This is a genomic window from Bacillus sp. FJAT-29937, assembly GCF_001509555.1.
GTDB lineage: Bacteria > Bacillota > Bacilli > Bacillales > Cytobacillaceae > Cytobacillus.
In genome coordinates, this window is sequence record NZ_LMAS01000006.1 from 139,479 (window position 1) to 197,149 (window position 57,671).

Below are 57,671 nucleotides of genomic sequence, written 5' to 3' on the forward strand. Positions count from 1 at the left end.
AGTCAAGTCCTTATTTTTGTGTAAAATCAAATCAACAATGCTAACCTTAGTATAGTTGATACCTCTGTTTGATTTTTTTCTGGGGGAAGGGGGTACCCCCTTCCCCCAGAAAAAAATTTCGCTTCGCGTTCGTGGCTATTCATCTCTTTCTTTTGTTTAACTGTAAATTTTCATTCTCCATTAACAATGCACCAATTAGTCGAAATGCGGACTGTGTATTAGGAAATACCCGAATGACTCTTTCTCGTCTTCTAATTTCCTGATTTAAACGTTCCAGTGAATTCGTACTGGTTAGGTAGCGGTGATATTTTACTGGTTCATTGAAATATTGGATAGACTCTTCAAAGCCGTCTTCAAGCACCTCGATGGCCTTAGCTACCTTCGGTTCCTGACTGTAACGTGAAATAAATTCTTCTTTAAAGTATCTAGCTTCTTCCACAGATATTGCTTGATAGATTTTTCGAATATCAGCTATTACTTGCCTTATGTCTTTCTTAGGTAACTTGTTGTAGATATTTCGTTTAAAATGAACTGTGCAACGTTGCCATGAAGTCCCAATAAATTCACGCTCAATGGCTTTTTTTAATCCTGCATGCGCATCTGAGATAACCAGTTTTGGAGACTGCAATCCTCGGGCTTTTAAGCCTTGGAAGAAATCCCTCCAGGCCTCATAGCTTTCTACGTGATCTATTTTTAGCCCTAGGATTTCGCGCTTTTTCTTAACGTTCATTCCCGTCATAATATAGACAGCTTTCGATACGACTTTATGATTTTCCCGAACCTTAATATACATGGCATCTGCATACAGGTAAGGAAAATACTCTACATTCAGTGGACGATTGGCCCATTGTTTTACGATCGGGTCAAGCTTCTCGGTCAGGGAAGATACGAAAGACTTTGAGACGCTTTCTCCACAAAGTTGTTCTATGATGTTTGTGACTTTTCTCGTGGATACCCCATTAATTACCATCTCTAACATAGACAGAACTAGAGCCTGATCCATTCGGGAAAACTTCTCGAATAATGAAGGAGAGAAGTGACCCTCTCTTGTACGCGGTACCCTTAGTTTTATTTTCCCAATACTAAGAATCAATTCTCTTTCATAATAGCCATTCCGATAATCCCGGCGATCAGGCGAGCGTTCATAAGCAGCTGCACGTAAATAATCATCTCGTTCTTTTTCCATGAATTCATTTAGAACCAACACAATAGACGACTTTACAACCATTTCAATATTAGAATTCATTACCGATTCTTTTAAAAGATCTAAATCTAGGTTAAACTGTATTTGAGTCATTTTTATTCCTCTCTTCCTTGTTTATCGTCGCTGTTAAACATTGTAGACAAGAAGGAATAAAATGACTCCTTTTCTTTTTACACAATTATATGGACATAATCNTTCCTCTCTTCCTTGTTTATCGTCGCTGTTAAACATTGTAGACAAGAAGGAATAAAATGACTCCTTTTCTTTTTACACAATTATATGGACATAATCACAACATCTGCTATTTGGGACATTTACCAGGGAGAGCTTTGACAGAAGTTTGGAGTATTAATAATAAATGAAAAATCCCTTGAGACTTTACTTCACAACTCTAGGGATTTTGTGTTTTTATTTCCTCAAAAGTAAATACATAAAATACGGTGCCCCAATGAGTGCAACGACAATCCCAGCTGGTATGCCATCAGGGTCAACGAGATTGCGGCCTATCGTATCAGCGAGCAACAGCAGCCATCCGCCAATCAAAATGGCAATGGGCAGGAATAGTTGGTTTCTTGGGCCGACTAAAGCTTTAGCAATATGCGGGGCCATGAGCCCGACAAAGGCGATTCCTCCTGTTACCGAAACCGCGGATGCTGCTAGTGCAACCGCTGTTAAAAGCAGGACGATCCGCTCCTTTTCAATGGATACACCGACGCCGATGGCTACTGGTTCGCTCAGACTAAGGAGATTTAACCGATTGGCTTTATATAATGTAAAAGGTATAAGGATGGCGAGCCAAGGAAGAATGGCCCATATAAAAGGCCAATCTGTGCCCCAAATATTCCCTGCAAGCCATTTGGCGATAAAATCTACTTTTTCCCGTTCAGCAGATGAAATCAGAACGATCATTACTCCGGAAAGGGCCATAGAAAATCCAACCCCAATGAGAACAAGTCTTACGGGCTGAAGGCCGGAGTTTTTGTTATAGGCAAATAGATAAATGAAGCCAGCGGTGAGTATAGCTCCAACAAAAGCGATAATCGGAAGCAAATAAACAAATGAACCCGCTGTAAGCGGATAGAACAAAAAGAATACAGCAATGGCTACACCTGCTCCCGAGTTAATGCCGACAATACCTGGGTCAGCTAAATCATTGCGGGTGATGCCTTGTAAAATGGCGCCAGATAGGGCTAAAGCCATTCCTGCTAGCAATGTGATAAATATTCGCGGCAGTCGAACGGAAAATAATACAAACTCCTCTTTAAACGTCCCATAACCTAAAATAGTTGGGATGAGGCGGTTATAGGAGAGAGCGGAGTAGCCCATTCCCATACCAATAAAGACTGTCAAAATAATTAGTGCAAATAAAATGGCTAATGTTATACGTTGTTTTCTTATTAAGGCCGGATCGATCATGAGAATACTTTACCTCCTTTGTGTACGATGAATAGAAAGAATGGCAGTCCAATCATCGAGACAATGGCGGCTACAGGTGTTTCAAATGGAGAATTGATCGTACGTCCCAATGTATCTGCGAATAACATAAAGGTCGCTCCTGTAATGGCAGACATCGGAAGGATAAAGCGATAATCCGTTCCAACGATCGCACGGACGATATGTGGAACCATTAACCCGATGAATGCCATATTTCCGACAAGTGCCACAGACGCACCAGCTAGAAGAATAATGATAATAAATAAAAGAGTTTTTATTCGTGCCGTGTTTTGCCCTAACCCAACAGCCACTTCCTCACTTAAGCTCATAATGGTGAGTTGCCTTGAGAGGAAAAGAGACATGAGTATGCCAATCGTGATGAAGGGAATGATGGTTTGCAGCTGGCTCCATGAAGTTCCGATTATTCCGCCTGCAGTCCACATTGATACATCTTTTGAAATTTTAAAATAAATCCCGACTCCCTCCGCGATGGCGTGGAGGAAGGCTGATACTGCAGCCCCTGCTAATACGATGTGAAAAGGGGAAAACCCTCCTTTTTTCATCACTCCCATACTAAAAACCATCACCGCACCGCCGGCCGCACCAATAAAACAAGCAATCATAATGCCGAAGTAATTGGCAGAAGGGATAAATGCAATGGTTAAAGCGAGAGCAGCATTGGCTCCAGCCGTTAGCCCAAGTAAACCGGGGTCTGCCAGTGGATTTCTAGTCATTCCTTGCATAATGGCCCCTGAAACAGATAAAGCTGCACCAACAAAAATGGCTGCCACTTCACGTGGAAAGCGAATTTCACGGATGATGGACAATTTTTCACCGGTTGCCTGGGAAGTAAGGGCGAGCCATACATCTTTTACTGTGGTGTCTGCAGCTCCGAATACTAAAGAAGCTATAAACATACAAAGAAAGGCAAGAATTCCTGCTATTAGCTTCAATGTAAATGAAATGGAAGATCGGTTGTTTTTTGTCATTTTATCTCACTTTTCCTATTAATAAATGAGGAAAAGGAATTCTTCTAATAAGAATCCCCCTTCGTATAATTAGTTGCCTAGAAAGCTTTTCTTGAAGAAGTCTAATTGAAAATCAAGTGTGATAGGATCATTGAAATAGAACTCTTTCATATTAGCTTCATATACATGATTATTTTGGACAGCAGGAATGTTTTTGTACGTATCTGTTTCTTGGAATGAGTTATCTGTTTCGCTATTTTTGCTTATGATTAAATAATCTCCGGCAAACTCAGGGAGAACTTCTAAAGATAAAGCATAGTAGCCGTCTATTAACGCCGTTTCTTTCACTTTTTCAGGCATATTTAATTCCATTTCTTGATAAAGAATTTCTGTGCCGCGGCCCCAGTTATCGCCGTATACATAAAGCTGCTTGTCAAAGTTTTCAATGACAGAAACGGTTGCATCTGCACCAATCTTTGCTTTAATTTCATCACCAGCTGTTTGGGCACGCTTTTTGAAATCGTCAATCCAAGCTTGAGCTTCTTTTTCTTTATTTAATAGTTTGCCAATTTCTAAGTGTTGTGTTAAATAATCTACTTTCCCGTATGTATAAGTAACTGTTGGTGCAATGTCGTTTAATTTATCAATGTTTTTAATATTTGATAATCCAATGATCAAGTCCGGATCTAATTCTATTATTTTCTCTAAGCTTTCATCAGACACTTCTGCTACGTCTTTTAATTTTGAATCAAAACGAGGATTCATTTTTGACCATGAATCAACCCCGACAAGATTCACATCCAATGCCATGACGTTACCCGCGAAAGAGGAAAGAACAATGACACGTTTTGGATGAGCAGGGACTTCGATTGGGCCGTTTTCTGATTGATACGTAGTGGTTTCAGTTTTGTTCACATTTTCATCTGCTTTTGCAGCGCTGTCATTTTCGGCTGTTTTATTACTGCAGGCGCTAATGATCAGTACACATAATAGTAAAAAGGGAAATAATAGTTTTTTCATTGTTCTTATTCTCCTTAAAGTAAATTGTAAGTTAGACACATCGGTTTGTTTGTGCGCGGATCCCGCCCTATTTGAGCATCAATATGGAAAACTTGCTCAAGGACGCTAGGATCAATGACTTCTTCGCAATCTCCAGCCTTTACGATTTCTCCATCCTTTAAAGCGATAATAAAGTCAGCAAAGCGGGCAGCTTGGTTTAAGTCGTGAAGCACCATCACAATCGTCCGTTCTTGCTCGTGATTGAGCTTTTGCAAAAGCTCTAACACTTCTAGCTGATGGGCCATATCAAGATATGTAGTCGGCTCATCAAGAAAGATAATTTCCGTCTCTTGTGCAAGTGCCATCGCAATCCATACACGTTGGCGCTGGCCTCCTGAGAGTGAATCTACAGGACGAAATTTAAAATCGAATGTTCCTGTCACTTCTAGTGCCCAATCAATGACTTCATAATCTTTTGGTGTTAGCCGGCCAAAGCCTTTTTGATAAGGAAAACGGCCATATGATACGAGTTCGCCAACGGTTAATCCGCTTGCGCTTTCAGGTGTTTGTGGAAGAATCGCCATTTTTTTTGCAAGCTGCTTTGTATTTTCCTTTGAAATATTCCCTCCGTCCAAAATGACTGAACCTGATTGATGAGAAATAATACGGGTAATCGCTTTCAATAGCGTAGATTTCCCACAGCCGTTCGGTCCAATGATCGTTGTGATTTTTCTATCCGGAATTTTTACGGAAAGCTCTTTTACGATTAATCGTTCCTCATAGCCAATGCTTAAGTCTTCAGTATATAAGCGGACCATTTGTACCTCCCATTTCTTTATAAGTAGAAGTTTATATTGATAATGATTATCAATTTCACTATAATCATTACTATAATGTCATATATTTCTAATGTCAATAATTAAATGATAATGAGAATCATTATCTAGAGGAGTGGGCGGAATGAATGAGCAAGAATTATTTGATGTGACAGTAATTGGAGGGGGACCAGCAGGACTTTATTCGACCTTTTACAGCGGGCTTCGGGAGATGAAAACAAAGCTGATTGAGTACCAGCCGCAATTAGGGGGCAAAATCCATGTCTATCCAGAGAAGATGATTTGGGACGTTGGTGGGCTGACACCAATTCCAGGTGCAAAATTAATCAAACAGCTTGTTGAGCAAGGATTAACATTTAATCCAGAAGTCGTGTTAAACGAAAAAGTAGAATCCATTACCCGCGATGAAGCGGGGATATTTGTCTTACATACAGCTTCAGGTAGAAAACATTATTCGAAAACAGTGATCGTTGCAGTGGGCAGCGGCATATTGAATCCTCAAAAGCTTGAGATTGAAGGAGCTGAGAGATTTGAAGTATCTAATTTAAATTACACCGTAAAATCATTAAAACACTTTAAAGATAAAACAGTGATTATTTCTGGTGGTGGAAATTCAGCGATTGATTGGGCAAATGAATTGGAGCCAGTGGCAAAAAAGGTGTATTTAACTTATAGAAAAGAAGCTTTAACAGGCCATGAAGCACAAGTGACACAGCTGTTAAACAGTTCAGTAAAGTGTTTCTTTCAATCATCCATATCGAAGCTCATAGCATGTGAGAATCATGAGGTGATCGAGTGTGTAGAGCTGACCAATCATCAAACGGGGGAGGTTTCGTCCTTGGCTATCGATGAAGTCGTTATTAATCATGGGTATGAACGCGATACGGCATTGCTGAAAAACAGTGAGCTGCATATTAAAATAGCAGACAATGATTATATTGCAGGTAATGCAAATAGCGAATCTTCAGTCGCCGGGCTGTATGCGGCTGGAGACATTCTTATGCATGAAGGGAAATTAAATTTAATTGCTGGCGCCTTTCAGGATGCAGCCAATGCGGTCAATAAAGCGAAGCAATTCATTGACCCAAGTGCATATTCAGCCGGAATGGTATCCTCTCATAATGAAGTGTTTAAAAAGCGCAATCGGGAATTAGTGAAGCAAATGATGAATTAAATCGGCAGGATGGGATCCCCTGATTTTTTCCTTTACAAATGTTTTGAAATGGTATACCTTCAATTCAATATAATTATGCTGCAATAAATTGCTCTTAATAAGACGGATACTATTACAAAGGAGGAATTAATTTGAGAACATTCCATAGAGAGCCAAATGTGTTTGTTGGAGAAGTCAATATAAAAGTAAAAGACTTACAAGCCTCAATCCACTTTTATCAGAATTTAATGGGCTTCAAAGTATTAGAAGAGTCTAGTCACAAAGCTGTCCTAACAACGGATGGGAAAACACCATTAGTCACGCTTGAGCAGCCTGCAGATGTCATCCCGAAAACTGGCCGTACGTCAGGTTTATATCATTATGCCATTCTGCTGCCAACCCGAGCTGATTTATCTGTCTTTTTGCGGCATTTACTTCAAACTGGCTACCGATTTGGAGCGGCCGATCATTATGTGAGTGAAGCTTTGTACCTTAATGATCCAGATGGAAATGGAATCGAAATCTATCGTGACCGCCCGTCTGATGAAAGAACTTGGAAGAATGGGTTAGTGGATATGGCGACGGAACAGCTGGACGGGGAAGGGATTTTGGCTGAAAGCAATGTGGAGTGGACTGGTTTGCCTGCTGATACTCTGATGGGGCATATTCACCTGCATGTAGCTGATCTCCAAAAGGCAGAGGATTTTTATACGAAAGGCCTTGGTTTCCAGACGGTTAGCTACTACCCGCAAGCTGTCTTTCTATCAACCGGAGGCTATCATCACCATATTGCCATCAATACTTGGCAAGGAGTGGGGGCTCCAACCCCTCCGGAAAATAGTGTAGGGTTGAAATGGTATACACTTGTTTTTCCGGATGAGGCAGCACGAGACAACGTGGTTGCACAGTTGAAGGGAATCGGTGCATCGGTTAAAGAGGAAGAGGATTATTATGTGACAAGTGATCCAGCTGGGAATCGGATTCGGTTGGTGATTTAAGTAGATAAAGCAGGCCTAGAGATGGAGAACACAACCATCTTGGGCTTTTTTTATTTTGGTTGGAGAATTTCCCTCTATTTTTGCCTTTTCTTCTATTTGCAGAGTATGATTAAATATATAGAATGTATCCTCGGAAAGGAGCGATGCATGTGGAACTGCATTTAACTCAAAAAATGATCAAAGACATGTGCGGTGCTGTCTCCTTCAAAAGAGGAGACTCTTTTTATCGTGCGGGCAAGGTAATTATAAATAAATACAGTCATAATCGCTGTGAAGCAACGGTTATTGGTACGGAAAACCTCCATGTGACGATTGAAAAGGACCATGCTGGCGGTATACAGACCGCATGCAGCTGTCCAAAGCTTGCTTCTGTCAAAAATGATTGCCAGCATATTGCGGCTGTTTTGCTAGCTGTGTACGATCGGCAGCGTCAAGGGGCAGAGCTGATGCAGAATGATTTGCTGACGGACGGTCTGCTTCGGCTTTTCAATGATCAGCCCGTTCGGTCAAGCGGCGAGCAGCTTCATTTTGAAAATAGACAAGTTCTTGCAGCAGAGTTCATCTGTAAGCCGGTGGAAATGGGCCAGGGTTCATGGATGATGGGGGTCGAGGTAAAAGTAGGTCCCGTTCATGTCCAGGATATTCGGGGATTTCTGGATAGAATAGGGGCCGGCCATTCTTGCGAGCTTTCAACACTTTTTACGTATGATCCGGGGATTTATTGCTTTCAAAAGGAAACAGATGATGTGATTCAGGAGCTCCTTCAGGTAAGGCAAGATGAAAAGGCTCAATCGGACGGTGAAAAAAGTGACCACATGCTTATGATCCCGTCTTCTTCTTGGGGCCGGATTCTGCCACTCCTTATTAAAGCTCCACTCGCTAAGCTTACGTATGCTGGAAATACGTTTAACCGACTACAGCTGTCAGAAGAGGTCCTTCCATTACAGTTCGACTTTGAAGAAAGTGGAAGAAACAGCTATCGGCTGCGTATAAGTGGGATGGACCGTTTGAAAGTGATGGATTTATACAGGGCTGTCTTATATGACGGTCGAATCATTCAGCTGATAGAAGAGGACAGTAGGCGTCTAATGGAATTGAAACAAATGCTCGAAACGACAGGAACGAGTGAAATTCCGATTTCGAGCAATCAGGTTGACTTTTTCCTGGAAAAAGTGATTCCTGGCTTAAAAAAAATCGGAAATGTTCGTCTATCAGATGCCATTGCTAATCGGCTTGTGAGGGCTCCGTTAATCGCGAAGCTTTATTTGGATCGGGTAAAAAACCGTCTGCTTGCCGGGCTTGAGTTTCATTATGAAAACATCGTTATCAACCCGTTAGAGGGACGGGAACCGCCTGCGAGTATCATGCTCATAAGGGACGAAGAAAAGGAAGAGGCAATCCTTCAGCTGATGGAGGATAGCTCTTTCGGAAAAACAGATGGCGGATATATTCTGCAGAATGAAGAGCTAGAGTTCGAGTTTTTATGCTACACCGTTCCGAAGCTGGAGAAGCTTGTGCAGATTTATGCCACAACAGCGGTAAGAAATCGGATTTTCAGAGAAAACGCCCGTCCGCAAATTAGGGTGAGGGTCAAGAAGGAACGCACCAATTGGCTGGAGTTTAAATTTGAAATGGATGGCATACCTGAACAGCAAATCCGCGATATTTTACAGGCTTTAGAGGAAAAAAGAAGGTATTACCGTTTGCGAAACGGATCATTGCTTTCATTGGAAACACGGGAGTTTGAAGAAATACAACGTTTCCTGCGTGCCGTTCCTGCCCAAGAAGAAGATTTAGAAAGCGGATTGAATGTCCCGATTGTTCAAGGGCTTCGGCTGCTAGATTTGGCAGAGGGGAGCCGCGCCTTTACATTGGAGGAATCATTTAAGCAGTTTTTAGAAAAGCTTCGCAATCCTGAGCGTTTCGAGGATAAGGTTCCAGAGCGGTTAGGGCCCATTTTGCGGGAATACCAAAAACAAGGCTTTAGATGGATGAAAACACTTGCTGGTTATGGGTTCGGAGGGATTCTTGCAGATGATATGGGCTTAGGGAAGACGCTGCAGAGCATTGCTTTTATTTTATCAGAGCTTTCAGATATCCGTGAGAAGAGGGAGCCTGTTCTGATCGTATGTCCATCCTCATTAACTTATAACTGGCTTAGCGAATTGATGAAGTTTGCTCCGGAAATTGTAGCATTGGTGATGGATGGCAGTAAAGCAGAGAGAGCCCATTTGCAAAGGGGATGCAATGATATGGATGTAGTTATTACCTCATATCCCCTGCTGCGCCGCGATATCAAATGGTACGAGAAACAAACCTTCCATACAGTATTTTTCGATGAGGCTCAGGCTTTTAAAAATCCGATCACGCAAACAGCGAGAGCGGTTAAAAGAATAGGGGCGAATCACCGTTTTGCCCTCACCGGGACTCCGATTGAAAATTCCCTTGAGGAGCTTTGGTCAATTTTCCACGTAGTCTTTCCAGAATTATTTATGGGGTTACAGGAATACAGTTACTTGTCAAAAAAGGCAATTTCCAGAAGAATACGTCCTTTTATGCTTCGCAGGCTTAAGGAGGATGTTCTGTCAGAGCTCCCTGAGAAAAATGAAGCGGTGGTATCAGTGGAACTGCTCCCCGACCAGAAGAAATTGTATGCAGCCTATTTAGCGAAGCTTCGTCATGACACCCTTAAACATTTGGATAAGAACACACTCAGGAAAAATCGCATTCGGATTCTTGCGGGATTAACTAGATTAAGACAAATTTGCTGCCACCCAGCATTGTTTGTAGACGGCTATAAAGGAAGCTCAGCAAAATTTTTGCAGCTTATTCAGCTCATTGAAGAGGCAAGGCTTTCCGGAAGAAGGGTGCTGATTTTCTCCCAATTCACAAAAATGCTTTCGCTTATTGGCAGAGAACTGGTGAAACAAGGTCTCCCTTTCTTCTATTTGGATGGTCAAACTCCATCCGAAGAACGTGTGGACTTATGCAATCAATTCAATGCAGGAGAGCGTCACTTTTTCCTCATTTCCCTGAAAGCAGGCGGGACAGGGCTCAACCTGACTGGTGCTGACACGGTTATTCTATATGATCTTTGGTGGAATCCGGCTGTCGAGGAGCAGGCAGCAGACCGCGCTCATCGCATCGGGCAAACGAAAGCGGTTCAGGTTATTAAGCTTATATCTCGCGGCACCATTGAAGAAAAAGTAAATGAACTGCAGGAGAAGAAACGTCATTTAATAGAAGAAGTCATAGAATCCAAGGAGGGTGTGATGACTGCTCTTACGGATGAGGATATTAGGGAGATATTGGGGGTTTAAGGTCGACGTAGAAATCGAATAAAAATAGAGAGACAAATTCAGGCGTTTTTGTCTCTCTACCATTAAGATTATTTAAATATAGAAATAGATTCTTCCAAATTCGCCGCAAATTCCTTTAATAGAAGAGTTGTTTCTTCCAAATTGTTTATTTTCTCCATTTCCTCTTTCGATGCACGATCCACTTCTATTGTGTCTTCCACCGTTTGTTTTGTAATGTTTGCAAAGTTCTCCAGGGAAGCGAACATTTCCTCTGATCCCGCACTTAATTGCTCAGTTACAGCAGAAACTTCAAGGATTTCTTCATTTACCTTCTGAACGGAATGAAGGATTTCAGCAAATACCTTCCCAGTATGTTTGACAGACTCGGTTCCATTACTTGCTTTAACTATGCTGCTATTCATTTCTGTGATGACGTTTTGAGTGACGTTTGTAAAATCACTTATATGTCGAGAGATTTCCTTTGCGGAGGTTTTTGACTTTTCAGCAAGAACCCTTACCTCTTCAGCTACAACAGAAAAGCCTCTTCCATGCTCTCCTGCCCGACTAGCTTCAATCGCTGCATTCAAGGCAAGCAAATTTGTCTGCTCCGAAATTTCTGTAATGACCTTTGTTATTTTACTAATTTCGTCTACTTGGCTGATCATGCTGTTCAGATTATTCGCCGTTCCGATAATGGAGGACTCCACCTCTTGTATTTCTTTTATTAAAGCAGAGATTTCTTGATTTTCTGATTGAACTGTATCTGTTACATGATTGGATGACTCGGAAACGCCTGTAGAGGAATCGGCAATTTTTTGAATACCTACAGACATCTCTTCCATTGCCCGAACGGATTCTTCAAGTTGCTGGAGATTGCTCTTGCTTCCGCTTGCGATGGTGCTGATTTTGATTACATTATTTTCGTTAGAGCGTTTTGATGAATGGACATCTTTCGAAAGCTGCTCTGAAGCTTGCAATAAATGGTTTGAAATATTCACAATATGAGTGATTAATAAATTAATTTTTTGGGTCATATCCTTGAAGGAATCAGCTACTTGCCTAATTTCATCATGTCCCTTCACTTTTAAGCTATTAATCAGCTGCTCTGCCTGATCAAGATTCCCATCCTGAATTTCTCTAGCTGTTTTGGAAATGATGGATAATGGAGCAAGGCGTTTTCTAATAAATAGGAACATCACGATGCCGGTAAAAGCCACCAATGCCAATAGGATGGTAAGGTATAGCGGCATCGAGTTAGATATGACATTGTCCTGAATGACACCGATATCTTCTGCCATTATATCAACACCAAGTATTCCTATCACTTGATTATCCTTATTATTGATAGGTGCAAATGCTGATAGGTACTTGCCGTACTGCGGGTCATTGACAATGTCTGTGGAATTGTAATCCCCATTTAAAGTAGGCTCGATATCTTCAAAGCTTGTACCTGTCGTTGGAGCTCCTATTTCAGCAGCGTCTTCCGCATCTTTTGCGGAGCTGTCAACAAGAATAGAGATATTCTTACTATTTTCTTGAAGAATGTACACATACGCTGCTCCTGTCTTCAATTGATAATCACCAAGCTGCTCCCTAAGCTTCCAATAATCTTCAGACTCCGTAGGATTATCAAGGAATTTTTCAAGGGTGCTTGTGTCTACTCCCGAAGACACTGTCTTTGCTGTATTAATGCTGAAATTGGCGATGGTTTTTTCTACTGTCACTTTTGTATTCTGAAATAAAATTAAAGTTGCTGCGACAAGGATAAATACCATTGAGGCAAGTATTGAAAAGATAATTTTCGTACTCAGCTTTCTTTCTCTTGGTTTCATAATTTTCCCCCGATTCAAACTATTTTAATCAAGTAATATATCGTCAGTAATTATAGTTTTTTAAGGTTTATGGCTATGAAAAGTTATTCGTTTAGTTATATTTTCGTTTGTTCAGAATTTGATTCCACCTGGTGGAATTACAAAAAATATTTACAAAGTTAAGAAACTTTTCACCTCATTAAAACGTAAACTAAGTCACTTGATTATTTACCCAAATTTTTAACAATTTTTTAACAGATGTCATAATAGTGTTGTAACGTTCATTTGTAATTAGTATTATAGGGAAATGCAGATAGGTTATGAAGTTTCATCATACATAGGGCTTAGTACACTTTTTTGAAAGCGCTATTAAATTTTTATAAATTTGCTCATATGGGCGGAAAAAAGGGAAGAATTTTACCGAAACCATATGCTTAAAACTTTATTTTTAAAAGAATATAAGATTTGAGAAACGGGAGGGAGAGCGTGATGAGCGGCAACTCCATTACGATAGAACAATTGGTTCGGCAGTTTAAATTAGAGGTTTTGGCTGGAGAGAGTCAATTGGACCGGATCATTACGAAGCCGAAAACCGTACGGCCTGGCTTAGAATTTATTGATTTCTTTGACTTTTTACCGATGGAAAATGTTCAGATACTTGGGAAGCATGAAGTAAATTATTTAAAGTCGTTAGATGATGCTGAGAGGAAGCTCCGTGCTGGCAATATTGTTAAATATAATCCTCCATGTATTATCGTGACCGCCCAACAGGAAAAACCGAAATACTTGACCCAATTTTGCAACGAAGAGAAAATCCCATTGCTGCAAACAGAGGATTCCACTTACGAATTTATTGCAAAGCTTGATGCCTTTATGGTTAAAACACTGGCACCTGAGATTGCTGTTCACGGTGTTTGTGTGAACGTTTCGGGAATCGGCATTTTGCTGAGAGGTAAATCAGGCGTTGGAAAAAGTGAGACTGCCCATACGCTAATCGGACGTGGGCACCGACTGATCGCCGATGACATCGTTGTGTTGAAAAAGCTTAGCCCACAAACGCTGCTCGGTTCCCATAATGGAATGAATAAAGAATTCCTCGCTCTGCGCAGCATTGGACTATTAAATGTAGTGCGTCTGTATGGAAGGAAGGCTTTCCAAGAGGAAACCCGGATCGCTCTTGATATTGAACTAACGAAGTGGGAAAAGGATGATCTGAATAACGAGCTCGAGCTTGAAACCAAGTTTACGGAATACATGGATGTTCAGATCCCTCATATACAAATTCAGCTCCAGCCCGGCCGAGATGTGGCCGGATTAATCGAGGCCGCCGCCAATAATTGGTATTTAAAACAGCAAGGCTACAGCGCAGCGGAGGAATTCATAAAGCGCCTTGAAGGAGAAGGGCCGGAATCGAGCTGGAAATGAGTCATAATGAATAGCTGATCCCCTTGCCTGTTTGATAGGGTAGGGGGTTTTTGTAGAGCTTTTGTGAATCGCGTTTAGAAGTACTACTGGTCAAAACGCTAACTATGAAGTGTTCATGGCACGCGTTTAGGAGTACTTCCGCCCAAAACGCTCACTATGAAGTGTTCATAACTCGCGTTTAGGAGTACTTCCGCCCAAAACGCTCACTATGAAGTGTTCATAACTCGCGTTTAGAAGTACTTCCAGCAACAATGCTAACTATGAAAGCATCATTGCTTGTGTTTAGCAGAACTCCCACTAAAAACCCTCACCATAAATAATTCGCTCACCCCACCAACTCTAAATTCCCTAATCCAAGCCTCGTTTTATGAGACATTTCCGGCCTCATCGGCTAAACTAAAAAGAAAAGTCATATGTTTAGATGGGGGGAAGGGGATTATTCGGACATTAGCACGTTTTGTAACGAAAACTTATAAATATATCATCTGGGCATGGGTAGTATTGGCGGTTGTTATGTCGTTTTTCGCTATTCGGCTTCCGGCAATGCTGCAGGGCGACGGCTTTCGAATGAATGGGGAGCATTCGGGGGTTATGGATATCGCTGCGGACACATTTAATATGCCAGTAGAAACCATGTTCCTCGTTTTCAACGAAGCGAGCGATAAAAAAATCGAGGCAATGGTAAAAAAAGTAGAAGAACTTGGCGTTGCTTCTACCATAACTTCACCTTTAGAGGACCCAACACTTTATAAAAATCACATTGCCTATGCCATTCTTCAATTTGATGACAAGGATCTGGATATGGCCCAGGTCGTAACAGATATTCGTGAAACAATTGGGGATGAAGAGGGAATCGTTCTGACAGGGGCACCTGCGATTTCCAAGGATATCAATACTGCCAGTCAAAAGGATTTAATGATTGCAGAAGCGATTGGCCTTCCCATTGCAGTGATTGTTCTTCTTTTTGCATTTGGAACGGTTATTGCTTCAACGATTCCGTTAATTATTGGGATTACAACGATCCTCATATCCTTTGGAACGCTGACGATAGTAGGCGGCCATGTGGATTTATCTATTTTCGTCATGAACATCATTCCGATGCTCGGGCTCGCGCTTAGTATTGATTTTGCTCTCTTGTTTATCAGCCGGTATCGGGAGGAACGGAAAAAATCTAACCTATTTGAGGCAGTTTCTACAACCATTCGGACAGCCGGTCGATCAGTCATTTTTTCTGCCTTTTGTGTGTTTATCGGTTTAGGCGCTATGCTGTTTATTCGAGTCGAGATTTTTCAAAATATCGCTATAGGCGGGATGATAGTTGTTGCGATGGCAGTGCTCACTTCCATCACGCTCCTGCCATCCGTATTAATCGCTTTAGGGGACAGAATTGATAAGTGGCAGCTGCTAAAAGTAAACCAAAACGGGACAGATCGCTGGCGCCTTTTTGCCAATGCAGTTATCAAGCGTCCTGTTAGCATTACGATTATCGCCCTCATTTTATTAGGAATTGCTCTTATCCCAGCAAAGGACATGAATTTAACCATTCCGACAATTGATTCATTGCCTGAATCGTATGATTCTCGTCAAGCCTATGAGCTGCTGGAGGATGAATTCGGCCTTGGTAAAAAAGCCGCTGCATTTATTGTAGCCACACGGGAAAGTGGCTGGCAGGATACGGATGGGTTAGAGCAGATGAAGAAATTAGAAGAGGATCTGTCAAAAGATCCGCTGGTTGAAGGGGTCAAAACTATTTATGGTTTAAGTGGGATTCACTCACCGGTGGAATGGGAACAGGCTTGGGCAGTGCCCGAGATGAAGGCCAAACTCGAACCATTAACAGAATCATTTATTAAGGATGACAAGCTGCTCATTCCTGTTACATTAAAGGCTTCTGGAGCCTCGACAAAAGCACAGGATTGGGCCCGCCATTTATCGGAAAAAGAAACAGAATTCGATTTACTCATTGGCGGACAGCCAAAATTCAATCAGGAAATATTTGATGAAATTTCTAATCAAATTTGGCTCGTTCTCACTGTTATAATCGTTTCAACCTTTTTCATTCTGATGCTTGCATTCCGGTCCATTCTCATTCCAATAAAGGCAATCTTGATGAATATCATCGGATTAGCAGCAACGTTTGGGATCCTTGTTTATATTTTTCAATATGGTCATTTTGGACTGACGGCTGGTACAATTGCACTTATTATTCCTGTTCTCGTCTTTAGCCTTGTTTTTGGGCTTAGCATGGACTATGAGGTTTTCCTAATCTCGAGAATGCAGGAGGAATACGCCAACTCTCTTGATAATGACCGTGCAACTGTCGAAGGCCTTGCCACTACGAGTAAAATTATTACTTCGGCTGCCTTGATCATGATTGTTCTGACAGGGGCCTTTGCCTTTACGGACGTGATGCCGGTGAAACAGATTGGGGTTGGGATCGCCGTTGCCGTGGCTATTGACGCAACGATTATCCGGCTTTTGCTCGTCCCAAGCTTAATGAAGCTGTTTGGAAAATGGAATTGGTGGCTGCCGTTTCGAAAAGGGAGCTACAAAGCAGGGAATTGGCATTAATAAAATAAGGCTAGAAAATCACGGAGCACACCTCATCAAGTGCTCCGTGATTTTTTTCTCGGGGTTCCATAAAATAGAAAAGACGTTCGGCACACGAAGAATCTGGTGTATAATGAAGAAATCACAAAAAATTTATAGGGGTAGAAACGAGTGGATAAACAAAATAGCAAGTACAGATGGGTTGTTTTTGCCACAGTCCTGTTTACGTATTGTGTAATTGCAAGTCAAAGAACAGCCCCGGGATTAATTACAGATCAAATTATGAAGGATTTTAGTGTAACGGCATCGACCATTGGATTGCTGACGAGTATTCAATTTTTGGCGTATGCTAGTTTGCAAATACCAATCGGGATCCTGTCCGATCGATTCGGACCTAATATTTTCCTCATCGCGGGAACCTTATTAAATGGGGCAGGGACGCTGATTTATAGTTTGGCAGAGCATGAGTATGTTCTTTTGTTTGCTAGATTATTAGTGGGAATTGGTGATTCGACTATTTGGGTAAACGTAGTCTTGATCTTAAGCCTGTGGTTTAAGGGCAATGAATTTGTCGGATTGATTGGAATCGCGGGGATGGTTGGGAGTCTGGGCTTCCTGCTGGCGACATTACCTTTTTCTGAGTGGATTACGTTATGGGGCTGGAGAAAACCATTTTTTACAACGGGTCTTATATTATTGTTGAGCGGATTCATACTATACTTCATCCTCGTTCATAAACCGAAACAGATGTTTAAAACAGATACTAATTCCGCAGCTGCCTCCCCGATAATAAGGGGAAAACGTGAAAAGACACTGAGTCTGCTAAGGCGCATCCTTACAAGCCGTCAAGCTTGGGCGACTTTCTTTTGTCACTTCGGAATTGTCGGAACATATATTGGATTTATTGGTTCATGGGCGGTGCCATATGGGATGCACATGTACGGGATGACACGTTCTGATGCGAGCCAGCTCATTATGGTTGGTCTGATTGGTGCTGTTATGGGCTCTCCTTTATCTAGCTGGGTGGCCAATCGGTTAGGAACAATCAAGCGTCCTTATGTTATTGTTCATTCCATCACTGTTATTTGCTGGTGCGTGTTTTTTGTATTAAGCGGGAAGCCGCCATTTTTTATGCTGATTTCGCTATTTTTTATTATCGGCTTTTGTAACGGAGCTAATATGTTTACTTTTGCCGTTGTACGCCTTTCCTTTGATGTAAAGGAAGTTGGATTTGTTTCGGGATTTGCGAATACAGGCGGTTTTCTGAGTGCTGTTCTTTTGCCAAGTATTTTTGGGAAGGTATTGGATCACTTTGGTACGGCTGCAGGTAATGTGGGGTATCACTACGGATTTATCATACCGGTTCTTTTTTCGCTTGTCGGTTTAATCGGGGGACTACTCATTAAGGAACAACTTTTGGGAGGGAAAGAACCGAAGAAAGCACTTGCTTAATATTTTCGAGAAAGCAAATAGGATTGCTTTCTTTTTTTAATATTTTCATTTTCCCATCCTAACGTCACTTTACAAATAGCAGAAGGAGTGACCCCGAAATTTCCACGCTGACTATGGTTCCGTTATTTTGCAAAATAGCTTAGTTTTATCGAACGTATGTCCCCTATTATGTTACGTAGCAATAAGCAATTAAACACTTTTTTCCAAGTCTTTTTAATGAAATATCATAATATTTAGGATATAATCATATATATTTCGATTATCGAATGAAATTTAAGGGGAAATCTGGATATGTGGCGAAACAAAAATGTGTGGATCATTTTATGCGGGGAATTAATTGCTGGGTTAGGATTGTGGATGGGGATCATTGGGAACCTTGAATTTATGCAGGAAAAGGTGCCATCTGATTTTATGAAATCCGTTATTCTGGCAATTGGGTTATTAGCTGGAATACTGGCTGGTCCCATTGCAGGAAGGATTACAGACCAAAAGAGGAAAAAAACGGTGATGATCTATGCGGGTCTTGGGAGAATGGTGAGTGTACTCTTTATGTTTATCGCCTTGCAGACTGGCTCCATTTTTTGGCTCGTAGTGTTTGTCATTAGCATTCAGATTGCGGCCTCTTTCTATTTCCCGGCACTTCAAGCAGCCATTCCTTTAATTGTGGATGGAAAAGATTTATTGAGAATGAACGGAGTCCATATGAATGTCGCCACGATTGCCCGGATTTTAGGCACATCCTTGGCGGGCATCCTGCTAGTAGCTATGTCATTGTTTATGTTATATCTTACATCATTTATTGCTTATTTCTTCCTATTCCTATTTACATTATTTCTAAAAATTGATGAACCGGTTAAGCAGAAAACCACGTGCATGTCTAAGTCAAAGGGGAGCTTTAAAGAGGTATTGCCTGTCATTAAAGGGCTGCCGATCGTATTTATGACGCTTGTTTTAGCGCTTGTTCCGCTGTTATTCTTGGGCGGTTTTAACCTTCTGGTCATCAAAATAAGCGAAATTCATGATGATCAATTGCTGAAGGGGATTATTTATGCAGCTGAGGGCATTGCCTTTATGATAGGGGCTTTTGCCGTGAAGAAAATGAGTGATCGCTGGTCGCCTTATAGCATTATGTTTTTCTTCTCGCTCATCGTGGGATTTGCACAGATGTCATTGTTCTTTGTAGACTCAAAAATAGTGACGGTTGCGGCTTTCGCTGTTGTTGGTTTTTCAGTAGGATGCTTCTATCCTACGGCTGCGACCATTTTTCAAACAAGAATGCCGAAAGAATTTCATGGGCGCTTCTTCTCTTTCCGCAGTATGCTAGATCGCGTGATGTTCCAGATCGTTCTTCTAGGAACAGGGTTCTTACTGGATTTAGTAGGGATGCAGATGATGGTTGTGATTTTCGGAGTGATTTCAGCTGGTTTGACCGCTTATTTCTATCTGCAATTTAAGCGTCACATAGCTCATGAGGACTCGAAAAAAGCCGTTTCCTTTTAAAAGCATAATGCGCGAATGTTTGGAAACTCTATAGATGTATTTTAGTCACAGAGGAGAGTGTGTGCGCATGCTAAAGCGAAAGCTGGATCAAGAAAAGGAACAGCAGCGGGTAGTAGAAGCTCAAAATCAATTTGGGCATTTTGACAAGACTGATACGGAATTTTCCTTAGAGGAAAGTGTACAGCAGGCGATAGCCAAAAGCCAGGCTTACCAGGCGCGAAATCAACAGCCAACCTATGAGCCGAACAAACCCTTATAAGAATCATTTGCAGTCAGGCGGGAGAACTACTCTCGTCTATTTTTTTGCGGTATGATAGTAGAAAGTAATGGAAGGAGCTGATTTAGAATGTCAGAAAAATTAGAGCTGGCAACGTTTGCTGGAGGCTGTTTTTGGTGCATGATTTCACCATTTGATGAGCAGCCGGGGATAAAGGAGGTCATTTCAGGCTATACGGGCGGTCATAAGGAAAATCCGACTTATGAAGAGGTTTGCTCTGATACAACCGGCCACTATGAAGCGGTCCAAATTACATTCGATCCTGCCGTTTTTCCATATAAGAAACTGCTTGAACTATTTTGGCAGCAAATTGACCCGACCGATGAGGGAGGGCAGTTCAATGACCGAGGCCTATCCTATCGAACGGCGATTTTTTATCATAATGAAAAGCAGCTAGAATTGGCTGAGGCGTCAAAGAATGAACTAGCTGCCAGCGGCCGTTTTCAAAAACCGATCGTAACTGAAATTCTGCCAGCAAAGGATTTTTACCCTGCCGAGGATAGGCATCAGAATTATTATAAAACAAATCCATTTCACTATAATCTTTATAAAGAAGGCTCAGGCCGTGCGCGATTTATTCGTGAGAACTGGAAAAACCTCAAAAGTGAAGAGCAATTGAGGAAGGAGTTAACCCCGATTCAATATGAAGTCACACGAAATAACGCGACAGAGCCTCCGTTCCGAAACGAATTTTGGGACCATACAGAGGAAGGCATCTACGTAGATATTATTTCTGGCGAACCGTTGTTTAGTTCGAAGGATAAATACGATGCCGGCTGCGGCTGGCCGAGCTTTACACAGCCATTGCGAAGACCGGAAATCGAGGAAAAGCTAGATACCTCTTACGGAATGAGACGAATAGAGGTCCGGGCAAAATCATCCGATTCCCATTTGGGCCATGTCTTTGATGATGGACCAGGTCCAGACCATGCTCGGTATTGCATAAACTCAGCCGCCCTCCGATTTATTCCGAAAAATAAACTTGTGGATGAAGGGTATGGAGAATTTTTGCAGTTATTTGAACAGCGTTAAAACCATCTAGTTATTACCTGTTTACATGTTTACAAAATGAAAACAAATGTATACAAATAAGTTTACATGTTTACAAATACGTACACATCCTTTAATTACGGCATGTGTACGCATTTGTTACGAAAGTATACATAAATGTTTACAATAAATGGCTTAGTTTACAAACTTGTTTACAAATTTACAGTTGTATTTTATTTCCGCCCTCCCCATTGAAGAATTGATTCATCCCCTTTACCCTTTAGAGAAGCAATATACATAACGGCTAAAACTAATAGAAAAGGGATGAAGATGTAATGACTAAATTCAGAATTGCTGCAGTTGACGTTGGAAATGATTCCGTAAAGGCGATCTTTGGAGAATTAGATTATGAATTAAATATTCCTAATATTATTGCAAGGGACACAGAGGATCGTCCAATCATTGGAATTGAAGAGCTGGATCAGAAAAATCCGCTTGATGGCATACATATTAAGGTCCACTCGCCTGCTTTAAAAGAGAATAACGCCATTTACCGGGTTGGAAACTTGGCAACAAAAAGCAACAGCGCATCAGAGCTTGATCCTGGGAGCAGTAAATCAGAAGAAGATCAAACATTAATTATGCTTTTTGCCACATTGGCTTTAGATGCAGTAAGGTCAGAAAACAACGATGTTTTCCAGCGGACAAAAAATATCATCGATGCTGCTTACACACTCGGAACAGGTCTCCCCCTTCGTGAGGTGAAGGAGGGAAAGGATGCCGGATACCGTTCGAAATTAATAGGGTCTGTCCATCAGGTGGAATTTCTTGTTACGCCTAAATACCAAGGATTAAAAGTGAATCTTAGGTTTGATGAGGTTAAGGTCTATCCTGAAGGATTTGCAGCCTATATTAATCTAGTCATGGATAATGATTTAAAGATTATCAATAAGGATCTGATCGACAAGCGGATTATTATCCAAGATATCGGAGGATTGTCTACTGATATAGCGGTTATTAAGAATCGCAATGTTGATGATGATAAGGCACAAGGGTTTAATCTTGGCGTGTCCGAATCATTAGAAGCGATCAGAGAAGAAATAAGATCCAAGCATGGCATTGAACTCGACAGCCGCAGAGATGTGGTTGAAATTATAACGAAGAAAAATGACCGTAATCATATTATGGTAAAAGGAAGCCGGACAAGTGTCCATGACATTACAGACCGAATCCTGCTTGATTTGGCAAAGAAGCAGTATCGTTTATTGCGGAATGTATGGCAGAAAAACTCGCAGACTGAGATCTGCTATTTTGTCGGCGGCGGAGCGAATGTGCTCAAGGAATATATAAAAACAATCAACAATAATTTAGATGGGTATAACATAGATTTTTTTGAAAATGAAAAAGAGAGCATTTGGATGATGGCCAATGCCTATTATAAATTAATTAAGGACTATGCAAGAAAAATGGAGAAGGTAAAAGCGGTTAAAGAGCCTGTGAAAGGCTAAGGTGATTCTATGGGAAAATCAAAACCAGGCATGATTAAAAGGGGACAAGCAATATCCTTTCGCCTCCCTTCAGATACACCTGACCACTTATTAAAGCATCTGCAAAAGCTAAAGGAAACTGAACGAAGGAATTTCTCAAGCAAGATGGCCGAGTTTGTTCTGGAGGGGGTCGGAAAATCCTATTCCCATGAAAGAGAAACGATTACGATTCCCCTTCCGCAGCGACTAAGTAAAAACCAGCGAGATTGGCTAAAGCATGAGCATTCCGAAGCCCTCATAGGCAATATTATTTATCAGCTGCTAATCGATCCCGTTCGGTCAACCTCCTTACTGGCATCGATGAAAAGCAATTCTACCGATATTAATGAAGCATTGTATTTGCAAGAGAAACCCGAGATTTCCACTGTGGACGAGGAATCGAAATATGAACAGGAATCAGCAGCAGCTTTAGAAGAAGCGATGGACGATGACCTAATGGCGTTTGATTGGGAAACAGCCAAGGAAAATCAGGAACCGGAAGTGGAAGAAGAAACTGCCGAATTCGACCTTGATGATCTGCTCGGCGATTTCCTTGCCAAGATGAATAAGTAGGGTTCTTCTGGAAATTGAAATTACAAAAAAATAAACGGAAAAATTCCGCTTAAATTGGGAAATACACATATTTCCCTAAAAATAAGAGGAGTTTTTCCGTTTAGATGTTCCAAATCATTGGATTTTGACTTGTTTTGACTGCTTAACCGGAATATCTCCTCTTATATCTGTCTTTTAGCCACAATTATATACATTAGCCGGAAATTCTCCGCTTATGAACCCCATTTTTCCTTTCAATACCGTAAGTAAAATGGATGGAGACTTATGTGTTGGACAAAATAATCAAAAGGAATTAATATGAAAGTGGAATAGCCTAGGCGGTAAAGGGCCAATTTCAAATAGTAGAACTTTGAAAAATGATAAGCATTTTTTTATGAAGCTGGAGGTCGGAGAGACATCCAGTTTTTTTATAGAAAGAAGTGATTGCCCCTTGTTAAAACATTTGAACCAATGGTTTCATCTTCAAGAAGAACAAACGAGTGTCCGGACTGAAGTGGTTGCAGGTCTGACCTCTTTTATAACGGTTGCCTATATTATTGTTGTCAACGGAGCGATTCTGAATATGGCCGGTATGCCTTATGAAGCAGTAACAATTGCCACTGTGATCTGCTCCTTCATAGGATGTATGTTATTAGCCTTTTGGGCGAATTCTCCACTGATCATCGTTCCAGGGATGGGGGATAATGCGTTTTTCGTATTTACCCTTGTGTTATCTTTCGGCCTCTCTTGGCAGCAGGCTTTGGCCGCTGTGCTGATAGCAGGAATTGTTTATGTGTTAACGACCACATCGAAAGTCGCTGTTTATTTATCGAATTCTATTCCGATGTCTATGATTCATGCTATGACTGCAGGAATTGGCTTATTTATTGCATTTCTAGGTTTGAAAAATGGGGGTGTGATCGTAGCAAATGAGGGGACATTTGTAGCCCTGGCAAAGATTAGCGACCCCCATGCTTTAACGACTTTACTTACTCTGCTTATTCTAGTCCCGTTGTTTCAGAAAAACATTAAAGGGAACTTTTTGATCGGAATTTTGATAGGGACATTCATAGGGGCTTTATTTGGAATTGTGGACTTTTCAAAGTTGCGTGAGTTCCGTTTTTCATTTAACGGATATGATGAGGTTTTTTTAGCCTTTGATTTTAGCCAAATGGGGACATTTCATTTTTGGACAGCCGTATTTTCTTTATCAATGGTCATTATTTTTCAAAATATGGGTGCTCAGCTTGGCCTGCTTCCAGATAAAGCGAAATTCCGCAAGTCCTTTCAAGCACATTCCTTTTCAGTCATCGGTGCGGGCCTTTTTGGATGCAGTCCGACAACAACTGCTGCTGAGTCTGCAACTGGAATTGCAGCGGGCGGAAGAACAGGCTTAACCTCGTTTACAACTGGATTACTGTTTATACCGGCACTTTTTCTCACACCGATTTTTAAAGTGATTCCGAATAGCGCAATCGCACCCGTTTTGATCATTGTTGGCTGTCTGATGGTCCAGTCCATAAAAGAAATTCCATTTAGTGATTTTACAGTGGCTTTCCCAGCCTATTTGATGCTGGCCATCATGCCGCTAACGTTTAATATCGCTAACGGAATTGCATTTGGCTTTATTGCTTACCCGGTCTTAAAATGGGCAACAGGGAGAAAAAAGGAAGTGACTGGAACGATGTATATCATTGCTTTTTTCTTTCTGCTGTATTTTGTTGCAGGTACTCTTTGATTTCGTTAAAACAAAAGGCACCTTCCTATTAAAAGGAAAGTGCCTTAATTTTATAATTAGCCGACTTGTACAGGCTGCATTTGCAACGCTTCCTGCAATGCCTCCATTTCCTCTTTGTTCAACGGTACTAACGGAAGGCGTACTCCGCCGACTTGAATCCCTTTCATATTAAGGGCTGCTTTCACTGGTGTTGGACTTGGAGAATTAAATAAAGCCTTCATAATCGGAAGAAGTTCGCGATGGGCAGCCGCGGCTTTTTGAAGCTCCCCATTTTTAAAGCTGTTAACCATGTCTTGCATTTCATTCCCGATAATGTGGGCAGCAACAGAAACAACTCCTGCTCCTCCGATAGCCAGAACTGGTAATGTAAGACCGTCATCCCCGCTGTATAAAGTAAAGTCATCTGGTGTCGCGCTAATGATTTGGGCCATAGCGTCTAGATCGCCGCTAGCTTCCTTAATGGCCACGATATTTTGAATTTCAGAAAGTCTTACAACGGTTTCTACGGACATATTCACAACGCTTCGTCCTGGAATATTGTACAGCATGACCGGCAGGGACGTTGCTTCTGCAATGGCTTTGAAATGCTGATACATTCCTTCCTGAGATGGTTTGTTATAGTATGGCGCAACAAGCATAATGCCATCCACTCCAGCCTCTTCAGCCTTTCTAGTCAAGCTAATGGAAGCTCTTGTATTATTCGAGCCTGTTCCAGCTATAATGGGAACTCTGCCGCCTGCAGCCTCAACAACAAACTTAAATAGCGCTACTTTCTCATCTTCTGTTAACGTTGGCGACTCGCCGGTCGTCCCCGCAACAACTAATCCGTCTGAGCCATTCTCGATTAAATAGTTAACCAAACTTCTAGTAGCTTCAAAATCAACCTTACCGTTATGATCGAATGGCGTAACCATTGCCGTTAGTACTTGACCAAAATTCATAACTTCACACACCCTTTTTTTAATTTTTTTAAAAAATAGAGGTGATAGGGCATTTTAAAACTATACGCAAAAAAGCAACAACGAGAGGCTCGCTGTTGCTGTAGAAACAATAGTGTGGAAATTCACCGTTTCTTGTGCGATAGCCCTCCATATAGTGTCTCCTATATGACAGTCCTGTATTTATTCAACACAGGCCCAGCTTTAAGAACATGAGATTCTTAAAACTTCGGCAAATTCCCCTTTCTACATCATCACAGGACCTCATTATCCTCCGATTGTGTACTGATGGTCTTTGCACCTCTATCCTCACTTCAAAAAGATCTTGAAATAAGAAATTTATTTAATTGTATTCAATATTAACGGAAGCTTGCCTAAATTGCAAGGTATATTTAGAAAAAAATTTCCAGATGCCTATTATAAAACCCGATTTAAGAATACCTTTGTCCGGTCAAATTGAGGGTTTGAAAACAATTGATCCGGATGGCCGGACTCCGCAATTTCTCCATTATCCATAAAAAGAACTTGATTGGCGACCTCTTTAGCAAAGCCCATTTCATGAGTGACGACAATCATCGTCATTTGCTCTTCAGCGAGCTTTTTCATTACTTGCAGCACTTCACCCGTTAATTCAGGGTCTAGAGCAGACGTAGGCTCATCAAACAGGAGAATTTCCGGCTCCATCATTAAAGCTCTTGCAATAGCGACTCTTTGTTTTTGACCGCCTGAAAGATTTCCGGGGTATACACCTGCTTTATCAGCTAAGCCAATCTTTTCGAGAATTTCCATGCTGCGCTTCTGAAGGGACCCCGCCGATTCCTTTTTCACCATTTTAGGGGCAATTTCTAAATTTTCTCTAACCGTTAGATGAGGAAATAGATTAAAGTGCTGAAAAACCATCCCCATTTTGGATGTAATGCGACTCAATTCCTGTGGTTTGGAGTACACGCCATTCTTCACCAAATAATCACCATCAATACAAATGCTGCCACCATCGATTTTCTCCAGATGAATGAGGCTGCGAAGCATGGTACTTTTTCCAGAACCGGAAGGGCCAATGACGGCGATGACATCATTTTTTTGAACATCAAATGTAATTTGCTTCAGAACATTTAAATGACCGAATGATTTTTTCAGGTTGGATACTTCTATGATAGCCATAATATCAATCCTTCTTATACAAATTTATAGCGCTTCTCGAGCCATTTAAAGAACACAGTTAAAATAAGCGTAATGCCTAAATAAATAATGCCGGCAATGAAAAACGGCACAATGGTAAAGTCGCGGTTAACGGCTGTCTGTGCAAAGTGCAGCAATTCCGGTACGGCAACAGCATAGAGAAGTGCCGTATCTTTTACTAATGTCACCGATTCATTTGAAACAGCAGGGAGCGCTATTCGGAACATTTGCGGCAGGACTATTCTTGTTGTTGTCTGCCATTTGCTTAAGCCAAGAACTTGTGAAGCCTCATATTGTCCCTTATCAATAGCCAAAAGACCCCCACGGAAAATTTCCGCGAAATAGGCGGCATAATTCAAAATAAAGCCCAAGCAAGCTGCCACAAAACGATCAAGCACTAAATATTCCCCAATTACAGGGATAAGCGGGAGCCCGAAACAAATAAATAATAATTGCAAGAGGAGCGGGGTTCCGCGCATGACATAAATATAGGCTTGTGCCAGCCATGAGAGAGGCTTGATTGAGCTTTTAACAGCTAAAGTTAAAAGAAAGCCTAATGGAATGGACACGAAGATGGCAATAATAAATAAAAGGATTGTCATCTGAGCCCCTTCAAGCATGGGCTTAATAATTGTAAGAATATAGTCCATCATGAAAGAATTCCTCCAAAAACAAAACAGGCTTTCCGAGGGAAACCCTGTTTGCTTCGATAATTTAATTTAGAACTTTGTCTTCACCGAACCATTTTTTCGAGATTTCAGCAGCGGTTCCGTCCGCGCTCAACTCATCAAGGGCTTTTTGCAGTTCTTTTAATAATTCATCGTTTCCTTTTTTCACACCTACACCATATTCTTCTGGTGCTAAAGATTCGTCAAGGACCTTAAATGTACCCTCTTCTTGGGCCATGTAGTAATCAATCACGACTTCATCAATGATCACCGCATCAGTTCTGCCGGCCTTTAAGTCACTTAAGGCAAGAACATTATCGGCATACTCGGAAACAGACTTGATGCTGTCTTTAATCGGATTTGCATTTAAGGCATCAGATGCAGAGGAAAGACCTTGAAGACCAATCACCTTTCCATCTAAATCAGCCAAAGTGCTAATGTTAGAATCAGCTTTTGTTGCAATTACTTGGGCATTCGCTAAATAAGGCTTTGTGAATAGAACCATTTCTTTTCGTTTATCAGTAATGGTATACCCATTCCAGATGAGGTCAATTCGTCCGCTGCTGAGTTCAGATTCCTTTGTTTTCCAATCAATCGGCTGGAATTTAACTTCTTTCCCCATTTTTTCAACTGCAGCTTTCGCATAATCGATATCAAAGCCTACAAGATTATTTTCCTTATCGCGGAATCCCATAGGAGCAAATTTATCGTCAATTCCAATAATAATTTCGTTATCCTTCGTGCTGTCACTTGATGAACAGCCTGTCAAAATAGTAAATACAGTTAATATTGATAGAATAATAGCTGAAAAACGTTTCATTAGTAGTAGACCACCTTTTGTCATAATCCTTTAGCGCGTTACCATATTATCATGATAACAAGATAAAATAAAAAAGTAAATAGAAATATTAGGAGATTTATTCTAGTAAAAAGGCTGAGAAAATTAGACAATAAAAAAAAGAGGGGAGCGGCCCCTCTTCATTAGAAAAATCCTGTCATATTGCTTAAGCATTTAAAGCCAGCTGAAGCATCGTTTCAATACCTGCTGGAATCGTATCCTCATCTACATCAAATTTTGGATGATGGTGAGGGTACTGGCTTTTCTCTCCTTGCATGCCAATGTTGACGAAAGCCCCAACTTTTTCCTTCAAATAAAAGGAATAGTCTTCTGCTCCCATTACAGGATCAATGGACATAAACACGTCTTCACCAAAGGTTTTTTCGATGATACCTTTCGCATATTCGCATGCTTCTGGGTGATTATATAACGGTGGCGTCCCTTCGATAAAATGATAATGACCTTTTGCGCCAAAGCTTGCACAAATGTCCTTTGTTAATTGCTCCGTTTTTTCGTGCATTAATTCGGCACCTTCAAATGTTAGGGCGCGAATAGTACCTTGCATTGTTACCTTATCTGGGATGACATTATAGGAGTTGCCGGCTTGCATTCCTCCAATTGAAATCACGCCAGCGTGCAAAGGATTCAGGCTTCGGCCGATAATGGATTGGAATGACTGAATAAGATGTGTGGCAATATAGATTGGATCTACCGCCTCATGAGGATAACCGCCATGTCCGCCTTTTCCTTCGATCGTGATGTCAAAGTCATCACTGGAAGCCATTGCATAGCCTGTGGCAAATCCGATTTTGCCAAGCGGTACACCGGACATATAATGGATTCCGTAAATAGCGTCCACACCATCTAAAACTCCCTCTTTCACAAGCTGCTTCGCTCCACTAGGAGACGCTTCCTCAGAGCTTTGGAAGATGAATACAATATTATTCTTTACTAAATGCGGATTTGAGCTCATCCATTTAGCAACAGCGAGCAGTGTAGCTGTGTGGGCATCATGGCCGCATCCGTGCATAACGCCTGGAACAGTCGAAATGTAAGACTTGTCTCCTTCTTCTTGAAGGGGAAGGGCATCCATATCGGCTCTAAGTGCTATTGTTTTTTTTCCTTCGGTCCCTTTAAAATAGCCGACTACATTAGGTGCTGAAAAACGATCGTCAACGGGAATTCCGAATTCAGCCATTCTTTCCTTTACATAAGCAGCTGTTTCGTATTCTTGCCCCGATAGCTCAGGGTGCATATGAAAATGTCTTCGAACTTTAATAGTCCAATCGATTAAATCTGAATCAACTAATTTTGTCTGTAGCATGATGAATAAAACCTCCAAATCATAATTAAGCCATAAAACTTTTGGTCATGGAAAAGCCTATGGAGCATGCGGTTAGGATCAAAGGTTTCCTCCGCATACCCCATAGGTGAATTCAATTTTTAAAAAGGCCCGTATTTTATCATTTGTGCAATAAGCAGGAATACAATCGCTAGTCCTGCTTGAATAAATATAAATGGCAATACCCATTTTACCCATTTTGTATAAGGAATGCCAGCCATCGCAAGCCCCGCAATGAGTACGCCGGATGTTGGGAATATAGAATTGGATATCCCATCGCCAAGCTGAAACGCTAGAACGGCTGTCTGTCTTGTCACGCCTACTAAATCAGACAGTGGAGCCATAATTGGCATTGTAAGAGCCGCTTGTCCGCTTCCAGATGGAACGAGGAAATTTAGAAACAGCTGCACGAAAAACATCCCGATTGCATTTAAGGCTGGCGGAAGCAGACTTAGGAAGGAAGAAGAGTAATAAAGAATTGAATCCATCAGTTTCCCATCCTGGATGACGACGAGGATCGCCTGTGCAAATCCAATGATAATGGCTCCGCTGATGACTTCTTTTACTCCTTCTAAAAAGCTGTCCGCAATTTTATTCGGGCTTAATTTTCCGATGACCCCGGCAATAACCCCAAATAATAGGAAGAGGGCGCCGATTTCAGTTATATACCAGCCCAGTTTTAAAACGCCAAAAATGAGTGCAACAAAGTTAAGAAGAAAAACAATTAATACTAATTTATGACGAGTTTCGAGCTTTATTTCTGTTTGCTGATGGTTACTTGTTCCTTCGCGGAAGTTGCCAAAGAATTTTAGCTCAGGATTTTTTTTGATTTTTTTAGCATAGCGATAAATATAAATAACTCCGGCCAAATAGAAAGCCGCGAAAAGAACTAGCCTTAAACCCATGCCAGAAAAAGTTGGCAGTTCGGCAATGCTTTGGGCAACCCCAATATTAAATGGATTCATAACGGCACTCATAAATCCAATATTCGCTCCAAGTGCTACAATCGCATACCCAACCATGGCATCAAAGCCTAAAGCAATGGCTAATGGCGTAATGATCCCTATATAAACGATCGTTTCTTCCGCCATCCCCATCAATGTGCCGCCAGCCGCAAAAAACAGCGTTACTACTGGAATAAGCAATAATTCCTTATTGGCTAGCTTGTTAGTAGTACTGAAAATCAAAGCATCGAGAGCGCCAGTCGCCTTTAATACGCCAAAGGCGCCGCCCACAAGTAAAACGAAAAAGATGATTCCTGCTGCTTGGACCATGCCTGAATGAATGCTAGTAAAAATATGAAAGAATCCAACTGGAGATGGATCCGTAAAATGAAATGAGTCCGGAACGACAATAGTGCGTCCAGCTTTCTCAATTCTATCATATTCTCCTGCTGGCAAAATATAAGTCAAAATCGTAGCGATGACAATAACAAAGAAAATGAGGACAAAAGCATTGATGTTCAATCCTTTTTTGTCCTGTTGAATAGGATTACCCATTTTTAAGCTCCTTTATTGTAAAATAATAAAATTGTCGATATTCCGGTGAAGCGGAAATAGTCTATCGACAAAGTCCATGACTATATGAATGTGTATAAGTTCACAAAATGAATTTTTATGCACTTTATTGTAAGATGCATTCAATTATATTGCAATAATAATTTGCGATTTAAAAAATTGGTTAGATTGGCATAGTGGATTATGTTCATAGGAATTATTCCTATTTAGGAAAATTGTTCATCCTTAATTAATATTTGGATACTATAGCGATTTCAGTCATTCACCGCCCCATTTCCCTTTAAAAAATGTACTTTAGCCCAAATTACTTTTAAAAAGAAGAGATATGGAGCGACGTCTATAATATTTGGAAATATGGAAATAATGGGACTTTTATATTGTTAAATCCATCTTCAGCCGTTATGATGGTGATAAAATATAGGGGAGGGATATCATGGAAAATAAGATACGTTCCCGTAGCGATATATATTATTTTAGCAGCCCTCATTTCTCTTGTTGTGATTTGCGCTGCGCGTGACCGTATGAGTTAGAAGTAGCTTAAAAAATATAAAAGGGACCGAGGCAAGTGGTTTTCCTTTACTGGAAAGAAGGTACTTATTTTGCTAGTCATATCAGAAAAACAACTGCGATCCATGTATACAATGAAGGACGCGATTCAGGACTTGGAACAAGCTTTACAACATTACATAGACGGAAAAATTCTTAATCCGCACAGGACAGTTCTAGAATTCCCCGAAAAAAATGCATCGGCCCTCTATATGCCTAGTGCCATGGAGCCAATCGGGAAAACGGCCGTCAAGGTAGTCACCATTTTTCCAAACAATCCATCGGTAGGGAAGAAGACCACTCAGGGTGTCATTATTTTAAGTGACACCGACAATGGAGACCATCTTGCTTGCATGAATGCCTCTTATTTAACGAGGCTTCGTACGGGGGCGGTAAGCGGGATTGCTACGAAGTATCTAGCGAAGGAAACGGCATCAACGGTAGCAGTCATTGGCTGCGGCGGAATGGCAGAGGAGCAGCTTCAGGCTGTTCTGGAGGTTCGTGATATTAAGAAAATCATGCTCTATAATCGAACAAACGAAAGAGCACATGTATTTGCTGAAAAAATAGCGGATCTTAGCCCAGAGTATAAAGGCGAAATTGCGATTATGGGTCATGCAGATGAAGCAGTTTCGAAAGCGGAAATCGTTATTTGCAGCACTCGCTCAGAAACTCCTGTTTTTTCAGGGGAAGCGCTGCAGCCTGGAACACATATTAATGGTGTTGGATCGTATCTCCCGCATATGCAAGAGGTAGACGTGCAAACTCTTCGTAAATGCTCAAAAATTGTTGCTGATACGATTGAAGGAGTAAAAGATGAGGCTGGTGACTTCATTATTCCTGCAAACAGAGGGGAATGGAGTTTTTCAGACCTTCATGGGGAAATTGGAGAACTGGCAACAGGGAGAATCGCTGGCAGGGAATCGGATGAAGAGATCACCTTTTTTAAATCAGTTGGGATTGCCTATTTTGATTTGGCTGTTGCATCGGCCGCCTATGAAAAGGCTATTAAGCTTGGTATAGGAAGTGAAGTAGAAATATAAGAAGATAGTTTAGAAAGGTTCAAACAATAAAATCAATAGAGTTGATATAAAAAGGGGCATCCAATAGTCGGAAAATTGACTTATTAGATGCCCCTTGCACTTTTACTATTTCCATAAAATTTGCAACTTTATCGAATGAATCGGACAGATCCGTTTTGAAATCTATAAGTAAATAGCTTTCTTTTCGCTCGATAACGGAAGCCAAGTCCGATAACTTCAAAAAAACAATCTTTTAGATAAATAACGGAACCAGGGTCCTTTTTTTAACGAATTCCTTTCATGAAGCTCTGGATTTTTGGAGCTAACATAAAAAGGATAATTGCAAGCACAATGGAAGCCCCGCCGATGACGCCAAAGTACATTAATTCCGTTTCTGGTGAATAGAACTTAACGATTTGTGCATTAATTGCCCCTGCAGCTGCCGTTGATAAAAACCATAGGCTCATTGTCTGTGCAGAGAAAGCAGCAGGTGCTAATTTCGTTGTAGCTGAAAGTCCTACAGGTGATAAGCATAGCTCGCCAAGAGAGACAATTAAATAGCTTAGTGCAAGCCATATTGGACTAACTAGCGAATCTCCGCCACTCAAATACCCTGGCAATAGAATGACAATAAAGGATAATCCCGCTAATAATAGAGCGATTGAAAACTTTTGCGGAATGGTTGGCTGGCGCTTTCCTAACTTTATCCAAAGCCAAGCAAATACAGGTGCAAAGATGATAATAAATAATGCTGGCAGAGATTGGAACCAAGCTGGTGCAATATGAATGCCTGCAAAATCTAATTGTGTACGCTTATCTGCATAGTTTGCAAGAATAGTAGCCCCTTGATCATAAATAACCCAGAACATGACAGAAGCAATAAAAAGCGGAATATAGGCAATGACTCGAGAACGTTCCACATCGGTTGTTTTTTTACTGCGGTACATCACAATGAAATACAAAGTTGGTATTAAAATACCAAGCACTCCAATGAATGCAATAAATACATCGAATGTTAAATATCCTGCAGGAATAGCCACTGCGCATAAAACAGCGATTACAATAACAGATAAACTAACAATCTTAAAAACTTTTTTCTTTTCTTCTGGTGATAGTGGGTTAGGAACGATTGTTCCTGCAAGTCCGAGATTTTTTTTCTTAGTAAAAATAAAAACGAGTAGCCCTAAGAACATCCCAACAGCAGCAAAACCGAAACCTAGATGGAAACTATACCCCATAGCACTACCTGTGATTAACGGGGCAAGGAATGCGCCAAGATTAATCCCCATATAGAAAATACTAAATCCAGAATCACGTCGTCCATCTTCTTCGCTATACAAGTCACCAACAATACTAGAAACATTCGGTTTCAGTAATCCGGTACCAAGAACAATCAGCACCATAGAAATAAAGAACATCGCTGTATTTCCGGGTATAGCCAAAGCGATATGACCAAACATAATTAAAATTCCGCCGTAAAATACAGCTTTAGATGTACCGATTAGCCTATCAGCCATCCAACCGCCGATTATTCCCGACATATAAACGAGTGCACCGTAAATCGACATTATCGATAGCGCAAATGACTGATCTAACCCTAAACCGCCCTTTGAAACTTCATAGTACATATAGAATACAAGAATAGCCCTCATACCGTAATAGGAGAAACGCTCCCAAAATTCAGTGAAGAATAATGTAAATAGTCCCTTTGGGTGGCCAAAAAAACCCTTGCTGGGAACGCTTTCAACAATTTGTTTCCTGCCAATATTTGACATAATACGACCTCCTTATTATTCTATAATACTTTCGAAAGTTCGAAATTGTCAAAAGGATATTTAGGAAAAAAAGAAGGTAGTCAGCCTCTAACCATTGGTAATATTGGGTTTCAATTACCGAATTTCTAAAATTTAGTTTTTTTGAAATAATAGATATATTATGTTTATTCGGATAGGAAAAACAAAAAAGAAGCAAGGACTTCTTGCTTCTTTTCGTCAATGACAAGCGCTTTTAATTAACGAATCCCCTTCATAAAGCCCTGAATTTTCGGAGCTAAGATAAATAGGATGATGGAGAGTACAATGGATGCTCCGCCAATGATACCGAAGTAAGCCATTTCTGTTTCAGGTGTGTAAAATTTAACAATTTGTGCATTAATAGCTTGAGCAGCAGCGTTTGATAAGAACCATAAGCTCATCGTTTGCGCTGAGAAGGCTGCAGGAGCTAGTTTGGTCGTAGCAGATAGACCAACTGGTGATAAACATAATTCACCAAGGACGGCAATGAATATACTTAGGACAAGCCATAATGGATTAACCAATGTATCGGTACCGCCAAAGTACGCAGGTAAGAGAATTACAAGGAATGATATACCAGCGAATAATAAAGCTATGGAGAATTTTTGCGGGATAGATGGCTGGCGATTTCCTAGTTTCACCCAGCCCCACGCAAATACTGGTGCCAAAACAATAATAAATAACGGGTTTAATGATTGGAACCAAGCTGGTGAAATCGTAATTCCTGCAAAGTTTAACTGTGTCCGAGTATCCGCATAAGCTGCAAGGATGGTAGAACCTTGCTCTGCAATGGCCCAGAACATGACGGACGCAATGAAAAGCGGAATATAGGCAATGATTCTTGAACGTTCTACATCTGTTGTTTTTTTACTTCGATACATGACAACGAAATAAGCAGTTGGAATCAAAATACCCAAAATTCCTACAAGTGCAATAAAGCTATCAAACGTTAAATACCCGGCAGGAATGGCAATTGCACAAATAATAGCAATAATAACGGCAACTAATCCAAATATCGTAATGGTCTTTTTCTTCTCAGCTGGTGAAAGTGGATTGTGTACAACGGTGCCAGCGAGACCAAGATTATTTTTCTTTGTAAAAATAAATACTAATAACCCTAAGAACATTCCGACAGCAGCTATACCGAAGCCTAAATGGAAGCTATAACCCATTGTACTTCCGACGATTAGTGGTGCGAGGAATCCTCCAAGGTTAATGCCCATGTAGAAAATACTGAAGCCGGAATCTCGGCGATTATCTTCTTCACTATAAATTTCCCCGACAACACTTGAAACGTTTGGTTTCAATAAACCTGTACCAAGGACAATCAGTACCATGGAAATAAAGAAAAGTGTGATATTTCCAGGGATAGCTAAGGCTAAATGACCAAACATAATCAAAATTCCGCCGTAGAAAACGGCTTTTGACGTTCCGAATACTCTGTCAGCTAACCAGCCGCCAATGATTCCCGACATATATACTAATGATCCGTATATGGACATAATGGCAAGGGCAGTAGGCTGGTCAATGCCTAATCCGCCTTTTGATACTTCATAGTACATATAGAAAACGAGAATGGCTCTCATTCCATAATAAGAGAAACGCTCCCAGAATTCTGTGAAGAAAAGGGTAAACAATCCTTTAGGATGTCCAAAAAATCCCTTTTGCGGAACGCTCGCAACAATTTGTTGCTTATCTATTTTAGGCATGTAAAAATCCTCCTTGCTTTTATCTATAATTTGCAATCTTACAGAAAGCTATTCGTATTAAAAAATAATGAGTAATACTATTCTATAATACTTTTGATAGTTTTTAATTGTCAAAACTAATTTTTTACATAGGGTAATAAAATTGTTTTAATTATTGTAATATAAGCTATTATGCAAAATCGGTCAATAAAAAATAAGTTATTTTAAAATAATAAATTTATTTTGATAAGGTGGAATATTCAACATCATCATTGCTTCTATTTAAATGAAAAGCAACCGTTATTTTTCTGCGTTATGTTATAATTTTCCAAAAAAGGGGGAGAAGGGATGGAAGATGAGGTACTTCATGCAATTCAAGATATTTACCCGGATGACTTTGCCTGGTGCTATGGGTGTGGCCGCTTAAATGAGAATGGCCACCATTTTAGGACGGGCTGGTTAGGGGAAAAGACGGTAACGTTGTATACGCCTAAAGAAGAACATACCGCCATTCCGGGGTTTGTTTATGGAGGTTTAATCGCATCACTCATTGATTGTCATGGAACAGGATCTGCCGCATTGGCTCTGCACCGTAAAAATGGGCATAAGATTGGGGATGGAGCGGAGCCGCCGCGATTTGTAACAGGCTCCTTAAAGGTTGATTTTCTTAAACCGACCCCTCAAGATGTCCCATTAAAAGCAATAGGGGCTGTAACCGAAATACATCCAAAAAAGTGGAAGGTTGACATCGAAGTGTTCGCCGAGGATATGATATGCGCCCGCGGCGAAGTCATCGCGGTTGTCATGCCCAGCACATTCGCCAAGACGTAATAAAATAAATCAAGCAGGAGGGAAGACCTCCTGCTTGATTTTATATCGAGTATGGCAAAAGGATTTTGACATTCGTCCCATTGGTTGAGCTCTCAATCGTAATTTCTCCTTCATGCTCGGCAATAATGTTTTTGCAAATCATTAATCCTAGCCCGGTTCCTTTCTCCTTCGTTGTAAAGAAAGGCTCTCCGACCCGGGTAAGTAAATGTTCTGGGATCCCTGAACCCTCATCGGTGATCTGAATCATGATCCAGGCAGGATCCTGCTGCCGAATATCAATATGTATCGCGCCGCCTTTGGGCATGGCCTCAATTGCATTTTTAAGAAAATTAATAAACACTTGCTTTAGTTTGTTTTCATCACAATTAATAATCGGCAGGTTTTGCTCGATCGTCTTGATGATTTGGATATTATTTAAATTTGTTTGGGTTTCTAATAAAGTGAGGACATGGTTTAATACAACCTCAATGTTTTTCTGGGCCAATTTTGATTCTTGAGGCTTGGCCAGCCATAATAACTCGTTTAGAATCGTTTCAATTCGATTAATCTCTGAGTTAATGACATCGAAGTATATTTTGTTTTGCTTAAAATCGCTTTCCATCATTTGAAAGAAGCCCTTTATGGCAGTTAAAGGATTCCTGACCTCATGCGCAATTCCGGCTGCTAGCTGGCCGGCAATTGTCAGCTTTTCGGAATTAATCATCAATTCCTTTGTCTTTTCTCTATCACTGACATCACGCATAATCATGTGGACGGCCGGATCATTTTCAAATATGGTTGGAATCGTTTTTAATTCAATCGGAATGATCTTTCCATCCATGCGAATGAATTTCTTTTCAAATGGGCCAACAGAATGAATATGTAAATTGCGTTGTTTAAATTTCTCGTGGTCCTGATACAATATAAAGTCATAAATCGGTCTCCCGATAATATTGTCTTTATGCTCCAACCCAAGCATCTCGATTGCGGTTGCGTTAATAAACATACATTTTTCATCTTTTAAAATAATGACGCCATCCGGTGATTCCTCTACTAAGCGGTGGTATCTGCCTTCACTTTCGCGAAGCTTTTCTTCTGCTAACTTTCGGGCAGAAATATTCTGGATCTGACTGACATAGAATAAGGGGACCCCGTCCTCATCTCTCACTAATGAAACACTCATAAACCCCCAAATATACCGTTGGGTTTTATGGATATAACGTCTTTCCATTTGATATGAATTCCTTTTCCCCTCGAATAGAACTTGTACGATATGTTCATCTATTTCTGCATCCTCTGGAAGTAGGATATCCATAATCGTTAATTGTAACAGTTCGTTTTCTTCATAACCCAAACTGTCACATAAAGACTGATTCGCCTTTACTATTTTTCCATCCAATGAGATAAGTGCCATTCCTATTCCTGCATGTTCAAAGGCATGGATGAATAATAACTGATTATCTAAAATAATTTTATTCATCATGAATACTCCTTAATAATGATTTATTCATTCTTATTTTAGTTACAGGATTTATGTAGTTAATGAAGGATTTGGACATATAAACTACTTTTAGGAAAATAGTCACACAACAATATAATACCGTTTTTTACAAAATAATCATAGCTGTGAGGACAAATGAACCTGCTGATATGAAGGGGAAACATAAATATAGATCTTTTCAGTAAAATAGGTAAGGAGAATTTTAAATTTAATGTGCCTGGTTGGTGTTAAAGGTAATTTATTTCATACCTCTCTAAATCATAGACTAAATCAGAGAGCAAAAGGTTAAGAAGGGGTTACAAAATGTTATTTTTTTGCAATTTATCATTTCACATTTGTTATTTAACTCTCTTGGAAAAAATATGAACAGAGAGGGTGCTATTGAATGAGGATATGGTGGAAAGAAGCGGTTGTCTATCAAATCTATCCGCGGAGCTTTCAAGATTCGAATGGAGATGGAATTGGCGACCTTCAAGGAATTATTCAAAGGTTGGACTATATCCAGCAATTAGGCGTGGATGCCGTCTGGATTTGCCCGATGTTTAAATCGCCAAATGACGATAATGGCTATGATATTTCAGATTATCAAGATATTATGGAAGACTTCGGAACAATGAAGGATTTTGATCAGCTTCTTGAAGAGGTACACAAACGGGGCATGAAGTTAATCATGGATCTAGTTCTTAATCATACAAGCGATGAGCATCCTTGGTTTATTGAATCCAGATTGTCAAAGGATCACCCGAAGAGAGATTGGTATATTTGGCGCAATGGGAAAAATGGGCGTGAGCCGAATAATTGGGAAAGTATTTTTGGCGGTTCGGCATGGGAATTTGATGAGAAGACAGAGCAATATTACCTTCACATTTTTTCCGTTAAGCAGCCGGATTTAAACTGGGAGAATGGGGAAGTTCGCGAGGCTTTGTACGAGATCGTTAATTGGTGGATTCAGAAGGGGATTGACGGTTTTCGGATCGATGCGATCAGCCATATTAAAAAGCGGGCTGGTTTACCCAATCTGCCTAATCCAAAGAAATTAAAGTATGTCCCGTCCTTTCCGATGCATTTGAACCAAAAGGGCATTCATCCGTTTTTGAAGGAGTTTAAGGAGCGGACCTACGGAAATTCAGATGTAATGACAGTCGGGGAAGCAAATGGAGTAACGGTGAAGGATGCGGGGCTTTGGGTTGGACAAAAGCAGGGCGTCATGGATATGATTTTTCAATTTGAGCATCTTGGTCTTTGGGACCCGGAAGATTTGGATGCGGAGCTGGATATCATTGAATTGAAAAAGGTGCTCACGAAATGGCAAAAGGGCTTGGAGACGGAGGGGTGGAATGCTTTATTTATTGAAAATCACGATAAGCCTCGTGTCGTTTCAACATGGGGGGAAGACGGGAAATATTGGCGTGAAAGTGCGACAGCCTTTGGAGCGATGTATTTTTTCATGAAAGGGACGCCGTTTATTTTTCAAGGGCAGGAGATCGGCATGACGAATGTTAGCTTCACTTCCATTGATGATTATGATGATGTGGCTACGAAAAACCTTTATAAAAAGAAGCAAAGCGAAGGGCTGAAGAATCAGGAAATCATGAAGATTATTTGGGCCTCCTCCCGTGATAATAGCCGAACACCGATGCAATGGTCAGCGGAAGAATATGCTGGATTTAGCACCGCACCCCCATGGATAAAGGCAAACCCGAATTATAAAGAATTGAATGTGGAGGCACAGCTTCGGAATGAAGGGTCGGTTCTTTCTTTTTATAGAAAAATGATACATTTGAAGAAACAGCATGAAGTGTTTAGTTATGGTCAATATGATCTAATTTTAGAGGAGAATAAGCAAGTTTTTGCCTATACACGGGCATTTAAGGATAAAAAAGTGGTAGTTCTCACAAATTTGTCTGATCAGCATGCGGAGTTTCAGTTAAATGAATGGGGCCTAAGCTCAGACCAGCTTCTTTTAAATAATTATTCAGTGGAAAAACACAGATTGCAGTCCATGTTTTCTTTTAAACCTTATGAAGCTCGCGTGTATATGTGCCCTCCCGTTAAGTGATAAAATAGAGGAAAAACTTCGTTAGGAGCAAGATGATGGCACAAGGGAAAACGAATGCCATGCGCATTCTCGATTCGAAAAAAGCGAAATATGAATTAATCACCTATGACAATCAGGATGGAAAAATTGACGGTGTCTCAGTAGCGCATAAAATCAATAGAGAGCCGAGAGAAGTTTATAAAACACTGGTAGCACATGGAACTAGCAAACAACTGTATGTGTTTATTATTCCGGTCGAGGCTGAGCTAGATTTAAAGAAAGCCGCCAAGGCAGCAGGAGAAAAGAAAATCGAAATGATTGCCGTCAAGGATATTCAGACGCTAACAGGCTATATCCGCGGCGGCTGCTCACCGGTTGGCATGAAGAAGCAATATCCAAGCTTTATTGATATTCAGGCATCAGAGCTTCAGTCCATCATTGTGAGCGGCGGGAAAATTGGCATTCAGATTGAAGTTGGGATCCAGGATCTAATCAAGGTCATTCAAGCGCAGTTGAAGGATATTTGTAAAGATTAATCACATGTAATTGATTCTTTGCCACAGACTTGTGCACTGTGGCGTTTTTTATTGGACAGGAAATTGAAAAAGGGGGGAAAGCTGTCCGGGAAACCGGGTTTATCGGACAAGAAAGTGAAAAAGGAGAGAAAGCTGTCCAACAAACAGAGTTTATCGGACAGGAAATTGAAAAAAGAGAAAAAGCTGTCCAAAAAGAATGGAAGTTGAAATCAATTACCCAGTAGGCATTCACCCATCCATCATAAATTGCATATGGTAAAGGTGAAAACAATTTAGGCAAATGAACGGGAAAGGACGTGTAATTGTGGCTGGAAAAATATTAAATTACTTTGGCGGCGGAAATACAGCACGTGGTTTTTACAGCTTGTTTGAGTCTAATCTGCAAGGGCTTGAACGATTATTCATCTTAAAAGGCGGTCCTGGAACGGGAAAGTCCTCTCTTATGAAAGCGATTGGTTCGGAATGGGCACAGAAGGGATATGATCTGGAGTATATCCACTGCTCATCGGACAATAACTCAATTGATGGTGTCATTATTCCCGCTTTGAAGGTGGGAATTGTCGATGGAACAGCCCCTCATGTCATTGAACCAAAGTCCCCAGGTGCTGTGGAGGAGTATGTTAACCTAGGTGAGGCTTGGGATTCGAAGGCTTTAGCAGAGCAAAAAGAGGAAATTATGCAAATAAATGAGCGAGTCAGCCGTTCCTTTGAAATGGCTTATAGCAAATTGGCAGAGGCGCTCAAAATTCATGATAAATGGGAAAATGTTTATATAGAGAATATGGATTTTGCGAAAGCGGATCAGCTTACAAATAAGCTATTGAAGGAATTCTTTGGGAATATGCAATTAAATAAGGCTTCCAATGTTAAGCATCGCTTCCTTGGAGCAGCAACACCCATTGGGGCTGTTGATTTCGTCCAAAACCTGACTGAAGGCCTTTCTAAACGATATTTTGTTAAGGGCCGCGCGGGTACAGGAAAGTCCACGATGCTAAAAAAATTAGCTAAAGTGGCAGAAGAACGAGGCTTCGATCTAGAAATTTACCATTGCGGATTTGATCCGCACAGTCTCGATATGCTGATCTTCCGCGAGCTCGGCCTGGCTATTTTCGACAGCACCAGTCCGCATGAATACTTTCCAGACCGGGCGGGAGATGAAATTATTGATACGTATGAAATCATCGTCTCTCCAGGTACGGATGAAATTTTCGCCGAGCAGATCAAAGAAATTAGCCAGCAGTATAAGGCGAAAATGAAAGAGGCCATCTCTTATTTAGCTCAGGCAAAAGCAGAGCGCGAGGGATTGGAAAATATATATATTGGCGCCATGGATTTTAATATCGTTGACCGGCTGCGGAATGAGATCAGGGCTGAAATTCTGCAAATGTCTGAAGGAAAATAAAAGTTGCAAGGTTACTAGTTATTTTGATTTAAAAATGAATTATATACAGTCAAACACCAAATTAGGCGAATAGCATACATTAAAAAGGAATGCAAAATGAGAGGAGATACAAAATTTATGGATTACAGATACTATCCCTATTCATTTCCTTTGAATGCAGAGCATAATGCGATTGATGACAGAATATTTCCGGGCGGGGGATTTGGACCTCCAGGGTTTCCTCCAGGCCCGCAGCCGGGATTCCCGCCAGGCCAACAGCCAGGGTTTCCACCAGGCCAACAGCCAGGATTCTCACCGGGCCAACCAGGATTTGCGCCTGGCCAACAGCCAGGATTCTCGCCAGGTCAGCCGACTGGTGGAGGGCAGCAAGGAGGCCCTCCGTCATCCCCACCGCCATCCTTCACACCGCAAATGCAGCAAGTTACTGCTTTTGCAGTGGATCCAGGAGCAATTAGAAGATGTTTATTCCGTTTTACTTATATTTGGCTTGAGAATGGCCGAAACTTCTGGTTCTATCCAGTCTTTCTCGGAAGGAATTCAATTGCCGGCTGGCGCTGGAGCCGTAATCGCTGGGTATACTGGGGTACGGACCTCCGCAGTATCCGCTCCTTCCAATGCTTCTAAAACCTGTGCGAGGCACCATCTGTGGACAGTTAATTAATACTCTGCGCATAGAGAGGACAGTTAAACAGCCATAAAGACGGACCTTCGCTGGTCCGTCTTTTCAATTAGAAAATAATACGCCTGTGCTGTTTTCTTTCTGAATGAATAAGCTACAATATTAGTAAAAAAGAACTTGAGGTAAATTAAAATGATCCAATTATTAGTTAATATTTTTGAACAGAACCGAGATCCGGAGAAAGCCGGCCCAATGGAAGCCTATATGAAAAACCATTTTCCTTTTCTCGGGATTAAGTCGCCTGATCGGAAGGGATTAGTGAGGCAATTTTTTCAGGAAAGCGGGCTGCTGAAGCAAGACTTTCAGCCAGAATTTGTCATAGCCTTATGGGAGAAAGAAGAGCGAGAATATCAATATGCCGCTATGGATTACATAGAGAGATGTTTGAAAAAGCTGGACAAGCAGCAGCTTTCACTGATGGAGCAATTACTTACGATAAAGCCTTGGTGGGATACGGTAGACTTGCTCGCATCAAAAGCTGTGGGAACAATTGCTGAAAAGCATCCGGAGGTAATTGCCGAAACGTTTGAAGGCTGGGCTTATGGGGATCATCTCTGGCTGCGAAGAACCGCGATTCTTTTTCAGCTGAAATATAAGGATCAAACAGATGAAAAGCTCTTATACCGCTATATCGAGCAAAATAAAGACAGTAAGGAGTTCTTTATTCAAAAAGCGATTGGCTGGGCTTTAAGGGAGTACTCCAAAACGAATCCGGAATCTGTAAAGGAATTTATCGAATCGACTACGCTTGCGAGCTTAAGTGTGAGGGAAGGAAGTAAATATATTTAGTAGTGTTTACTTGAAAAAAGGTTGTGACCCCAAGCTCGGGGCCCAACCATTCTATTGCATCTTTTGATTATAATATTTAACCGAATACAAGGCTCCCTCATCAACCATTTTATTGTCCTCAATATCTTGTGGGTGAGGGTTTCCCGCCTTCTCAATCGGGAGAATTTTACTTTTATCTAATGGAGATGGTTTGATTTTTCGCTTCCAGTCTCTTAGTATATTTCCGGCCTTTAATCGATTGGGTTTAGAAGATAACCATATCGCAGCAGCTGATACACCAGCTCCTGCCGCCATTACGGATGTCATACGCAAGGCTTGTTTCATAGTAATTCCTCCTCTAAAAGTTTTGGTTTGACCCTGCTTCATTTCACCTCCTGTTATTTTTCATATGTATACCCTTCAGCTATTCTATCAAAACATTAAATCTAGTAATCTCTCTTTTCATTCTCGTTACAAAAATATTAAATACGAAAATAATAGTTTTAAATTTCTAAGAAGGTGGTACACATTAAGCAAGGTTGCAGCGAGCAGCCGAAACAAATATTAATGGAGGGAATTCAGGTGAATACAAAATTAATCGTAAGAGAATGTGATGATGTGGTTCAGGTCTTAAATGAGGTTAAAGCCTTTGAATTCAGTGGAGTCCAGCCAGATGATATGTATGTGTTGGCTCATGAAAGGAGTCGGACAGATGAATTAGCAGGGCAATTAGGGATTAATACGATTGGTTTAAAGGAAGAAGGTCTCGGAACAGCAGTAAAGAATTTGTTTGAAGGCAAAGGGGATACTCTTCGTAATAAAATACAAGAGATGGGGCTTTCTAAGGAAGAAGCAGATGTGTACGAAATGAAACTGGACCATGGAAAGATCCTGTTGTTTGTTCAGGAGGATCAGCGTACGATCGGCAGTACTATTTAATAGCTGACGTTTACTAGGTTTATAGCAGAAGTTTGAGTTATAAATGAAAAAAGAATTGTCCTTTTCTGTTTATCATAACAGAGAGGACAATTCTTTATTTTGTCTAACGCCGAATTTTAATTGGGTGCCAGGCCACGCATGAGAAATTGAATGGTTAATTCAATTTCCTCTTCATCGTTCCATTGGGAATCTGGAAATAGGATGTATCTGCTGAAAAGGTAGCCAATAATGGTGGTAACCGTTAACCGAATGACCTGCTTGGGCAGGATCTCGATAATTTGGCCCTTATCCTGATAATATTCTGTTACCTTTATATAGCGGTCAAAGACCTTCTTGGCAATATGCTCGAAAAATTGCTCCTTCAGCTCAGGATGAAAAGGAATTTCCTGGATTAATATTTTTATGAGAGGCAGGTTTTTCTTTAAAAAGATCACGCGATTTTCAATCATCGCTCTAAGAAAATCTTCAAACCTCTCATATTTTGTATCCAGCACTTTATACAAGTCTTTGATAACAAAGGGAGCCAGTAATTTGGCCATAGTTGGAGCAACAATACCTAATAACAAATCTTTTTTTGTCTTATAGTGCCTGAAAATCGTACCTTCAGCGACCCCCGCTTTTTTCGCAATTTCACTCGTTGAGGTTGCTGCATAGCCTTTTTCAGAAAAAGATTCGATGGCCGCGATAATAATTTTTTTCTGCTTATCTGTTAACTCTTCTTCATTGTCGAAAAGTTGAGTAATCAATGAATCCTGTTCAGCGATGATTAACAACTCCTTTATGCATTTCATTATAAATGAACTTCAGATCGGAAAGGAAATAACTTACCGTACCTAAATCCTGCGGTATTTTCTTAATGCAGCCACATTAAGAGTCATAAATAGAAGGGAAAATCCCGCTAATATAAGCAAGTCCTGATAGATCATATCCCAGCCAAAGCCTCTGATCATCACATTTCTCAGCGCTTCATTCGCATAATAAAGAGGGGTCAATGGACCAATCCAGCTAAGCCACTTCGAAATGGTGTCAGGGTTAAATAAACCGGAAAAGAACAGCTGCGGAACAATCACAAGCGGAATAAATTGAATCATTTGCAGCTCATTATTGGCAAAGGATGATAGTAAAGTTCCCAATGTCAGGGCTGTTAGGGAAACGAGCAACGTAATGAGCAGAACATAGACGAAGGCGCCCTCCATCATCATGCCGAGTACATAGATGGAATACCAAGCAATGATCGTTGCTTGAATCACTGTAAATATACCGAAGCCGAAAACATAGCCAGCAACAATTTCCCATTTCCTAAGCGGACTTGATAATAGCCTTTCCAGTGTTCCTGTCGTTCTTTCACGCAAAAAGGAGACACCGGCAATAAGGAACACAAAGAAGAATACGAAATATCCTAAGAGAATCGGACCGTAGTAATCAAATTGCCCCATTTCACTAGAACCATATAAATAATGCATCTCAGCCGCCTTTTGTGGTCCGCCTTGCTGTAATGGCTCTAGTGCATCCTGCAGCCACTTCAATACAGAGCCGTTTGCACCCGGGTCACTTCCTTCAAGGAATACAGCAGGCTGCTGATTATCAAATAGGATATATCCATCCAATTTTTTATCTGCTAAGTCCTTCTCAGCTTCTTTAATTGAATCATATTGTGTAACCTCAGCATGATCTAAATCTAGCTGATCTGTTATTAGCTCAGGCACATCTACTAAACCAATTTTCGGCTCATAATCAGTTCCATTAAAAACTAAATAAAGCATCGAAAGGACAAGAATGGGGGCAAAAATTAATAGAGCCATTGTCCGTTTATCACGGATGATTTGGCGTAGAATTCGAATCACTAATGCGGTAACTCTCATCCTTCAGCACCTCCATACACTAGGAAAGCTCCTTCGATATTATGTGAATTCGTTTTTTCCTTCAATTCGTCAGGCGTGCCAACCGCAATGAGCTTTCCATCTCGGATCATGCCGAGCCGGTCACATTTCTCCGCCTCATCCATCACATGGGTTGTGACAATAATTGTTGTGCCCTCATCCTTTAACTTATAAAAAGCTTCCCAAATGCTCTTTCTTAAAACTGGATCAATGCCGACTGTCGGTTCGTCAAGAATAAGCAGCTTCGGCTGGTGTAATAGGGAAATAGCCAGCGAGAGGCGGCGTTTCATTCCGCCAGAGTAGGCGGAAACAAGCTTATTGACATGTTCAGATAGGGAGACGGTTTCCATGACTTCATGCATCCGCTGCTTTCGCTTTTCCCCTTTTAAACCGTAAAGGGCTGCGAAGAATTCAAGGTTTTCCTTGGCAGAAAGCTCTCCATATAGGGCATCCGATTGGGCCATATACCCAATTTTTTCAATGAGGTTGAGATTAGGCATTTTTTCTTGAAAAATAAAATTCTCTCCCTTAGTTGGCAGGTCAAGTCCGACCAGCTGTTTAACTAATGTTGTTTTTCCAGCGCCAGAAGGGCCAAGAAGGCCGAAAATCTCTCCCGAAGCAATCTCTAAGCTGATATTTTTCAGTACTTCGTGTTTACCAAAAGCTTTAGACACATGGCGAACTGAAACAATATTATTTTCCACTGTCGACACCTCTCTTTTAATAAGTGAGTAATCACTCATTATTAGTGTATGAAAAATACCGGAATTTGTAAAGTGAGTAATCACTCATTCCTTGTATTTTTTTAAGTATGTTTCTATCTACTAAACAGAAGAGGCACATTTTCTGAGTCCACCACACCCGTAAAATTATTTTTCTGTCCATGAACGGTGCCTCGCACTGATTTATCTCATATAGAGGAGCCCCTCAAATCCTTTGGTCAGTTTTAAAGGACACGAAATAGTGGGGTAATTCAAAAGATGTCCTATAAGCTGGTTTTAAAGGACACTCAATCGATACTTCAAATTTATTTATTGTAAAGTTTAAATCTTAATTAAATATTGAAAATGCATATTAGAGTGTGAAATTAATCACACTTAGCAATGAGTATTATAGATAGAATGTTAAGTAGAGTGACATGGAGGAGGTGTTTCGGTATGAGCAGTTCAATGCGTCAGTCTGATATTGAACATTTTTTAGAAAAAATTGAGATATTTAAAGATCTCCCAAAAGAATCTTACCAGCTACTTCATAAAAGAATTAGTAAAAAGCCTTATAAAAAAGGGGAAAAAGTGATTTCCGAATATGATAAGGCAGAAGGAATATTCTTTGTTCATTCAGGCATTGTCAAATTAACAAAGCAGGATGACCAAGGGAATGAGATGATCACTTGTATAAAGAAGAAGGGGGAGGTCTTCGCTGAGGCATGCTTATTTAATGAAGAGGGAACTTGCTATCCAGCAACCGCGACCATGATTCAGGACGGAGAAGTGTATTTTTTGAAAACAGAAGACTTGGAGCAAGAGTTTCTAGTTTCCCCGGAATTGGCGGTTCAGATGATTCGCTATATGAGTGTGCAGCTGCGTGATTTTACTTCGATTCTACGGGATGTTGCTTTACTGGATGTGTATATGAAAACGATTAGGGCATTAGAACGTTTAGCTGAAAAGTTTGGTGCCAATCATTGTAACCGAATGCATATCGAGCTTCCGATAACCGTACAAGAATTTTCAACCTTAGTTGGAACAACGAGAGAAAGTGTCAGCCGGGTATTTTCTAAACTCAAAAAGGATGGGCTTCTCGAAATTAGCGGGAAAAACATAATAATTACGGATTGGTGCCGCTTTTGCTCCCTTTTCCATCATAAGCTCTAATAGTTAATTCTAATAGAGTTATGTATAATAAAGGTACTTAAAAGGTGCAGAGGTGCTTTATCTATGGCAGATTTCCGTTCTAGTGTAATTATTCATAAGCCGGTTTCAGAAGTCTTTCATTACATGGCTAGCATGGAGAATGTTCCAGAACTCATGCCCAATGTCGTGAAAATGGAAAAACTCACAGAAGGACCGATTGGCAAAGGAACAAAGTTTAAGGAAAGCCGGTCCGTTCGAGGAAATACCGTTAATGCAGAAATTGAGCTTATTGAATATAAACAAGATCAAACCTTCGCAACGAGGGGCAATTCCAATGGCTTGATTACCGAGTATGTCTATGCCTTTCATGAGATTGAGGAAGGAACCCAGGTGGAGCTTGATGCCTTTGTAAAGACGAGCGGACTTAGGATGAAATTAACAAAGGGATTCATTGTTAAAATGATCAAAAGGGAAGACGGATTTCAGCTTGAGTATTTGAAGGAAATGCTTGAAGGCGGAAAAAGCGAGTAATAGCAAAAAAGGCAGTTTTTCTCAGTGATGCGAGGAAAACTGCTTTTTTTGCATGATTGGCCCTAGAACTTGTAGGTCCAAAAACGCTCGTTATGAAATCGGGCTACATACTCAGGGTCTTGGTTCTCCAGGTTTATCGCCATTTGGCTCACGACCAGCTGGGTTTGTGATACATGTGCTTTAATGGTGGCGAGCTTTTTATCAACAAAGGCGGATACATCATTGACGACATCAGCCTGGCCGATTTCCTCCTCACAATTATGGGAAAAGGCCACACAATGAACCTTTGGACGTTCTTCAGCAGGCATTTCTCTAACTGCCCGAATAACGGCTGCCCCTGTAGCATCATGGTCCGGATGAACGGCATAGCCTGGATAGAATGTGATGATTAAGGAAGGGTTCACATCTTTAATAATGGAGGCCATATGGGCAGCGACAACTTCCTCATTTTCAAATTCGATTGTTTTATCTCGATAGCCAAGCATTCTTAAATCCGTGATCCCTAGAATATTCGCAGCATCCTGTAATTCTTTTTTCCGAATCTGCGGCAAGGATTCTCTTGTGGCGAAAGGAGGATTTCCCATATTTCGGCCCATTTCTCCCAAGGTCAGGCAGGCATAAGTGACAGGAGTACCGCTATCGATATGGAGGGAAATCGTTCCAGATACACCAAATGCCTCATCATCTGGATGGGGGAATACGACTAGAACATGTCTTTCTTTTTCCATTGTGTTGTCTCCTTTCTATCTGTTTTTTCTTTTTAAAAACTAAATTGTTGTTGGATTTAGCAGAACTTGTCCTTGATGTACGAAGTAATCACCAGCGCAGAGAAATGAAGCCAACGACATTTACATTCTAGGTTGGAAGCAGATGCTCATGAATGTTCAACTTAAAAAGGTGATTCGCCAATTTGCAGCGCCACTGCGAGCTTGCCTTCAAAGTCATGTCCAGCTAGAAGGAGACGCCCCTTTTCATCGATTTCAAAATGGGTAATTCCCTCAGCATACACCCAGCCAAAACTCATTTTGAGCCCAACTCGATAAGGTCCTTTTCCTACCACTTTCCCATGCTCATATTGCAGGTGAGCATTTCGAATATAGGCCCCCGAAGAGAAAAAAGACTTATCGAAATGGGAAGCATAGGCCCCGTTCGTTGTTTCCAAATGAATATATACATCTTTTTGTGCAAAGCGGTCTATTTCCTTTTGCACCTGCTCAGGTTTAACAGCTTCCATAATGGGCCTCCTTTCCAATTTATATTATGGTTATTTAACAACATAGGTTTTGGTATTCATAGGGAGTATTTTGATGGTGAGTTTATGCAAAACGGGTACTATGAAAAGTTCATAAGTCTCGTTTTGGTGTGTCTTCAACCAAAACCCACACTATGAAAGGTTCATAAGTCTCGTTATGGTGTTTCTTCAAACAAAACCCGCACTATGAAAGGTTTATAAGTCTCGTTATGGTGTTTCTTCAAACAAAACCCGCACTATGAAAGGTTTATAAGTCTCGTTATGGTGTGTCACCAAAACAAAACGCGCACTATGAAAGGTTCATGAGTCTCGTTATGGTGTGTCACCAATCAAAACAGGCACTATGAAAGGTTCATAAGTCTTGTTTTGGTGTGTCTTCAACCAAAACGCGCACTATGAAAGGTTCATGATCCTCATTTCGGTGTGTCACCAATCAAAACGGCAACTATGAAAGACTCATGAACCGCGTAATTTAATTTTCCCCATTTATATTACTAAAAATAGGCACGAAATGCGAAATTAACGCTTTTAGGATGAAGATAAAGCTTGAACGAACCAAAGAATAGAGCCTTTTTGCAAAAAAACAGAGCCAAAAAGGCCCTGTAAAAATACAAAAAGAAACTTATTCTGCTGCTTCTGAACGTCCAGCGCCAAATTGACGGTATGCTCCATGCATAACTGGCCCAACATATTGATTTAATTTAAAGCCATGGTTGATAGCTGCCGTAACGAAATCCTTTGCTGTTTCAACAGCTTCCACAACCGTTTTGCCTTTCGCAAGCTCAGCTGCAATGGCTGACGCGAATGTGCAGCCTGCCCCATGTGTATAGGTTGTATTGACCAACTCAGATTCCAGAAGCTTAAATTCTTTTCCATCATAGAAAAGATCAACCGCTGTAGGATGGTTTAGCTTGCTGCCGCCTTTGATCACTACATATTTTGCCCCAAGCTCATGAATTTTCACAGCAGCTTCCTTCATATCATCCACTGTTTTGATTGGTCCTGTTTTTGCCAGCTGCCATGCTTCAAAAAGATTAGGTGTGACAACTGTTGCGCGAGGGACAAGAATGTTTCTTAACGCATCTGCTGTTTCAGGGTGAAGAACTTCATCTTCTCCTTTACAAACTAAAACTGGATCAATTACTACTTTATCTAGTTGATTCTCATCAATTGTTTTTGCAGCAAGCTCTACGATCTCGACTGAACCAAGCATACCTGTTTTCATTGCGGCGATTCCTGTTGAAAGAATCGTTTCTAGCTGAGTCTCTAAAGTTTCGATTGCTATCGGAAACACGTTATGGTTCCAATTATTTTTCGGATCCATCGTTACGATTGTAGTAAGAGCCGTCATTCCATATACGCCAAGCTCCTGGAATGTTTTAAGGTCAGCCTGAATTCCGGCGCCTCCGCTTGTGTCTGAACCAGCAATTGTTAGAACTTTTTTCATTGTCATGTGATACCTTCCTCCCAAAATCCAGGTTTCGATTTAATTAATTTATCCATTTTTAATTATAGCAATAATTACTTATTAGCTGAAACTTTATTGTTATAGGCTTTTATTTCCAGTTCATTTTCTCTATTATAAGCTTAGGTGATGAATAATGAGGAGAATTTTATATATAGAAGATGATTTGGAGATTGGCAGCTGGGTAAAAGGGGATTTAGAGCAAAGGGGATTTAAGGTTGAATGGTTAAAATCGGGTGATGGAGCTGAAAAAGTGGCATCAGAACATGACCTCGTTATATTAGATGTTATGCTGCCGGGACTTGATGGCTTTACAATTGGCCAGCGGTTGAAAAAAGATTCGCCGGAGATGCCGATATTAATGCTTTCGGCCCGAACGGCAGTGGAAGATAAACTGCACGGCCTTCAATTTGCTGATGATTACTTGACAAAGCCTTTTCATCCCGATGAATTGGCCGCACGAATTGAAGTGCTGTTGCGTAGATCAGGCATTTCCATTTCGAATGGGGTTAGCTTTGGTCATCTTATCGTTAATCTTTCTGAAAATCGTATCGTTGATCAACGTTCAGGAGAGGAAATCATTCTGACAGGGAAGCAATACCAGATTTTCATGCACTTTTTGAGGCACCCGAACCAGATTTTAACGAAGGAACAAATCTATGAAGCGGTTTGGGGAGAACCTTATATCGAAGGGGATAAGACGCTGATGGTTCATATCCGCTATCTCCGGGAAAAAATTGAAAAGATTCCAAGCTCGCCGGAAATCATTGAAACGATTAGAGGAATTGGCTACCGGGTGAAGCAATGAAACTAAAAAACTCGTTATTGAATCAATATTTATTAATTGTTTTATTTGCTATCATGATTTTGCCTAGCTCTTTTTTTATCATAACCATTGTATTCTATTCAAGTTTGCCAATGGAGGAGAAGCCGAATAAATATCAAAATGGCACTGATTTAGAGGCGATGTGGCATAAAGAAGCGCAAAGTCTGGCAGGGGCTACTGATGTACAAATCAATGAGAAACTCCAGGAGATTCGAAAGGAGTATGATAAAGCATCATTGTTTTGGGTAGATGAATTAGGGAAGACAAGATTGAAGCTCCCTGAGGATTTATCTGTTTTGGACTCATGGTCGCCAACTGAAACAATCGATTTTATGAAGAAAAACCGCGGAGAGAAGGCTGATCCTTTTACTGTTGTAGCGTTAATTGGTGCGGATAAAAATGAAGGTTTTATGGTTATGCAGGTGCCTCGGTCTGCCATGATGCCAACGGGACGGCTTCTTCAAGATCGATATAGTTTCCTAATCATACTCGCTGTTGTTACGATACTTGCGATTTTTATTTTTATCTCATGGATTTTCTTTTACAAAATTAGAAAGCGCCTTTTAAGACTTCGGCAGGCGATGTCGAGCCCGGCTGAAAATGGGATTCCCGATCCAATCAGTGTAGAGAAAAAGGATGAAATTGGGCAGCTGGAAGGTTCGTTTAATGAAATGATTCATCAGCTTGAAAGCAGCCGTCACCGTGAATTGGAGGAAGAAACCCTAAGAAGGCAGCTGATCGCCAATCTGTCTCATGATTTAAGAACCCCTCTTACTACGATAAGGGGGCATGCTTACAGTCTAAAGAAGGAGACGTTAAGTGAACAGGGGAAGGAATCTCTTGATTTGATTGATAATAAGATTGGGTATTTAAGCCAATTAATAGAAAACCTTCTTTCCTATACATTGTTAACAGCAGGAAAATACCCTTATGATCCAAAGAGGGTGGATATCGTTCGCCTAGTAAAAACTTCTTTTGCCGCCTGGTATCCTGTTTTTGAACATCTTCAATTTGAGATGAGCATTGATCTCCCTGAGAGGACCTTTTATTGGGAAATCGATTCGCAATGGCTGGAGCGGGTGTTGGATAACTTTTATCAGAATGTCCATCGGCATGCGAAGGAAGGGAAGTATATTGGGGTCAGGGCTGATACAGAGCTGGAGCAGATCATGATTGAAGACCGCGGCTCGGGAATGAGCGGGGAGTCCGCGGGGAAGGGCGCCGGCATCGGGCTTTCCATCGTGTCGCTCATGTTGAAGGATATGGGTCTTGAATGGATTGCGGAAACAGGAGAAACTGGAACGATTATTCGAATACAACGGAAAAATGGCGGGGCTGACTTGAGTTAAGTCAGCTTTTTTCTAATTGGCTGATAAAAATGGTCTGTCTGGGTGAACGTGCAAAAAAACGAGAAATCGAGCATAAGTTTGGAATATCGTGCAAAAAAGTTCGAAATCGTGCATAAGTGCAGATTATCGTGCAAAAAATTAGCAGTCACAGAAATATGGGCTGATCAGTCCGCTGATTTGGCTGAAAAACTTTAAAACTGTCTGAAAACTACCAAATCAAAGGGACAAATAACATATAAAAAATTTAAACCAATTTTAAACTTCACTACAACTTTGATTTAACCATGCCTCGTTAAGATTATTTATGAGGTGATCATAATGAGTGAATTTATTATTGAAACGAACCAGTTAACAAAGAAATTTAAGAACCGATATGCAGTAGAAACGGTGAATCTCCAAATTAAACAAGGAGAGGTTTATGGATTTCTAGGTCCAAATGGCGCTGGAAAAACAACGACCATCCGGATGCTTCTGGGATTAGCAAAACCATCATATGGCTCCATACGCATTTTTGGAAAGGATATGAAAAAGGAAAAGCTTTCTGTGTTAAAAAAAATAGGGTCATTAGTGGAGTATCCGTCTTACTATGGGCATTTAACAGCTTATGAGAATCTAGAAGCGATTCGTATTTTACTAGATGCTCCGAAATCCAGAATAGAAGAGGTTTTGCGCATTGTCCGTCTGTCAAAAGAAGCGAAGAGGCCAGTTAAGGGGTTTTCGCTTGGGATGAAGCAAAGGCTCGGAATTGCGGCTGCATTATTAGGAAATCCGGAATTGCTTATTTTAGACGAGCCGACAAATGGACTGGACCCTTCCGGCATTTTAGAAATCCGCGAATTAATCAAAAGCATGCCAAAAGAGCATGGCATGACCATCCTCGTATCGAGCCATTTGCTGTCCGAAATCGACCAAATGGCGACACAGGTAGGGATTATTTCAAAAGGGAAAATGATTTTTCAAGATTCAATCGAAACGTTAAGGCAAAGATCGCAAAGCAAAATTTCCTTAAAAGTAAATGACGCGGAACAGGCTTGGAGAATGCTTTTATCAAAAGGCATCCAGGCTGAAATGGAAAATCAGCAATTATATTTGCCGTATTCATCTGATGCGCATGTTTCTACTGTCATCCATGAGCTAGTAAACCATCGCTTTTCAGTATACCGAGTTCAGGAGGAGAAGAAATCACTGGAGGAAATTTTCCTGGAGCTGACGGGTGGGGAGGCGAGCTTGTAATGTTAAAAAGCCTCTTTTCTGACTTCATCAAAATAAAGCGAAAAATGATTTGGTTTCTTATATTTCTTGGGCCCTTTGGGGTTGTGGCGCTGGAAGCGGTCAACTTTGGTCTAAGATATGATTATTTAACAAAGCGCTATGAAGCGGATTTATGGGGAGGACTTATTGGGGAAGCGAGCTTGATGGCAATTCCGGCCCTTATGCTTGGGTTGACAATCATAGCCTCCATGATTGCGGGCATAGAGCATCAAACGAATGCCTGGAAGCAGCTGTTGGCATTGCCCATTTCAAAATTTCGTGCTTTTACAGGGAAATTTGTCATTACGGCAATTCTATTATTCTTGTCAAGTACCTTACTGATTATCGGGGTGATTATTCTAGGAATAATCTTGAAGTTTGGGACGGATATTCCGTATGTAAGCCTGCTAAAAATGGCTTATTTCACCTATTTCGCAGCGATGCCGTTTATTGCCTTCCAGCTTTGGCTGTCTATTATTATGAAAAATCAGGCAATCCCATTAACGATTGGGATTCTAAGTACCATTGTTTTAATGGGACCGTTTAATTTCCCTAATTGGCTTCCGTGGAACTGGCTTTATTTGAATGTTAGCTGGGGAACCCCGATTTACTCAGCACTGGCTGGATTGGGCCTAGGGATCGTTATTTACTTAATGGGCATGTTGGATTTTAGAAGAAAGGATGTGCAATAAATGGGAAGGGTTTTACGGTCGGAGTTTTTAAAGTTGCGGAAATCTTCCATTTGGCTGCTTATTTTTATAAGCCCGGTACTTGCGTCGTTAACGGGGCTAGGAGAAGTATCAAAGGATTTCCCTTCATTTAAATGGGAAATGACCTTAAGTATCATGGTATTTCTGCATGCTTTAATTTTTCTGCCTTTATTAACAGGTGTTTTTTCAGCCTTTGTATGCCGGTTTGAGCATGCGGGAGGGGGCTGGAAGCAGCTCTTGTCACTGCCTGTATCTAGGGGAAGTGTTTTCGTTGCGAAATTTATTATCGTTATGGGCTTGCTTGCTTTAACTCAAGTATTATTTGCCGGGGGACTCCTTTTAATTGGCCAGCTAAAGGGTTTTGAAGCAGCTATCCCATGGAAAATCATTGCGACTAGCGTAATCGGGGGCTGGGTTGCCTGTATGCCGCTCGCTGCCTTGCAGCTTTTTGTCTCAACTGCGTGGTCAAGCTTTGCAGCACCATTAGCTATTAATGTAATTTTCACATTGCCCAATATCCTAATCGTAAATTCAGAGAAGTTCGGTCCTTATTATCCGTGGGCACAGCCATTTCTGCTTATGATGCCTGGCTCAGGAGAAAGCTTTGGGGCACTTAATGTACCGCTTTTAACCTTGTTGATCGTTGTTATCGGTAGCTTGTTTTTGTTTTTTGCATCAGGCTTTGCCTATTTTCAAAGAAAAGAAATCTAGCATCCTTCTGATGGGGGATGTTTTTTTGGTATTTTCAGTAGTGAAGAATCAAACGGTCGGACTGATGACCGTTTGAAGGGGAAAAGAGGTGTGTCGGTCACCAAATGGTTGGACCGATGCCCGTGAGAGGGAAAAAAGGGATGTGTCGGTCACCAAACGGACGAACTGATGCCTGTGAGGTGGGAAAAAGAGATGTGGCGGTCACCAACCGGACGGACTGATGCCCGTGAGAAGGGAAAAAGGGATGTGGCGGTCACCAACCGGACGGACTGATGCCCGTGAGACGGAAAAAAGGACGGACGGACCACCAACTCTCTTGGTGCGGCCAAATCCAGTAAAAAGTATACTTCTCCTACATATTTTCTTTTTTGAATGGCAGGCAAAGGGTATACTTGGGAGAGGAGAAGTGAAGAGTGTTTAAAAAAGCTGAGCTAATGTGAAAAAAGCTTGGTGTATGACGGATAGGCAGGTGAGAACATGCAAACAACAGGGATTATCATGGCTGGCGGCCGGTCGAGCAGAATGGGGACGAATAAGGCGATGTTGCCGATTGGTGGTAAAACTGTGATCGAACGAATTGTGGTGGAGCTAAGTAAGATTGTCTCCAACATGGTGATTGTCACCAATGCGTTTGAGGACTATCAATTCCTAGGGCTCCCGATGGTCCAGGATCAATGGAAGGACATGGGGCCGTTGGCTGGAATTCATGCGGGATTAAGTGCCTCCAGTACTGAAAAAAATCTTGTCGTGGCGTGTGACATGCCGTTTATTTCTTCTCAGCTTGGAGGCATTTTGTTAACCCTTTTAGATGATTATCAAGTCGCTGTCCCTGATGTTTTAGGCCAGCTCCATCCATTATTTGCTGCCTACCGGAAGGACACTCTTGGAGGGATCCAGCAATCCCTGCAAAATAAAGAGCTGCGAATC

51 protein-coding genes, 1 pseudogene and 1 riboswitch (1 of these 53 only partly in view) are annotated in these 57,671 nt (G+C 41.0%); of the genes and pseudogenes, 30 read left to right on the forward strand and 22 right to left on the reverse strand.

Annotation, left to right across the window (positions count from 1 at the left end; genetic code table 11):
• Positions 1-139: 139 nt before the first annotated feature.
• The 5 genes from AR328_RS14310 to AR328_RS14330 form a co-directional block, all read right to left on the reverse strand.
• Entirely contained in the window at positions 140-1,297 is a 1,158-nt protein-coding gene (locus AR328_RS14310; RefSeq protein WP_066296394.1) for an IS256 family transposase, read from the reverse strand.
• A 315-nt stretch (positions 1,298-1,612) separates the two neighbouring features.
• A complete protein-coding gene (locus AR328_RS14315) occupies positions 1,613-2,620 on the reverse strand; it encodes a FecCD family ABC transporter permease (RefSeq protein ID WP_066296398.1) in 1,008 nt (335 codons plus the stop codon).
• A complete protein-coding gene (locus AR328_RS14320; protein WP_066296400.1) occupies positions 2,617-3,627 on the reverse strand; it encodes a FecCD family ABC transporter permease in 1,011 nt (336 codons plus the stop codon). The genes AR328_RS14315 and AR328_RS14320 overlap by 4 nt, the downstream gene beginning before the upstream one ends.
• 69 nt (positions 3,628-3,696) lie before the next feature.
• On the reverse strand, positions 3,697-4,626 hold the full coding sequence (locus AR328_RS14325) for an iron-hydroxamate ABC transporter substrate-binding protein (protein ID WP_066296402.1): 930 nt from the start codon (positions 4,624-4,626) through the stop codon (positions 3,697-3,699).
• 14 nt (positions 4,627-4,640) lie between these two features.
• Positions 4,641-5,423, reverse strand: a complete 783-nt coding sequence (locus AR328_RS14330; RefSeq protein WP_066296404.1) for an ABC transporter ATP-binding protein — start codon at positions 5,421-5,423, stop codon at positions 4,641-4,643.
• Between the two features lie 142 nt (positions 5,424-5,565).
• On the opposite strand from AR328_RS14330, the gene AR328_RS14335 reads away from it, so the two are divergent.
• From AR328_RS14335 to AR328_RS14345, 3 genes are all read left to right on the forward strand, one after another.
• Positions 5,566-6,615 carry an NAD(P)/FAD-dependent oxidoreductase gene (locus tag AR328_RS14335; protein ID WP_066296411.1) on the forward strand — a complete coding sequence of 350 codons (1,050 nt, stop codon included), beginning with the start codon at positions 5,566-5,568 and terminating at the stop codon, positions 6,613-6,615.
• Between the two features lie 131 nt (positions 6,616-6,746).
• The gene (locus AR328_RS14340) at positions 6,747-7,592 is read left to right on the forward strand and encodes a VOC family protein (protein ID WP_066296414.1); all 846 of its coding nucleotides are present in this window, start codon (positions 6,747-6,749) and stop codon (positions 7,590-7,592) included.
• Positions 7,593-7,741: 149 nt separating this feature from the next.
• Entirely contained in the window at positions 7,742-10,912 is a 3,171-nt protein-coding gene (locus tag AR328_RS14345) for a DEAD/DEAH box helicase (RefSeq protein WP_066296417.1), read from the forward strand.
• Positions 10,913-10,980: 68 nt separating this feature from the next.
• Here the strand turns inward: AR328_RS14345 and AR328_RS14350 are convergent, their stop codons facing one another.
• Positions 10,981-12,723 carry a methyl-accepting chemotaxis protein gene (locus tag AR328_RS14350; RefSeq protein ID WP_066296420.1) on the reverse strand — a complete coding sequence of 581 codons (1,743 nt, stop codon included), beginning with the start codon at positions 12,721-12,723 and terminating at the stop codon, positions 10,981-10,983.
• 468 nt (positions 12,724-13,191) lie between these two features.
• Here AR328_RS14350 and hprK point away from each other — a divergent pair, with 468 nt between their 5' ends.
• From hprK to AR328_RS14395, 10 genes and pseudogenes are all read left to right on the forward strand, one after another.
• Positions 13,192-14,127, forward strand: coding sequence for an HPr(Ser) kinase/phosphatase (gene hprK, locus AR328_RS14355; RefSeq protein WP_066296422.1), 936 nt, complete (start codon positions 13,192-13,194; stop codon positions 14,125-14,127).
• Positions 14,128-14,565: 438 nt separating this feature from the next.
• Positions 14,566-16,698, forward strand: coding sequence for an MMPL family transporter (locus AR328_RS14360; RefSeq protein ID WP_066297315.1), 2,133 nt, complete (start codon positions 14,566-14,568; stop codon positions 16,696-16,698).
• Between the two features lie 150 nt (positions 16,699-16,848).
• Entirely contained in the window at positions 16,849-18,129 is a 1,281-nt protein-coding gene (locus AR328_RS14365) for an MFS transporter (protein WP_066296424.1), read from the forward strand.
• Between the two features lie 291 nt (positions 18,130-18,420).
• Positions 18,421-19,629 (forward strand): MFS transporter, encoded by a 1,209-nt coding sequence (locus AR328_RS14370; RefSeq protein ID WP_066296427.1) that lies wholly within the window; start codon positions 18,421-18,423, stop codon positions 19,627-19,629.
• 67 nt (positions 19,630-19,696) lie between these two features.
• A complete protein-coding gene (locus AR328_RS14375) occupies positions 19,697-19,888 on the forward strand; it encodes a hypothetical protein (protein WP_066296430.1) in 192 nt (63 codons plus the stop codon).
• Positions 19,889-19,975: 87 nt separating this feature from the next.
• Positions 19,976-20,497: pseudogene (gene msrA / locus AR328_RS23085) on the forward strand (peptide-methionine (S)-S-oxide reductase MsrA); the annotation flags it as partial.
• Positions 20,483-20,938, forward strand: a complete 456-nt coding sequence (gene msrB / locus AR328_RS23090) for a peptide-methionine (R)-S-oxide reductase MsrB (protein WP_269433526.1) — start codon at positions 20,483-20,485, stop codon at positions 20,936-20,938. The pseudogene msrA and the gene msrB, both read left to right, overlap by 15 nt.
• Before the next feature lie 293 nt (positions 20,939-21,231).
• Positions 21,232-22,404 carry a ParM/StbA family protein gene (locus AR328_RS14385; protein ID WP_066296436.1) on the forward strand — a complete coding sequence of 391 codons (1,173 nt, stop codon included), beginning with the start codon at positions 21,232-21,234 and terminating at the stop codon, positions 22,402-22,404.
• Between the two features lie 9 nt (positions 22,405-22,413).
• Positions 22,414-22,995, forward strand: a complete 582-nt coding sequence (locus tag AR328_RS14390) for a hypothetical protein (protein ID WP_066296439.1) — start codon at positions 22,414-22,416, stop codon at positions 22,993-22,995.
• Positions 22,996-23,425: 430 nt separating this feature from the next.
• On the forward strand, positions 23,426-24,712 hold the full coding sequence (locus AR328_RS14395; RefSeq protein WP_066297325.1) for an NCS2 family permease: 1,287 nt from the start codon (positions 23,426-23,428) through the stop codon (positions 24,710-24,712).
• Positions 24,713-24,768: 56 nt separating this feature from the next.
• Here the strand turns inward: AR328_RS14395 and dapA are convergent, their stop codons facing one another.
• The 6 genes from dapA to AR328_RS14425 all read right to left on the reverse strand — a co-directional run bounded on the left by dapA (position 24,769) and on the right by AR328_RS14425 (position 31,176).
• Positions 24,769-25,653, reverse strand: coding sequence for a 4-hydroxy-tetrahydrodipicolinate synthase (gene dapA, locus AR328_RS14400; protein ID WP_066296441.1), 885 nt, complete (start codon positions 25,651-25,653; stop codon positions 24,769-24,771).
• Positions 25,654-25,785: 132 nt separating this feature from the next.
• Positions 25,786-25,964, reverse strand: a riboswitch (Lysine riboswitch).
• A 103-nt stretch (positions 25,965-26,067) separates the two neighbouring features.
• Positions 26,068-26,811 (reverse strand): amino acid ABC transporter ATP-binding protein, encoded by a 744-nt coding sequence (locus tag AR328_RS14405; protein ID WP_066296448.1) that lies wholly within the window; start codon positions 26,809-26,811, stop codon positions 26,068-26,070.
• A 14-nt stretch (positions 26,812-26,825) separates the two neighbouring features.
• A complete protein-coding gene (locus AR328_RS14410) occupies positions 26,826-27,482 on the reverse strand; it encodes an amino acid ABC transporter permease (protein ID WP_066296452.1) in 657 nt (218 codons plus the stop codon).
• A gap of 61 nt (positions 27,483-27,543) precedes the next feature.
• Positions 27,544-28,317, reverse strand: a complete 774-nt coding sequence (locus AR328_RS14415; protein ID WP_066296454.1) for an amino acid ABC transporter substrate-binding protein — start codon at positions 28,315-28,317, stop codon at positions 27,544-27,546.
• Positions 28,318-28,501: 184 nt separating this feature from the next.
• Positions 28,502-29,659 (reverse strand): M20 metallopeptidase family protein, encoded by a 1,158-nt coding sequence (locus tag AR328_RS14420; protein ID WP_066296456.1) that lies wholly within the window; start codon positions 29,657-29,659, stop codon positions 28,502-28,504.
• 119 nt (positions 29,660-29,778) lie between these two features.
• Positions 29,779-31,176, reverse strand: a complete 1,398-nt coding sequence (locus AR328_RS14425) for a YfcC family protein (protein ID WP_066296459.1) — start codon at positions 31,174-31,176, stop codon at positions 29,779-29,781.
• Between the two features lie 617 nt (positions 31,177-31,793).
• On the opposite strand from AR328_RS14425, the gene AR328_RS14430 reads away from it, so the two are divergent.
• The gene (locus AR328_RS14430; RefSeq protein ID WP_066296462.1) at positions 31,794-32,783 is read left to right on the forward strand and encodes an ornithine cyclodeaminase family protein; all 990 of its coding nucleotides are present in this window, start codon (positions 31,794-31,796) and stop codon (positions 32,781-32,783) included.
• Positions 32,784-33,046: 263 nt separating this feature from the next.
• On the opposite strand, the gene AR328_RS14440 is transcribed toward AR328_RS14430, so the two are convergent.
• Both AR328_RS14440 and AR328_RS14445 read right to left on the reverse strand, forming a co-directional pair.
• Positions 33,047-34,537, reverse strand: a complete 1,491-nt coding sequence (locus tag AR328_RS14440) for a peptide MFS transporter (protein WP_066296472.1) — start codon at positions 34,535-34,537, stop codon at positions 33,047-33,049.
• A 236-nt stretch (positions 34,538-34,773) separates the two neighbouring features.
• Positions 34,774-36,264: a peptide MFS transporter gene (locus AR328_RS14445; protein ID WP_066296475.1), complete on the reverse strand. Its 1,491-nt coding sequence runs from the start codon at positions 36,262-36,264 to the stop codon at positions 34,774-34,776.
• A gap of 327 nt (positions 36,265-36,591) precedes the next feature.
• Between AR328_RS14445 and AR328_RS14450 the strand changes: the two genes are divergently transcribed.
• Positions 36,592-37,074 carry a PaaI family thioesterase gene (locus AR328_RS14450; protein ID WP_066296478.1) on the forward strand — a complete coding sequence of 161 codons (483 nt, stop codon included), beginning with the start codon at positions 36,592-36,594 and terminating at the stop codon, positions 37,072-37,074.
• Positions 37,075-37,114: 40 nt separating this feature from the next.
• On the opposite strand, the gene AR328_RS14455 is transcribed toward AR328_RS14450, so the two are convergent.
• The gene (locus AR328_RS14455) at positions 37,115-38,533 is read right to left on the reverse strand and encodes a PAS domain S-box protein (RefSeq protein ID WP_066296483.1); all 1,419 of its coding nucleotides are present in this window, start codon (positions 38,531-38,533) and stop codon (positions 37,115-37,117) included.
• 406 nt (positions 38,534-38,939) lie between these two features.
• On the opposite strand from AR328_RS14455, the gene AR328_RS14460 reads away from it, so the two are divergent.
• From AR328_RS14460 to AR328_RS14485, 6 genes are all read left to right on the forward strand, one after another.
• The gene (locus AR328_RS14460; RefSeq protein ID WP_066296485.1) at positions 38,940-40,613 is read left to right on the forward strand and encodes a glycoside hydrolase family 13 protein; all 1,674 of its coding nucleotides are present in this window, start codon (positions 38,940-38,942) and stop codon (positions 40,611-40,613) included.
• Between the two features lie 35 nt (positions 40,614-40,648).
• A complete protein-coding gene (gene ybaK / locus AR328_RS14465; protein WP_066296488.1) occupies positions 40,649-41,128 on the forward strand; it encodes a Cys-tRNA(Pro) deacylase in 480 nt (159 codons plus the stop codon).
• A gap of 38 nt (positions 41,129-41,166) precedes the next feature.
• On the forward strand, positions 41,167-41,352 hold the full coding sequence (locus AR328_RS14470) for a hypothetical protein (protein ID WP_066296490.1): 186 nt from the start codon (positions 41,167-41,169) through the stop codon (positions 41,350-41,352).
• 80 nt (positions 41,353-41,432) lie between these two features.
• Positions 41,433-42,530, forward strand: a complete 1,098-nt coding sequence (locus tag AR328_RS14475) for a PRK06851 family protein (protein WP_066297328.1) — start codon at positions 41,433-41,435, stop codon at positions 42,528-42,530.
• Positions 42,531-42,647: 117 nt separating this feature from the next.
• Positions 42,648-43,154: a hypothetical protein gene (locus AR328_RS14480; RefSeq protein WP_231734860.1), complete on the forward strand. Its 507-nt coding sequence runs from the start codon at positions 42,648-42,650 to the stop codon at positions 43,152-43,154.
• A 187-nt stretch (positions 43,155-43,341) separates the two neighbouring features.
• Positions 43,342-43,998, forward strand: a complete 657-nt coding sequence (locus AR328_RS14485; protein WP_066296494.1) for a DNA alkylation repair protein — start codon at positions 43,342-43,344, stop codon at positions 43,996-43,998.
• 51 nt (positions 43,999-44,049) lie between these two features.
• On the opposite strand, the gene AR328_RS14490 is transcribed toward AR328_RS14485, so the two are convergent.
• A complete protein-coding gene (locus tag AR328_RS14490; protein ID WP_156422696.1) occupies positions 44,050-44,322 on the reverse strand; it encodes a hypothetical protein in 273 nt (90 codons plus the stop codon).
• A 237-nt stretch (positions 44,323-44,559) separates the two neighbouring features.
• Here AR328_RS14490 and AR328_RS14495 point away from each other — a divergent pair, with 237 nt between their 5' ends.
• Complete coding sequence (locus AR328_RS14495) at positions 44,560-44,916, forward strand: general stress protein (RefSeq protein ID WP_442854455.1); 357 nt, start codon at positions 44,560-44,562, stop codon at positions 44,914-44,916.
• Positions 44,917-45,032: 116 nt separating this feature from the next.
• On the opposite strand, the gene AR328_RS14500 is transcribed toward AR328_RS14495, so the two are convergent.
• The 3 genes from AR328_RS14500 to AR328_RS14510 are packed head-to-tail and all read right to left on the reverse strand — an operon-like array spanning position 45,033 to position 47,539.
• Positions 45,033-45,707 (reverse strand): TetR/AcrR family transcriptional regulator, encoded by a 675-nt coding sequence (locus AR328_RS14500; RefSeq protein ID WP_442854456.1) that lies wholly within the window; start codon positions 45,705-45,707, stop codon positions 45,033-45,035.
• A 42-nt stretch (positions 45,708-45,749) separates the two neighbouring features.
• Positions 45,750-46,778, reverse strand: a complete 1,029-nt coding sequence (locus AR328_RS14505) for an ABC transporter permease (RefSeq protein ID WP_066296503.1) — start codon at positions 46,776-46,778, stop codon at positions 45,750-45,752.
• A complete protein-coding gene (locus AR328_RS14510; RefSeq protein ID WP_191969063.1) occupies positions 46,775-47,539 on the reverse strand; it encodes an ABC transporter ATP-binding protein in 765 nt (254 codons plus the stop codon). The genes AR328_RS14505 and AR328_RS14510 overlap by 4 nt, the downstream gene beginning before the upstream one ends.
• A gap of 414 nt (positions 47,540-47,953) precedes the next feature.
• Here AR328_RS14510 and AR328_RS14515 point away from each other — a divergent pair, with 414 nt between their 5' ends.
• Together AR328_RS14515 and AR328_RS14520 are read left to right on the forward strand one after the other, a co-directional pair.
• Positions 47,954-48,670, forward strand: coding sequence for a Crp/Fnr family transcriptional regulator (locus tag AR328_RS14515; protein ID WP_066296517.1), 717 nt, complete (start codon positions 47,954-47,956; stop codon positions 48,668-48,670).
• Between the two features lie 63 nt (positions 48,671-48,733).
• Complete coding sequence (locus AR328_RS14520) at positions 48,734-49,180, forward strand: SRPBCC family protein (protein ID WP_066296520.1); 447 nt, start codon at positions 48,734-48,736, stop codon at positions 49,178-49,180.
• A gap of 62 nt (positions 49,181-49,242) precedes the next feature.
• On the opposite strand, the gene bshB2 is transcribed toward AR328_RS14520, so the two are convergent.
• The 3 genes from bshB2 to pdxK form a co-directional block, all read right to left on the reverse strand.
• A complete protein-coding gene (gene bshB2, locus AR328_RS14525) occupies positions 49,243-49,908 on the reverse strand; it encodes a bacillithiol biosynthesis deacetylase BshB2 (RefSeq protein ID WP_066296523.1) in 666 nt (221 codons plus the stop codon).
• Positions 49,909-50,069: 161 nt separating this feature from the next.
• A complete protein-coding gene (locus AR328_RS14530; RefSeq protein WP_066296527.1) occupies positions 50,070-50,414 on the reverse strand; it encodes a YojF family protein in 345 nt (114 codons plus the stop codon).
• 640 nt (positions 50,415-51,054) lie between these two features.
• A complete protein-coding gene (gene pdxK / locus AR328_RS14535; RefSeq protein ID WP_066296531.1) occupies positions 51,055-51,885 on the reverse strand; it encodes a pyridoxine/pyridoxal/pyridoxamine kinase in 831 nt (276 codons plus the stop codon).
• Positions 51,886-52,033: 148 nt separating this feature from the next.
• Here pdxK and AR328_RS14540 point away from each other — a divergent pair, with 148 nt between their 5' ends.
• The 6 genes from AR328_RS14540 to mobA all read left to right on the forward strand — a co-directional run.
• Entirely contained in the window at positions 52,034-52,705 is a 672-nt protein-coding gene (locus AR328_RS14540; RefSeq protein ID WP_066296539.1) for a response regulator transcription factor, read from the forward strand.
• Positions 52,702-54,072 carry a sensor histidine kinase gene (locus AR328_RS14545; RefSeq protein WP_066296541.1) on the forward strand — a complete coding sequence of 457 codons (1,371 nt, stop codon included), beginning with the start codon at positions 52,702-52,704 and terminating at the stop codon, positions 54,070-54,072. Before AR328_RS14540 ends, AR328_RS14545 begins: the two co-directional genes overlap by 4 nt.
• Before the next feature lie 318 nt (positions 54,073-54,390).
• Positions 54,391-55,305, forward strand: a complete 915-nt coding sequence (locus tag AR328_RS14550) for an ABC transporter ATP-binding protein (RefSeq protein ID WP_066296544.1) — start codon at positions 54,391-54,393, stop codon at positions 55,303-55,305.
• The gene (locus AR328_RS14555) at positions 55,305-56,015 is read left to right on the forward strand and encodes an ABC transporter permease (RefSeq protein ID WP_066296547.1); all 711 of its coding nucleotides are present in this window, start codon (positions 55,305-55,307) and stop codon (positions 56,013-56,015) included. Before AR328_RS14550 ends, AR328_RS14555 begins: the two co-directional genes overlap by 1 nt.
• A complete protein-coding gene (locus AR328_RS14560) occupies positions 56,016-56,744 on the forward strand; it encodes an ABC transporter permease (protein WP_066296552.1) in 729 nt (242 codons plus the stop codon).
• A 477-nt stretch (positions 56,745-57,221) separates the two neighbouring features.
• A protein-coding gene (gene mobA / locus AR328_RS14565) for a molybdenum cofactor guanylyltransferase (protein ID WP_066296556.1) crosses the window boundary here: on the forward strand, positions 57,222-57,671 show its 5' portion. 156 nt of this gene lie beyond the right edge of the window; 450 of the gene's 606 nt are visible here — the first part of the coding sequence; its start codon is at positions 57,222-57,224; its stop codon lies beyond the right edge, outside the window.

What these genes read in the sequence shown, in the direction of transcription:
- AR328_RS14460 (WP_066296485.1), top strand. Translation starts at nt 38,940, where the DNA reads ATGAGGATATGGTGGAAAGAAGCGGTTGTCTATCAAATCTATCCGCGG.
- bshB2 (WP_066296523.1), bottom strand. Translation starts at nt 49,908, where the DNA reads ATGGAAAAAGAAAGACATGTTCTAGTCGTATTCCCCCATCCAGATGAT.
- pdxK (WP_066296531.1), bottom strand. Translation starts at nt 51,885, where the DNA reads ATGACAATGAAAAAAGTTCTAACAATTGCTGGTTCAGACACAAGCGGA.
- AR328_RS14445 (WP_066296475.1), bottom strand. Translation starts at nt 36,264, where the DNA reads ATGCCTAAAATAGATAAGCAACAAATTGTTGCGAGCGTTCCGCAAAAG.
- AR328_RS14480 (WP_231734860.1), top strand. Translation starts at nt 42,648, where the DNA reads ATGGATTACAGATACTATCCCTATTCATTTCCTTTGAATGCAGAGCAT.
- AR328_RS14440 (WP_066296472.1), bottom strand. Translation starts at nt 34,537, where the DNA reads ATGTCAAATATTGGCAGGAAACAAATTGTTGAAAGCGTTCCCAGCAAG.
- AR328_RS14385 (WP_066296436.1), top strand. Translation starts at nt 21,232, where the DNA reads ATGACTAAATTCAGAATTGCTGCAGTTGACGTTGGAAATGATTCCGTA.
- AR328_RS14500 (WP_442854456.1), bottom strand. Translation starts at nt 45,707, where the DNA reads ATGAAATGCATAAAGGAGTTGTTAATCATCGCTGAACAGGATTCATTG.
- AR328_RS14390 (WP_066296439.1), top strand. Translation starts at nt 22,414, where the DNA reads ATGGGAAAATCAAAACCAGGCATGATTAAAAGGGGACAAGCAATATCC.
- AR328_RS14515 (WP_066296517.1), top strand. Translation starts at nt 47,954, where the DNA reads ATGAGCAGTTCAATGCGTCAGTCTGATATTGAACATTTTTTAGAAAAA.
- AR328_RS14335 (WP_066296411.1), top strand. Translation starts at nt 5,566, where the DNA reads ATGAATGAGCAAGAATTATTTGATGTGACAGTAATTGGAGGGGGACCA.
- AR328_RS14350 (WP_066296420.1), bottom strand. Translation starts at nt 12,723, where the DNA reads ATGAAACCAAGAGAAAGAAAGCTGAGTACGAAAATTATCTTTTCAATA.
- AR328_RS14540 (WP_066296539.1), top strand. Translation starts at nt 52,034, where the DNA reads ATGAGGAGAATTTTATATATAGAAGATGATTTGGAGATTGGCAGCTGG.
- AR328_RS14325 (WP_066296402.1), bottom strand. Translation starts at nt 4,626, where the DNA reads ATGAAAAAACTATTATTTCCCTTTTTACTATTATGTGTACTGATCATT.
- hprK (WP_066296422.1), top strand. Translation starts at nt 13,192, where the DNA reads ATGAGCGGCAACTCCATTACGATAGAACAATTGGTTCGGCAGTTTAAA.
- AR328_RS14330 (WP_066296404.1), bottom strand. Translation starts at nt 5,423, where the DNA reads ATGGTCCGCTTATATACTGAAGACTTAAGCATTGGCTATGAGGAACGA.
- AR328_RS14370 (WP_066296427.1), top strand. Translation starts at nt 18,421, where the DNA reads ATGTGGCGAAACAAAAATGTGTGGATCATTTTATGCGGGGAATTAATT.
- AR328_RS14485 (WP_066296494.1), top strand. Translation starts at nt 43,342, where the DNA reads ATGATCCAATTATTAGTTAATATTTTTGAACAGAACCGAGATCCGGAG.
- AR328_RS14455 (WP_066296483.1), bottom strand. Translation starts at nt 38,533, where the DNA reads ATGAATAAAATTATTTTAGATAATCAGTTATTATTCATCCATGCCTTT.
- AR328_RS14310 (WP_066296394.1), bottom strand. Translation starts at nt 1,297, where the DNA reads ATGACTCAAATACAGTTTAACCTAGATTTAGATCTTTTAAAAGAATCG.
- AR328_RS14520 (WP_066296520.1), top strand. Translation starts at nt 48,734, where the DNA reads ATGGCAGATTTCCGTTCTAGTGTAATTATTCATAAGCCGGTTTCAGAA.
- AR328_RS14550 (WP_066296544.1), top strand. Translation starts at nt 54,391, where the DNA reads ATGAGTGAATTTATTATTGAAACGAACCAGTTAACAAAGAAATTTAAG.
- AR328_RS14450 (WP_066296478.1), top strand. Translation starts at nt 36,592, where the DNA reads ATGGAAGATGAGGTACTTCATGCAATTCAAGATATTTACCCGGATGAC.
- dapA (WP_066296441.1), bottom strand. Translation starts at nt 25,653, where the DNA reads ATGAATTTTGGTCAAGTACTAACGGCAATGGTTACGCCATTCGATCAT.
- AR328_RS14420 (WP_066296456.1), bottom strand. Translation starts at nt 29,659, where the DNA reads ATGCTACAGACAAAATTAGTTGATTCAGATTTAATCGATTGGACTATT.
- AR328_RS14315 (WP_066296398.1), bottom strand. Translation starts at nt 2,620, where the DNA reads ATGATCGATCCGGCCTTAATAAGAAAACAACGTATAACATTAGCCATT.
- ybaK (WP_066296488.1), top strand. Translation starts at nt 40,649, where the DNA reads ATGGCACAAGGGAAAACGAATGCCATGCGCATTCTCGATTCGAAAAAA.
- AR328_RS14425 (WP_066296459.1), bottom strand. Translation starts at nt 31,176, where the DNA reads ATGGGTAATCCTATTCAACAGGACAAAAAAGGATTGAACATCAATGCT.
- AR328_RS14320 (WP_066296400.1), bottom strand. Translation starts at nt 3,627, where the DNA reads ATGACAAAAAACAACCGATCTTCCATTTCATTTACATTGAAGCTAATA.
- AR328_RS14545 (WP_066296541.1), top strand. Translation starts at nt 52,702, where the DNA reads ATGAAACTAAAAAACTCGTTATTGAATCAATATTTATTAATTGTTTTA.
- AR328_RS14555 (WP_066296547.1), top strand. Translation starts at nt 55,305, where the DNA reads ATGTTAAAAAGCCTCTTTTCTGACTTCATCAAAATAAAGCGAAAAATG.
- AR328_RS14490 (WP_156422696.1), bottom strand. Translation starts at nt 44,322, where the DNA reads ATGAAACAAGCCTTGCGTATGACATCCGTAATGGCGGCAGGAGCTGGT.
- AR328_RS14510 (WP_191969063.1), bottom strand. Translation starts at nt 47,539, where the DNA reads ATGAGTGATTACTCACTTATTAAAAGAGAGGTGTCGACAGTGGAAAAT.
- AR328_RS14405 (WP_066296448.1), bottom strand. Translation starts at nt 26,811, where the DNA reads ATGGCTATCATAGAAGTATCCAACCTGAAAAAATCATTCGGTCATTTA.
- AR328_RS14530 (WP_066296527.1), bottom strand. Translation starts at nt 50,414, where the DNA reads ATGGAAGCTGTTAAACCTGAGCAGGTGCAAAAGGAAATAGACCGCTTT.
- AR328_RS14375 (WP_066296430.1), top strand. Translation starts at nt 19,697, where the DNA reads ATGCTAAAGCGAAAGCTGGATCAAGAAAAGGAACAGCAGCGGGTAGTA.
- AR328_RS14410 (WP_066296452.1), bottom strand. Translation starts at nt 27,482, where the DNA reads ATGATGGACTATATTCTTACAATTATTAAGCCCATGCTTGAAGGGGCT.
- AR328_RS14415 (WP_066296454.1), bottom strand. Translation starts at nt 28,317, where the DNA reads ATGAAACGTTTTTCAGCTATTATTCTATCAATATTAACTGTATTTACT.
- AR328_RS14505 (WP_066296503.1), bottom strand. Translation starts at nt 46,778, where the DNA reads ATGAGAGTTACCGCATTAGTGATTCGAATTCTACGCCAAATCATCCGT.
- AR328_RS14560 (WP_066296552.1), top strand. Translation starts at nt 56,016, where the DNA reads ATGGGAAGGGTTTTACGGTCGGAGTTTTTAAAGTTGCGGAAATCTTCC.